We start from the raw sequence: 56,777 nt of genomic DNA on the forward strand, positions 1-56,777 counted from the left end.
CATACCAGCTTCAACGTGGCGATCCCGTCCGATTTCTATGCGAATGCCTATGGCGAGGCCACCATTCTGCTGGATGCGGCCTATGCCAAGAATGTGCGTCCGGGCAGTCATATCGACGTATACGTCAACGGCAGCATCGCCACGACCAAGCCGATCACTGCAACCGGCGGCGGCATCTTCCGGCAATTGCCCATCCGCATCACCATGCGGCATTTCAAGCCGGGCCTGAACACGATCACGCTTGAAGCCATATTGCTCGCCGATGAGGATACCGCCTGCGCGCCCGCCGCGACATCGAGCACGACACCGCGATTTGCACTATTCGACACGAGCCAGTTCATCGTACCGGATTTCGCTAGAATCGCACAGCGCCCGAACCTCGCGGCTCTCGCCGGCACAGGCTACCCCTACAGCCGGGAGACCGAGTCCGCCGCACTCTTCATCGACCGCCCGGATGCTGACACATTGTCCGCGACCGCAACGCTCCTAGGCCAGATGGCTCTCACCGCCGGTCACCCCATCCCTTTCGAACCGACCGCCTCGCCGAATAACGTCGGCACTCGTAGTGCGTTGTTCATAGGTTCCGTTTCGCAGCTGCCATCGACAATCCTTTCGCAAATGAATATCGCGGCTGCCAGCCAGGTGGCCTGGCGTCCGCCCGCCCCTGGCCAGGGTAATATCCCGGAAGCCTCCGTGACGATTGCCGATTGGCGCTCCCGCATCAGCGGCGGGTTGCTGCAGGGGCAGATGCAGAGCTTCCAGCAATGGATGCACCGCAATTTCGATATCACCTTGAGCTCGCTTCGCTTCATCCCCGGTTCGGAGCAGGTGTTCACCCCATCGAATGCCAATAGCTTCCTGATCGCCCAAGAAGCAAACCCGACTAACAATGCAACCTGGACGGTTGTCACCGCGCCAAGCGCCGAAGACCTGCGCGCAGGCGCCGAGGCGATGACCGCGCAAAATACCTGGTCGCAGATCAGCGGTCGCATCACCGTCTATTCCGGCAAGACGGGAAAGATCGATACCGTGCCCGTCAGCCGGTTCACCTTTGTCGTCTCTCAACCCTGGTCGCTGACGAATTATCGGCTGATCGCCGCAAATTGGCTTTCCAGCAACATATTGTCCTACGCCTTCCTGTTCGTGGTCGGCTCGTTCCTGCTCGGGGTGAGCACGGCAAGCGTTCTTTCCAAGATCGGCAGGCGCGAATGAAACTTCGGCGCCTTGTTCTTGCGGTCTGCAGTGCTGCCATTCTTGCGGCAGCGCAGCCGGCTGCTGCTCAACGCACGGCGATCGATCCGCAGGCCTGGACTGCCTACAAAGCGAAATTTCTCGATGTGAACGGACGCATCATCGATAACGGCAATGGCGGCATCAGCCATAGCGAGGGGCAAGGCTATGGTATGCTGCTTGCCTACCTCGCCAATAATCCGGCCGATTTCGAACAGATCTGGTATTTTACCCGCACGGAACTGCTGTTGCGCGACGATGGCCTTGCCGTCTGGAAATGGGATCCGGCCGTCACCCCGCATGTGACGGACACAAACAATGCGTCCGATGGCGATCTGCTGATTGCCTACGCACTGGCCCTGGCAGGATCGGCATGGAACAATAGGGATTATCTGCAGGCGGCTGCGAACATGGCCAAGTCGATCCTGTCCCATGCCATCATCAGTTCCGCAGGGCGGACACTGCTCATTCCCGGCGTCGAGGGCTATCGGCCGCCCGGGCGCAAGGATGGACCAGTCATCAACCCATCTTATTGGGTCTTCGAGGCAATTCCCGTCATGGCACTGCTGGTGCCTTCCGATCGCTGGCAGAAGCTCAGCGACGATGGCCTTGCCCTGTTGCGCGCCCTGCAATTTGGTCCGCGCAAGCTTCCTGCCGATTGGGTCAGCCTGAAGGCGAAGCCGGAACCCGCAGACGGCTTCGAGGCGGAATTCGGTTATAATAGCGTCAGGATCCCGCTTTACCTGGCGCGCGCAGGCATCGGCGACAAGGCGCTGCTTTCGCGTCTGCAGCAGGGCATGACCGTCGCGGAGGATGAACCGGCCACGATCGATCTGACGACCGGCAAGCCGAAGGACCTGCTTCCCGACTCGGGTTATAGAATTGTTAACGATGTTGTGGCGTGTGTGGTGAGCGGTACGAAACTGCCTGCTTCGGTTCGGCAGTTCGCTCCATCGCTCTACTATCCGGCCACCTTGCAGCTGTTGAGCCTGGCTTTCGTCACGGAGAGACACCCGGAGTGTTTATAAAGTCCACCTTGATCATGGCTTTCATGGCCGTCGCCCTAGCGGGATTTACGCTCGCGACGAAGGATCACGAATCGCCGGAAGACAAGATCAAGCTGGCAAAGTCGGCGCGCCTTGAGCCGCAGACGATGCTTGCTGCCGACAACAGCTCGGCCGCCAGCTCCGGACAACCCGCCGACTTGCAGGTACTTGCCGACCATATACAGGCGACTGCACCGTCGGCTGTCCTCTCCGACAATGCCTCGTCGGCAAATACGACCACTGCCGATTCGATCGCCCAGGCGGCCCCACAGCAGGCGCAGCCGCAGTCAAAACAATTGCCTCAGCAAACCAATCCCGCACAAACAGCGGATAATCAGTCGAAGGTCGACGAAAGCGCATTGCGCTATTTTGCAAGCCGTGGCGACAAGGCGCGGCTCCAGGCAGAAATCTCCCGATTGCAGGCTCTCTACCCCAACTGGACGCCGCCTGCCGATCCGCTGGCCGTTCCGCAAAACAGCGACAAGCAGCTCGAGGCCATGTGGCAGCTCTATTCAGAGGGCCGTTATGCCGAGGTGCGCAAGGCCATTGCCGACCGCCAGACAACCGAATCCGGATGGCAACCGCCTGCCGATCTGCTGGAGCGTCTGGATATCGCGGAGGCACGCACGCGGCTCGTCAACGCCTCCGATCTGAAGCAATATCAGACTGTGATCGATATCGGCGCCAGGACGCCGAGCCTGCTGACCTGCAGCGATATCGACGTTCTCTGGCGCGTCGCCGAAGCTTTCATCCGCACCGATCGTGCAGCCCGCGGCCAGGACGCCTACAAATATATTCTAAAGACCTGCACCAATCCGCAGGAAAGACTTGCGACCATCCAGAAGGCGGCGGCTCTGCTGTCCTATCAGCCGATGCAGGATCTCTTGTCTCTCGAAAAACCAGACGGCAATGGCGGACGCGAATTCGACAGTATAAGGACCGATCTGGCTCGCCGCTTCGTCGCCCATGGCAATGACGATCCCAAACTGACTGTCTCGCAAGACTATCTGTCTCAGGTTGAGCGTGTCGCGCGCAGTCAGGGCCTTGCATCCGATGATGCGCTTCTCGGCTGGTACTATCTGCGCCGCGGTAATTATCCCGACGCCGAGCAATGGTTCAAAGCCGCGCATGAGAAGGAAGATTCGGCTACGATCTCGCAGGGGCTGGCTCTGGTGCTGATTGCCGACCGCAAGCCGCAGGAAGCCGAAGACGCCGTGTATAAATGGCGCAATGAATCCAAGGACGCGATGGCGACCTACCTTGCGGCGACCGCCAATCTGATGGCGCTGCAACCGCCGGCCAACCTTAGCGAAGATGTTCTAGGCCGTATCGCCGCGGAAGTCGTGAAGCAGAAATATGTCGCGACCGCCCAGCAGTTCGGGTGGTTTGCTCGCTCGATGAACCAGCCGCAGGCCGCTGCTCGCTGGTTCGAGACGGCTTTGCGCTGGAAACCCGACGACGAGCCTTCCGCCTACGGCCTTGCCATTACGCGCAATCAGTTGAACGACCGCGTGGGCGTCGCCGAAGTCCAGAGACTGTGGGCCGGTCGCTCCCAACGTATCGCAGCGCTGGGCGAGCCGGCGCCGCGCACGCCGACGTCAGAACCGCTGCCGTCTCCCAATCAGACACTGCAGCCTGCCCCACAAACCTTGCCCCAGACAACGATGCAGCAAGGCGAGCCGCAGAACGTGCAGCCGATGGCCTCTCAGGTCGCGCCCCAGCCTCCTGTAACGCAGCCCTACGTCAACGCTGAAATCCCGGTGCAACGAGTGGCCCCTGCCCGCCGCGCTCCGTCCCCGAATTATGCCGAGCCGGAGACGCGTGCCCGGGTGGCTACCCGCTCGACACGGCAGCCGACGGGATGCAACACCACCGTCAATGCACAACTGCTGACGCCTGCCAGTGCTCTTTCCCGCGGCTGGTGCCTGATGAACCTCAATCGGCCAATGGAAGCGGTAGAAGCCTTTAATGTTGCCTTGAGCAACACGGATCCGAAATCGCGCGAAGAAGCAGCCTACGGACAGAGCCTTGCCTATCTGCGGGCCGGCCTTGCCAATGATGCGGCGGTCGCCGCCACCAAGGCGCCGATGAACCACCAGCGCGCCGCCGAATTGCAGGTCGCGATACTGGCCGACCGCGCACTCTCGGCCTTCGAGGGCAAGCGCTATCACGAGACGTTGCTCTATCTCGATCAGCGAGCGCAGCTGCAGCAGGAGCGCGTCGACCTGATGGTGCTGCGCGGATACTGCTACCTCAATCTGAAAATGTACGACGACGCCGAACGCATCTTCACCGCCGTCGCCGCAACCGGCAGCCGCGACGGCAGCCGTGGCTTGCGCGACCTCCAGCTTACGCTACATCCGCCGCGGGGCGAGTATTGAGGTGCCGAAGCTCGCAGGCTCTATCGTAACGATCCATGACTTGCAATTAGGGTGCCTGCGCCCCAGTTGCAGTAGTAAAGACTCGATAAAGCGACCGCGTTGCCGCAACAAAAAGCTGGTTCCGCTTCGGACCACCAAATGTAAGATTAGCGACCGTCTGGGGTATCTTGATCTTGCCAATCAAAGTCCCATCCGCTGCAAAACAATGAACGCCATCGCCAGCGCTGGTCCAGATATTGCCGTCAACATCGGCTCGGAAGCCGTCCGGAATGCCGGTGTCGATGTTGCAGAAGACTTGGCCGTTTGCGAGTTTCTTACCGTCCACGACGTCGAAGACACGAATGTGGCGAGGGGCGCTGATGTCATGGCTTGCGGCGGAATCAGCGACATAAAGCTTCGTCTCGTCCGGTGAGAAAGCCAAGCCGTTCGGCTGGCGGAAATCATCCGCCACGACATCCAACTCCCCCGTCGACGGATCGAGGCGGTAGACGTTGCGGGCCGGCTGCTCCGGCTCCGCCTTGTAACCCTCGTAATTCGAGAGAATGCCGTAGGTCGGGTCGGTAAACCAGACCGTTCCATCCGAGCGGACGATCACGTCATTGGGTGAGTTCAGGCGCTTGCCCTTATAGCTGTCGGCAAGAACAGTGATGGAGCCGTCGATCTCCGTGCGCGTCACACGGCGGCCGCCATGTTCGCAGGATATCAACCGCCCTTGGCGATCGCGCGTATTGCCGTTGGCGAAATTCGAGGGTGAGCGAAAGATTGAGACATTCCCGCCCGGCACCCAGCGCAACATGCGCTCATTGGGAATGTCGCTCCAGACCAGACATCCCGCATCGGCAAACCAGACCGGCCCCTCCGCCCAGCGGCAATCGGAATAGAGCTCCTCCAGGCCGGCGCTCGGGACAATCAGATGGCGGAAGCGCGTGTCGTAGATTTCGTAAATGGAAGGAGCGTCGTTGGACATCGCAGTTTTCCTGGGGTCTTTTGGGAGAGAGTTCAGCGCCCGCCAATCGGACGGCCGCCAGCCACGAGAATGACGGCAATAATGATCAGGCCGGTGAGGACCAGCCTTGGGCCTGCGCCGAAGCCGTAGGTGTTCAGCATGGAGACGACCAGAAACATGAACAGCGAGGCGCCCCAGATGCCCGGCACGTTGGAATCGCCGCCGGCAACAGCCGTTCCGCCGATGATGACGACGGCAATGGACATCAGCAGATATTCAGCGCCCATGTTGAGGGCCGCGCCGCCGGAGAAGCTCGCGAGCAGATAGCCGCAGATCGAGGCGAGGATGGCGCAGAGCACATAGGTCGCAAGCCGCGTTCCGTCGACGGGGATGCCTGCCATGCGCGCCGCGAACATGCTTTGACCGATCGCCGAGATCCAGCGGCCATAGATCGTCTTTTCCAGAAGAATCCAGGCAAGCGCCGACAGCAGCAGGGCGACGATGGCGACATTTGGTATGCCGAATACCCCCGATGTCGTGAACTCGGCCAGATATTCGGGCGGCTTGATGCGAAGGCCGCGATTGCTCCAGATGGCGGTCGACTGAATGATGAAGCTCATGGAGAGCGTCGCGATGATCGGCGGAATGCGCAGGAGCTTGATCAAAGCGTAATTGCCGAGACCGATGCCGAGGCCGATAACGACCGACACCAGCAAACCCGGCACGATCATACTGTCTTCCACATTCATGAGTTTCAGTGCGATCGTACCAGCAAGCGTCATGGTCGCCGGCACGGAGAGATCGATGTTTCCTGGCCCGAGCGTGATGACGAACATCTGGCCGATGCCGACGATGACAGAGAATGCCGCAAAGGTAAGTGCCGCCTGCGACAGGCCGATCGAACTCGCGCCACCGGTAAAGAGAACGGTGATGATCCACACCGCGATTGCGGCGATGAAGGACCAGATCCAGGGTTTACGGCCGAGCGTGGCAAGCGCGATCATGATTGTTTCTCCCGCTTTTCGACGCGATTGAGCAAGAGCCTCAGGGCAAGGACGATGATCAGGATCGCGCCCTGCGCGCCGATCTGCCAGTCGGGCGATATCCGCAGAAACGACAGGAAGGAGCCCGCCAGGGTCAATGTCAGCGCACCGATGACGGCGCCCACGGGCGAGACGCGGCCGCCGGTAAACTCTCCGCCGCCGAGGATGACGCCGGCAATCGACAGCAAGGTATAGCGCAGCGCGATATTCGCATCGGCCGACGTGGTGAGGCCCACAAGGGCAATGCCGGCCAATACAGCGAAGAAGCCTGCCAGCGCATAGGCGGCGGCACGCAGACTGACAACGGACCAGCCGGCCCGCTGCAGCGACCGCTGATTACCGCCCACACCGCGGATCAGCACCCCGAAGGAAGAACGCATGACGATCAGATGGGCAAGCAGCGCGATGACGATGCTCGCTATGATCGCAATGGGGACCAGCGGCGGCTTCGAAGTCATCAGCCAGCGCGCCCAATCGGGCGCGGTACCGCCCGGTGCCGGCAGCAGCAGAACCGCCAGCCCACCCCAGACGAAGCTCATGCCGAGCGTCACCACGATCGAGGGCAGATCCCTGATATAGATGACGACGCCGATCGCAGCGTAGACGGCAATTGCGGCCGTCAGAATGAGGATACCGATGAGCGGGGCGGATTGCAGATAGGTCGCCGCCACGCAGGCCGTGAAGCTGACGAAGGTGCCCATCGACAAATCGAGATCGTTGACCGCCATGATCATCATCTGCGCGATCGTGGCCAGCGCAATCGGCACGGCGAGATTGAAGAGCAGATTGAGGCCGATATAGCTCATGGCGCGTGGCTGCAGATAAAAGACCGCGGCGAGCAGGACGGCAAGCGACAGCGCCGGAATGAGCAGGCGCAGAGTAGCGGATGACGGACGGCTCATGCGCCCTCCCCGGCAAAGGAAGCCGCCAACACATTTTCCTCCGTGATATCCTCTCCAATCAGCTCCGCGACGATGGCGCCGTCGCGAAAGACATAGGCGCGGTCACAAAGCCGGATTTCGTCCATCTCGGTCGAATACCAGATAAATGTCCGGCCGGACGAGGCCTCGTCGCTCAAGATTCTGTAGACCTCCTGCTTGGTGCCGATATCGACACCGCGCATGGGATCGTCCATCAGCACGATCGGCGCGGTCGTGGCCAGAGCGCGGGCAAACAGAACCTTCTGCTGATTGCCGCCCGACAAGGACAAAATGCCGTTTGCCATCGTCGGCGTACGGATTTCGATACGACCCTTCCAGTCTGCTCCCAAGCGACCCTCGCGGTCCCTGTCGACGACCGACAGACGCGAAAAATCGCTGAGCGAGGCGATGCTGAGATTTTTCAGTATGCTCCAAAGCGGAAACGTGCCGTTCAAGCTTCGGTCGCCCGCCACGAAGGCTATATTGCCTTGCCTGCCCGGCAGCCAGTTGTGCGAGAGCGAGCGATGGAGATCGAGCAGCATGTCGGTCTGGCCATGGCCGGCGAGCCCGGCAAGCCCGATCACTTCGCCCTTGCGGGCATTGAAGCCAAGCCCCTTCCCTTCCCGCGCCGGCAGCGCCAGCAGAGGAGACGAGGCGATGTTCCCTCCGCTCCTGCCCCTGCGATCCTGTTCCTTGACGACACTGCCCATCGCCTGGACCAGGCTGTGGACGGTGAAATCCTGAGCAATGCGATCGGCAACGACGCGACCGTCCTTCATGACCAGAATTCGACTTGCGGTCGAAAGGATCTCACCGAGAATATGCGAGATCAGCATGACCGCTCCGCCGGCCTGCACAAAACTGCGCACATAGGCCATCAGCTGAGCGGCAAGCCCGGCGTCGAGCGATGAGGTCGGTTCATCCAGGATGACCAGCTTCGGCTTCTCGCCGACGGCACAAAAAGTGATCGCGATCTCCACCATCTGCCGCTCGGCGATCGAGAGTTCGCCGACGGTCCGCATGACGTCGATCCTGTGGCCAGCGAAAATCTCGTCGAGCTTGGCGCGAACGATTGCCGCCGCCTGTCGCCGCCAATTCCAGCCGGCAAGGCGGCGATGGACCACCCGCATGTTCTCGACGACGGTGAGATTGGGCGCAAGTGACAATTCCTGAAAAACGCAACGTATTCCGTGAGCGCGCGCTGCGTTGATGCCGTGCACCCTGTCGTCTCCCTCATAGGTGACACTGCCCTCGTGTGGGCTGAGACCGCCGTTGATGACGTTGACGATCGTCGACTTGCCAGCGCCATTGTGGCCGACGAGCCCGATGCACTCGCCGGCATGAACCGTCAGGTCGGCGCCATCGAGCGCCTTTACGGCACCGAAATGCACCTTGATGCCACGGGCCGAGACGACGGCCTGCGGGCCGGCATCCTGTCTCTTCAAAACATTGTCTTTCGCTGCAATCATGGATCGTCCAGGTCGGGCGTTATATCGGCAGGCGCCACCTTTTTACCGGCAGCGCCCGTCTCTACGGCTCGCAGATATCGGTTACTTCGCCGCCGCGATGACCTTCTTGGCGTCGTCGAGCGTATATTCGACATTCGCGACACCGCCCGCCTGCGTGTTGGCAAGATTGGCTTCGAGATTGTCCTGATCGATGCGCAGGAACGGTACGACCAGATCCTTCTTCACCTCTTGACCGTCGAGAATCTGTTGGGCAACCCAGAAGGCCAGCGTGGAGACGCCCGGCGCGATAGAGACCGACATGGTCTCGTAGCCGTTGGCATCCTTCTCCTTCTTCCACCAGGCAAGCTCGTCCTGACGGTTGCCCATAACGATGGTCGGCATCGGACGCTTGGCGGCGGCAAAGGCCTGAGCGGCACCGTAGCCGTCGCCGCCCTGGGTCACGACTGCGGCAATATCGGGAAGGCTCGGCAGAATGCCGGCAACAGCACGCTGGGCGACATCCTGAGCCCAGTCGCCATGAACCGAACCGACGATCTTGAACTGCGGGTATTTGGCGGCAGCTTCATGGATGCCGGCCGAAATCTCGTCATCGACAGAGACGCCTGCGAGCCCGCGAATTTCGAGCACATTGCCGCCCTTCGGCATCTTCTTGGCGAGATATTCGATCTGGCTGGCACCCATTCCCTTGAAATCGACGGCGATGCGCCAGGCGCAGGGTTCGGTAACGATGCCGTCGAAGGAAACGACGACGATCTTGGCATCGCAGGCTTCCTTGATCGCGCCGTTCAGCGCCGTCGGCGAGGCAGCATCGATGACGATCGCATCATAGCCCTGCAGGATCATGTTCTGGATCTGGGCAGCCTGCTCGGTTGCCTGGTTTTCAGCCGTCGTGAACGGATCGGCCGCGGCAACGACACCGGCCTTGACCGCTTCGCCCGTAACCTTCTGCCAGCTCGTCAACATGGCCTGGCGCCAGGAATTGCCGGCATAATTGTTCGACAAGGCAATTTTCTTGGATGACGTATCGGCAAAGGCAGCTCCCGGCGCGGCAACGCAAGCGATGACGGCGGACGCCATAAGCATCTTGGCAATATTCATTTTTTCCTCCCAAAGCGCCTGTACTTCATCTTCCAGGCCAAGATTTTCGAGCGCGCTCCTCAACGAACGATCGAAAATAATATTTGCACTGAAGGTTGCCCTGTCAGTAGAAACAGGATGTCCGAGATTGTGACGCTTGTACAGGCGCTTAAAGGGCGGGACCTTGCGGGATCCCGCAGAAAAGATGCGCAAATCCGCAAGACGGATCGCCCGGATCGGCGCTTAATGGCGTCCGGAATTTGCATACTGCGAGCGGCCGGAGGAGCGGAGGCCGGCGCATTGCCTGGGAGGGCGTGTCTTGCGCGATCTGGCGCCGCAATCGGTCTTCGACCATTATCTCAACATATCGAGGCTTCTCGCCGGCCAACTCGACTTTCACTCGGTCATCCAGGCGGTCGCTGCCGAAATCAGCCATGTCATCCCGCATGACCATCTGGATGTCTGCATCATCCTGATGGACGAGCAATTTCACACCGCCTATGAAAGCGGACTGGAAACGGATTGGGGTCGCCGTTTTCCCGCACCCGTGAGCAATAGCCCCATCCGCACGCTTCTATGGGGCGAAACGGACTACCTCTTGACCGATGACGCCTGGAACGACCCGCAATTCCATTTCCAGGGCGCGTTTTCACACCCGATCTTTCATCAATCGCTGCATAGCCGTTTGCACGTGCCTCTGAAAGTCCAGGGGCATGTCATCGGTGCGCTTTCCTGCTCCAGCCACCAGACCGGCTTCTACACCATGCAACACGTCGAAAGCGCCCGCGTCATTGCCGATCTGTTGGCACCCCATTTCTTCGCTATCCGCGCGGCCGACCAAGCTAAACGCTCGGCAATCGTGGAAGCCGAGGCTCGTGCCCGCGAAGAAGGTCTGCGCCTCGGCGCTCTGAAATTGACTGAAGCCCTGGAAGCCGAGCGGCAGCGCATCGGCATGGACCTCCACGACCAGATTCTAGCCGACCTGACCCGCCTCTCAAGGCGGCTGGAGCGTCTCGCGCGGCAGCCCGATGTCACCGGTGAAGCACTTGAGCCGCTCTTTCGCGGGCTGCAGCACAGCATGCACGATCTTCGGCAGATCATCGAGGAGGCCAAGCCCTCCGTCCTTCAACTGTTCGGCTTCGCGCAAGCGATCGAGAACCATCTCGAACGATCGATCCAGGAGAGCGGCGCGACTTTGACTTGGACGCTGAACGACGAGACTGGCGGCGCGATCGATTGCCTTGAACAGTCGGTGTCCATTGCCCTGTTCCGCATCGCGCAGGAGGCCATCAACAACGCCATTCGCCATGCCCAGGCCGGCAACATTGCGGTTCATCTGAAAGCACCCGAGGGTGCGGTCACCATTGATGTCGTGGATGACGGTGTCGGGCTTGGAAATACCCGCAGATTATCGGGCGGCGGTATCGAAAACATGCGGACCCGAGCGCGCCTGATTTCAGCCCGCTTCGCAATTAAGGCCGCAGCTGCCTCCGGTGGAACGATCGTCAGTGTCAACCTGCCTGCCAAGGCGCCGGCCGCCGGAGGAGCTGCCGCATGAAGGTTCTGATCATCGAGGACGATCCGCTCCATCGCTCCTATCTCAACGAAGCGATCCGCGCCGCACTTCCCGAATGCGACGGCGTGCTGGAGGCAGAAAATGGCAATACGGGGGAACGGCTGGCGCGGGACTTGAGGTCCGCCCATATTGTCATGGATCTGCAGATGAGCCAGCGCAATGGCATCGAGGCGGCCCGCACGATCTGGAAGGAGCGACCGGAGACGCGCATCCTTTTCTGGTCGAACTATTCGGACGAGGCCTATGTTCGCGGCGTTTCGCGCATCGTGCCTGCCGGCGCCGTCTACGGATACGTCCTGAAATCGGCCTCGGACGACCGCCTGAAGCTGGCGCTCCGCAGCATCTTCATCGAAAACCAGTGCGTGATCGACCGCGAGGTGCGAGGCATGCAGCAAAGGAGCCTCGGCAATGTCAACGGTTTCACCGAGGCCGAATATGAGATCCTGATCGATATCGCCCTTGGGTTGACCGATCGCGCGATCGCCCAGCGGCGCAATCTTTCGGTCCGCAGCGTTCAGAACCGATTGCAGCAGCTCTATGTGAAACTCGGCGTCTATCAGCCGCTCGGCGGTCAGGATGATGATGGTCGTTTCAATCTGAGAGCGCGCGCGGTTGCCGTGGCGTTCTTAAGGAAACTTCTCAACCACAGCGCGCTCGAACGTGCGGAAGTCGATCTTTCCGCCTGGCTGGCGCGCCAACCACGCAACTGAAAGCAAGCCCCGCACTAACGTCGATCGTGCTTGACGTCTTCCCTCGAATAATTGTCTATTGCTAGCAATAGACATTAATCCAACCATATGGAACTTCCTATGTCCGCCGTTTCGCCTGTCATCCTGCTCAACCCCATCGACGATGTCGCGGTCGCTCGCGCGATGATCCGCGCCGGCAGCCCGACCGGCATCGGCGGCTTGATCGCGGCAGACCAGATCCCGCGCGGCCACAAGGTGGCGGTTCGCGATATCCAGGCCGGCCAGGAGATCCGCAAATTCGGTCAGCCGATCGGCGTCGCGACACAGTTCATTCCGGCCGGCGGCCACGTCCATCTGCAGAACCTGGCCGTAATCGAATCCGACCATCCCTACCAGTTCAGCGTCGATATCGAAGAGACGGGCATGTTGCCGCAAGAGGACTGTCGGACCTTCATGGGCTTCGACCGCGGCGCCGGCGGCGTCGGCACGCGCAATTTCATCGGCATCATCACGACAGTCAATTGCTCGGCAACCGTCTCGAAATATATCGCCGAACATTTCAATCGCACCGGCGGGCTTGAGGGCTTCGACAATGTCGATGGTGTCGTGGCGCTGACCCACGGCGGCGGCTGCGCCATCAACACCCAGTCGGAGGGCTACCGCTATCTGGCCCGTACCCTTCAGGGCTATGCGCGGCATCCGAATTTCGGCGGTATCCTGATGATCGGCCTTGGCTGCGAAACCAATCAGATCGCACCCATCCTGGAGCATTACAAGTTGGAGGAAGGGAACCGGCTGCGCACCATGACGATTCAGGATCTCGGCGGTACCCGCAAGACAATCGCCGCTGCATCCGAAATGATCAAGGACATGCTGCCGGAGGTCAATTCCGCTACGCGCACCGTCCAGCCGCTTTCGGGGATCAAATTGGCCCTGGAATGTGGCGGCTCCGATGGCTATTCGGGAATATCAGCCAACCCGGCGCTCGGCTATGCCTCCGATCTTCTTGTGCGCAACGGCGGCACCTCGGTTCTGGCGGAAACGCCGGAGATTTACGGCGCGGAACATCTGCTTACGCGCAGAGCGGTTACGCCTGCGGTCGCAGAAAAGCTGCTCTCCCGGATCGACTGGTGGCGCGATTATACCCGCCGCAACGGCGCGGAACTCAACAACAACCCTTCCTATGGAAACAAGCTCGGCGGGTTGACGACCATCCTCGAGAAGTCTCTCGGAGCCGTCGCCAAGGGCGGCTCGATGCCGCTGAAGGCCGTCTACGAATATTCGGAGATCGTCGACGAACCCGGTTTCGTCTTCATGGACACGCCCGGCTATGATCCCGTCGCCGTCACCGGCCAGGTTGCCGGCGGCTGCAATGTGATCTGCTTCACGACGGGTCGAGGCTCCGTCTCCGGCTTCAAGCCGGCCCCTTGTGTCAAGATCGCCACCAACACCGAGATGTACAACCACATGCGCGAGGATATGGACATCAACTGCGGTGACATCGTCAGCGGTGACGATACGATCGAGGCGGCCGGTGAACGGATCTTTGAAGAGATCATCGCTGTCGCCTCCGGCAAGAAGACGCTCAGCGAGACCTTCGACTATGGCGACAATGAATTCGTTCCCTGGCAGGTCGGCGCCATCACCTGATGCCGCCCCGCATTAGAGGATGAAACTGTATTCATCCGGCTGGTAGTGCTCGCGGATATAAGCGGCACGCGCCTGCACATTGGGCTGAGAATTGCTGATGTGATCACGCATTGCTTTCTTCAGCCCTTCCTCATCGCGCTTTTTCACCATCTTGAAGACACCGATATGCTCGGAGAGGAAGGGCTCGTATTCCGGCCTCTTGATGCGGCTGCCGACGATGTGCTTGCTGAGGGTCAGGATGCAGTGAGTCCGCTTCAGGATGCTCAGGAACTCCTTGTTCGGGCAAGCCTGCAGGCTGCGCAGATGAAGGTCCAGCTCCAGCTCATACATGGTCGAGGCCGATACATCGGGATAATCCGCAAGCGCTAGCGCCAGCCTTGAAAGCATCGTGTCGACATGTTCGTTCGAAAGCCCGCCCAGGGCACTTGCAAGTGCCGCCGGCTCGATTTGCTCGCGCACCTCGTAGAGGTCGCGAATGCGCTGGCTGTCGAGCGGTACGATTGACCAGCGGAAATTATCGTCCTTTTCGGTGATGCCGAGCGTTTCGAGCTTCAACAGTACGTCGCGTGCTACCCCACGCCCAACGCCGAAATGCCGTGCGAGCTCGTTTTCATTGATGCGATAGCGGCCGAAGAAGGAGCGATAGACAACGATGCTCTCGACATCTTCATAGAGCGCCTGCCAGGCGAATATCGGCCTGTCGTCATCCCCATCGAACAATTTGCCGAGGTAGTCCGCAAGTTTGATCCGCTTCGGAAGAGTCCCTGTCTTGCCGACAATAAAACCGCGCCCATCAAACCGTGTGATCAATCCATCCTCGAAGAGGAGCTGCAGTGCCTGGCGTACCGGCGCTCGGCTGCTGTCTATCAAGCCCGCAAGGGCGGCCTCGGTCAACACTGCGCCCTCGGGCACCGTCCCATCGAGAATCTCGGCCTTCAGCCGCCCGAAGAGCTCCTCATAGAGACTGGTTTTGCGCGAACCGCCGTTCCCTAGCCGTGATATGCCCATGTCGTCCCATATTTCGCGTCCGAGTCTGTAACTTCTATGGAAAGCATCTCGCTAACAATAGAAGCGCAACGATCCCAAAGCGGCTCCGAAATCTGGCGGAAAAATTCGATTGCCTTCCTCACCCTGCTTAGAACCACTGACGTAAATATCCATAACACGCTTTCGATACTTCCACGAAAATCCGATGTCGCTGATCAGGCCTGAAAATCGCCTGAAAGCAAGTGGCGCCCGGCATATCCTGGAATCCGGCTTCAATCGTTCAGTTGCTCCCGAACCGCCTCGGCCGCGACCATCGGCTTTCGCTCATCGAGAGCTATCACCGGGATGTTTTTACTGAATAAGAGACGCCAAGCCGATACCGATCATGCATATCAGCAGCCCCGCAGAGATGAAAAACAGGACCAGAGGTGTATAATTCGACATCAGGTCCTCCTTTCGAAGTTACGCTGCGTGTCGCCGTGGAGGGAAAGCAAATTACCCTTTCTGGGTTTTGAAGCGGTTCATGGCATTCCGCTCCTCGCCAGAACCGAACGAAGGCTCGTCGTCTAAGTCTACGCGGGCGTGCGCTTTTGGTTCCGATAATCGTCAGGATGTTCAGGCAAATCCATCCCACTCATTTCCGTAGCCCCAGATCCAATACTCAGCCCTTGTCGAAGGACGAAAATTCCCTTGGCCGATATATCAGCCAAGAGAATGCCTCCTGCCGATCGCTGAAGCCTATCCAGAGGCTGCCGATCATCGGGAACCCGCCAATCGGCTCCGCCATCTCTCGATCACCCAATGCTTCAGTGGCTCAGGACGTATAATTTCAGGAGGGTGTCGCACGGCATGATCTTTCATTGTGCAGCCGACGATTAAAACATCATTGCTCGCTCTAATAGTCTATTAAAACCGACTATGTCGGCGACGATTTCCGTTCGAATCTGGAGCTCCCGGCCTATGGTCGCAACATCTTGAGGTAAGCCTTTGGGTCGGTCGCCGCCGAATGAAGCGAAGATCGTCATGCAACCAGAACTGCCCTTCTCAAATGGGAGAACAAGGGAGTGCCGACCGTGTTTTGATGGCGGGAAGGCTCACCTCAGGGCTTCAGCTGAAACCAGAAATAACCGTAGGGCTGAAACATGATCGGATAACGATGCTTGCCCACAGCCGGAAATACCGTCTTCCCAAACAGCTCCCTGGGACGACTGCCCGAATATTGATGTAAATCGAGCATGGCCGCCTGAGCGATGTTTGACAGGTTCGCGACGCAGAGAATGCATTCGCCTTTATATTCTCTGACATATGCGATGACGGCCGGGTTTTCCGTGCTCACAAAGCAAATCGCACCCCTTGCGAAGGCTTGATGCGCCGATCGGATTGCCAGGATGCGGCGAACCCAGTTCAGAAGCGAATGCGGGTCCTTCTCCTGCGCGGCGACATTGATCACCTGGAAGCCGAAACGGGGATTATCGATAAGCGGCAGTGCGAGGGTCTTTGGTTTGCCGCCCGAAAATCCGGCATTTTTGCCGCTGGACCATTGCATCGGTGTGCGAACACCATCTCTATCTCCCAAATCGACATTGTCGCCCATGCCGATCTCATCACCATAGTAAAGCACCGGGCTACCGGGTAAAGAGAACAGCAACATGTGGAGAAGCTCGACGCGACGCCGGTCCTGATCCATGAGCGGTGACAAGCGGCGCCGGATGCCGAGATTCAATCGGGCGCGTTCGTCGGAAGCATAGGTGTCCCAAAGAAAATTACGCTCGGCCTCGCTGACCATTTCCAAGGTCAGCTCGTCATGGTTTCTGAGGAAAATGGCCCACTGGCATTCCTCAGGGATGCCATCGGTCTGCTGCACCATGGTGATGATCGGCTGGGAATTTCCCATTGCAACCGCGGTGAATATTCGCGGCATCAGCGGGAAGTGGAAAGCCATGTGGCATTCGTCCCCCGTTCCGAAATAGTCCCGTGCCTGATCCGGCCATTGATTTGCTTCTGCAAGGAGTATGACGCCGGGATAGCTTGCCTCGAGCGTCTTTCTGATGTGCTTCAGCAGCCTGTGCGTTTCAGGAAGATTCTCGTTATTGGTGTTTTCTCGCTCCACCAGATACGGAACGGCATCGAGGCGGAAGCCGTCCACGCCGAGATCGAGCCAGAAGCGCATGATATCCAAAACCGCTTCGATGACGGCAGGATTGTGATAGTTCAGATCCGGCTGATGGGAGTAGAAGCGATGCCAGAAATAGGCGTTCGCAACCGGGTCCCATGTCCAATTGGATCTCTCGCTATCGACGAAAATGATGCGCGTTTCCGCGAACTTGTCGTCCGTTTCCGACCAGACGTAAAAATCCCGTTCCGGAGACCCGGCCGGCGCGTCTCGGGCACGCTGAAACCAGGGATGCTGATCGGAAGTATGGTTGAGAACCAGTTCCGTAATGACATGCATGTTGCGGGCATGGGCTGCCTCCACGAACCTTCTGAAATCGTCGAGCGTGCCGAATTCGGCGCTGATGCTTTCATAGTCGAGCACGTCATAGCCGTCGTCACGGCGGGGAGATGGATAAAACGGCAAAAGCCAGATCGCATTGACACCGAGCGATGCCAGGTAATCCAGTTTGCACGTCAATCCGGCGAAATCGCCAAATCCATCTCCATTGGCGTCGAAGAACGACTTCACATGGAGTTGGTAGATGACAGCATCCTTATGCCAGGACGCATAGCGAAGCTCGCGTTCGATTTCGCTCAATCGGCAGCTCCCTCGGCAATCATTGTTTCGATCAGGCGCGACAGGTTCTGGCCACAAAATTAATACTGCCTGTTGTCTCTTCAAGATTGCCCAGGGAAATCAAAAGCCCCGATACCGATGTTCGCCCCATGACGGGGAACATGACGGCAGCTCGCTTGTTCGGATTCCCGCGCCGGCAAGCTCAGCCTTTCAGGGTTGCTGACGGCACCGCGAATTTCAACGAGGAATGCAGCAATGCCCAAAGGCAAATCGAAGAAATGGTCACAGCGCGTCAACGAGACCAGTGATGCCATGGACCTGAAGAAAGGCGTGTTCAACGAGCGCAGCGCCAAGAAAATTGCCGATTCACTCAAAGAATCCGCCGAAAACAGCAACCGCCGCAAATCCAGTCCGTTTCGATCCGCCATGTCGATGTTGAACTTCTATATCAATCGGGCGGGCGATCAGCTTTCGAAATCCCGGCGCGCAACGTTGGAGAAGGCAAAAACCGAACTCCGCAAGGATTTCGGCCGCGATCCCTAAGGCTCGCAATCCTTCCTTGGCTGGCGTCGGCAGATCAATTGCCGATGCCGGGATATTGGCTTTCGTTCAACAGTCGTGCGAGATGGGCAGTATTGCGTGCCAACATGTTCACCGTGCTGGTGACCTTGTCCGGAACTGCCTCAAGATCGATGAAATTGGTGCTACCCATCGCCTCCCCCACCCAGTAGACGACAGCGTTGGCCGGGATCGTGAAACCGACATCATTCAAGGCCTGATAGATTTCCGCGGAGACATGATGAGCGCCGTCTTCGTTGCCGACGACTGCCACGGCGGCGACGCGACCGTAAGATACCATCCTATGCCGTTCGTCCGTTTCCGACAGAAAGGCATCCATACGTTCCAATGCGCGTTTTGCCACGCTCGACGGCTGTCCGATCCAAATCGGGGTGCCGAAGATCAGAATGTCGGCGGCAAGAATCATCCGACGGATGCCAGGCCATGCATCCGCCGCACCCTCGTTCGATTTGACGCCCGGCAGTATATTGTGGTCAGCGAGACGGATCGTCGCCATCTCCACCTTCTCCCTCGCAAGAGCCTCTCCTACAAGAGAAAGCATTCGATCCGTCGAGGATGGTTCGCTGGAGCCGGTCTTCAAGGTTGCGTTCAGTGCCAAGGCTTTAAGAACCATGATCGTGCTCCTCGTTTAGTCAACGATCCCAACATGGAAAGAAGGACTATGGTTCCCGAAGGAGCTCGGCATGCGGATTTTAATCCGGCACTTTAGCCGGCGCGAGGCCCGAAAACCATGATACCCTCGAAAATCACCCCTACTTTCGGCCCACCATTTCGAGCAGGATGTCCAAGCCGCGCTGATATTTTGCAGCGTCCCTGCCTATCTGCTCGCTTTGCCAAAGATTGTCCTCAAGGTCGGCCCGCTTGACGGACAAAGCCAGCACATGCGCTGCCGCACGATGGATGAATTGCTCATCCGGCTCGCCCGGCCGCCGCGTCAAGGCATCCACGGCAGATAGAATCTTTGCCGGGAAGCCCTCTTCCTTCAGGCGATCGAGCGTCCACCCTCTTCCCTTTTCGACGACATCATGAAGATAGGCGACCGTGCGGGCCTCGTCACCGGAAACCAGCAGCGCGACACGTTGGCAATGCTCGAAGAAAGGCCGTCCGGTCTTGTCCGTCTGCCCTTCGTGCGCCTCGAGCGCGATATGGATGGCCTGGTCAAGATGTTTCACGGTAAGGTCTTTCCGGGTCGTTGATATCGCTTGCTGGCCGATACGTCGCGAAATCGCATGTTTGCAGCCGTTCGGGTGGCGCGCGATTGACGACATAATCGGCGCCGGCTCGGCTGAAAGACGGATCAGCCAGAGAACCCCCTTGACCGCGGATAGTTCCTCCCTCCGCGATAGAAAAACACAGAGTAAGCTCGATTGGCCTATCGGATTTGCGATTCTGCCATGCTGACGCCGGATTTTTCTGATGTGTGTCTGCGCCGGGTTTAGAAGGGCACATCATGGAATTCCTCAATCGTTACATTGATCGACCGCTGCTGCGCGGCGGATCGGCAGTCATGCAGCTATGGCACAAGCAGACAGGCCATTCTCCACAGAAGCTCTCCCCTTTGTGGAACCTCACCGTCATTCTTGCCCTTCTGTCGGCAAGTGGCCTCTTTTTAAGTGGTCCGATCTACGTTTTCGGACTCGGTACGCTCTTGATGCTTTCGCTTCCGTCACTGCGGCAGTTGATCCTGGGCCGGGTGGGACGGATTTACGATATGCGGTCCTATCAGGCGCTCGCGGTGACAGCTACCCGCAAGCGCGAAACGGAATGGGCGGTACGCCTGACCGTTTTGCTCACCGCCGTCATCTTCCCCTTCTGTGTCTCTGCCGGTGATGAGGCTGCAAGCTCATTCCTGCTTGGCGCCAGCCTCTGGTTTGTGTTGACAGCACCGGCAAAGATGTATCTGGACGCCGCCGAGCCGCCGCCGCCCGGCAATGGTGGCAAGCAGGCTTGGTCGAGACAGGCAACCGCCGCAGCGTGACGCTCCCGCGCATTCGCCGGAACAAAGTACTCACAATTCCGTTCTCCTTGCAGCAACCAATGGAGAGCGAAATGCTTTATTATGCACTGGTATTTCTCGTCGTAGCTTTAATCGCAGGCGCCCTCGGATTCGGTGGCATAGCAGGCGCCTCCGCGTCCATCGCACAGGTCCTGTTCTTTATCTTCCTCATCTTCTTCGTAGTGTCGCTGATCATGAACGTGATGAGACGCTGAGGAAGAAAGGGAAAGAAGAATATGATCGTCGAGTCCCGCCAAGCTGGTCTCATGCCCAGACTCCAGCTGCAAGGAAAGGGAATTCATTCAGCGCTAGGATTCCGGTCAACGTTCCGCTCACGCCGAAGCCCGTCGATCTTTTCAAACGATATGGCGAAAAGGGCGACACTACTGCTTTGAAAGCATGCGCCGCCAACACGACACCTACGCTCGAACATCATCTGCAGATGGCCGGGCAATGGGGAAAATAGGTCCCGAGGCGCCAGGCTCGCAACGTCGCGCATGACGTCAATTCAATATCGGGCCAATATCGGGCCAATATCGGGAAAGCACGCCAGTCAGCACAGCGGCGAAATCCGAACCGCGGAACAATGCCGTTCCGGCATCGTTGAATATCATCTTGGAAATGGAGCATCCCCATGAGCCCGCGCGCGCAATGGAAAGGATATCTCAAATTCGGGGAGGTCAGCTGCCCGGTCTCGCTCTATACGGCAGTTTCCACTTCGGAACGGATTTCCTTTCACACGCTGAACCGGGCAACCGGCAACCGGGTCAGGCGCGAATTCATCGACAGCGCGAGCGAAAAGCCTGTGCCGCGCGAGGATCAGGTCAAGGGTTACGAACTCAACAAGGACGATTACATCATCCTCGAGCCCGAGGAAGTCGCCGCGGCGGTGCCGGAAAGCGATAAGGTCCTGCACGTACAAGCCTTTCTGGCATGCGACGACATTGATGATGTCTATTTCGACCGGCCCTATTATCTGGCCCCTTCCGCTCCGGCGAGCGCAGAAGCGTTCGCGCTGATCCGCGAAGGGATGCGCAAGAAGCAGGTTGCCGCCATTGCCCGCACCGTTCTGTTTCGCCGCCTTCGGACAATGATGATCCGCGCCCATGGGGCGGGGCTGATCGCTACGACATTGAATTTCGATTATGAGGTTCGCTCGGCACAGGAAGCCTTCGAGGATGTGCCCGATATGAAGATCAAGGGCGAAATGCTCGATCTCGCCAGACATATCATCGCCACCAAGAAAGGCAGTTTCGATGCCAGTGAATTCGACGACCGCTATGAAGCCGCGCTCGCAGAATTGGTAAAAGCCAAGATCGAAGGCAAAAAGATCCCGCAACGCAAGCCGGCGAAAGTCGCCAAGGTTACGGATCTTATGGAGGCTCTGCGCCAGAGCGCCGGCATGGCTGGCCAAGGCAAGACAGGCGTCAAACATTCCGCCAAGAAATCGCGTGCGGCATCCGGCAAGGCAGCAAAATCGCGTGCCGCCTCCTCCTCGCGGACACAACGCAAGGCGAGCTGATCATGGCGTTGGAGATCTATAACCGCAAACGCGATTTCACCAGAACGTCGGAACCAAAGGGTCGCGCGAGCAGGAACAGGGCTGCATCAGCCGGCAGCAGCTTCGTCATCCAGAAGCACGATGCGCGCCGACTCCATTATGATTTTCGCCTCGAATTGGATGGCGTGCTGAAGAGCTGGGCGGTGACCAGGGGGCCAAGTCTGGTGGCCGGCGAGAAGCGGCTGGCGGTACAGACCGAAGATCATCCCCTGGAATATGGCGGCTTCGAAGGCACGATTCCGAAGGGCGAATATGGCGGCGGCACCGTCATCGTCTGGGACAATGGTACGTGGACGCCGCTTGGCGACCCCCACAAGGGATTGACAAAGGGACATCTCGAATTCGAGCTTCACGGAAAAAAACTCGGCGGACGGTGGCATCTGATCCGCATGGCCGGAAATCCGCGTGAGAAGCGGGAAAACTGGCTGTTGATCAAAGGCGAGGACGATGCGGCCCGCCCGGAGGGTGCGCCCGATATCCTCGAAGAGCGACCGGAATCGGCAAAGACGGGACGGGTCATCGATGAGGTTGCGGGCGAAAAGCCGGGCTGGTCGTCCAAAACGGGCAAGATTGATCGCAGGATAGCCCGAGCCAAAGATGAGAGCTTCGACGACAAGGGCAAGAATAAAAAGAAGCCGGGCAAAGCTGCGCCCGAACGGGAAGCCGATGCGAAGCCCATTGAGCCATCTGCCTTAAAGGACGCCAGGAAGGCTGCCCTGCCGGCATTTGTCGAGCCCGCCCTGGCGACACTGGTATCCAAGCCGCCCACGGGCAAGCGCTGGCTTCACGAGATCAAATTCGACGGCTATCGGCTGGAGGTTCGCATCGAGGCAGGCCGCGTCAAGTTGCTGACGCGCAGCGGCCTCGACTGGACCCAGAAATTCGGCAAGGAGATCATCAGCGCCTTCAAGGATCTCCCCGTCGGCACAGCCATCATCGATGGCGAACTGGTCGTTGAGCCGGCTGCCGGCGCCTCGGATTTCTCAGCCCTGCAGGCCGACCTCAGCGAAGGACGCAGCGACCGTTTCGTCTTCTACGCATTCGATCTCATCTACCTCGATGGCTATGATCTAACTGCCTGCCCCTTGGTCAGCCGCAAGGAATTGCTGCAGAAGATCATTTCGTCCGAAACCGGGATTCTCCGCTTCAGCAGCCATTTTGACGAAAATGGCGATCTGCTGTTGAACCATGCCTGCCGGTTGAGCCTTGAAGGGATCGTCTCCAAGATCGCCAGCGATCCCTATCGCTCCGGCCGCAGCAAGAGCTGGGTCAAATCGAAATGTTCGTCACGACAGGAATTCGTCATCGGCGGCTGGGTGCCGTCGACGACATCGAGAAACGCGATCGGCTCGCTGGTTCTCGGCGTCTACGAGCATGGCAAACTGCAGCATGTCGGCCGCGTCGGAACCGGGTACACGCACACTGTCGCCGAGCAGCTCTTCAAAAGGCTTGCCCGCCTGAAGGCAGAGGAAAGTCCTTTCGCATCCAGGCTGACGGCAGAAGAACATCGCGGTGTCCGCTTCATACGGCCCGAACTGGTCGCGGAAGTCGAATTCCGCGCATGGACGGCCGACGGCCATCTGCGTCATGCTTCTTTCCGTGGCCTGAGAGAAGACAAGAATCCCCTCGAGATCGTTGGCGAAACACCGAAATCAGCCGCCAAGACCTCGACTGAAAGGCCGTCGCGAACCAGTATCTCCCTGACCCATGGCGATCGTCTTTATTGGCCGGACGAGGGCGTTACAAAAGCCGGACTTGCAGATTACTACACGGAGGTCTGGCGCTACATGGGGCCTTTTGTCGTCGGCCGGCCGCTTGCGCTCGTGCGCTGCCCGAACGGGATCGGCGGCCAGCATTTCTTCCAGAAGCATGCCTGGAAGGGCATGAACCGGAACATCGCATTGGCGAGGGATCCGCAAGGCGAGGAGCCATATGTGAGCATCAACGACCTGAGCGGCCTGATCGGCCTCGTACAGGCCGCTGTCCTGGAGATCCATCCTTGGGGATCGATGGTCGGCAATTGGGAAAAGCCTGACATGATCATCATGGATCTCGATCCTGGTCCGAATGTCGCATGGACAGAGGTCATCGCCGCCGCGGAAGAGACCGGCGAACGGCTGAAACGGGCGGGTCTCGTTCCCTTCGTCAAGACCTCCGGCGGCAAAGGGCTGCACATCGTCTGCCCGCTGGTCGCCAAAGCCGAATGGCCTGCAGTGAAAGCCTTTACCAAGGACATCGCCGACGCGATGGCCGCTGACAGCCCCGGCCGCTATGTTTCGACCATCACCAAATCGAAACGCCGGGGCAAGATCCTGGTCGACTACTTGCGAAACCAACGCGGCTCGACTGCAGTTGCGCCCTATTCGACCCGCGCTCGTCCGGGAGCCGCCGTTTCGATGCCCTTGTCCTGGGAGGAATTGAGCCCCGCCATCGGCCCCGACTATTTCACCGTGCTCAACGTGCCGACGCGGCTTGCCGCGCTTCGCTCGGATCCCTGGGCCGAGTTCAGGAAAGCCGCGGAACCGTTGCATCATCCCGACGCGAAGCGCAAGCGCGGCTCATGACAGGCTCCCGTCTTCCCCGCGCGCCCCCTCGATGCGGATTATCTTTTCTTTGCACCCTTTTCCTGTGAAAGGCTCTTTCGAAGCGCATCCATGATGCTGATGACATTGCCCGTGGCGGGTGACGGTTCGGGCTTTGCCCTTGCGGGGCGCTTGCGACCCTTCTTCTTGGCAGCGATGATATCGAGAAGCTTGTCCTGGACGGGATCGGAGACCATGCCTGGGTCCCATGATTTCGTTCGCTCGTCTATCAGCTCTCCCACGAGCTTCATCAGTTTTGTGTCGACCGATTTTGCTGGGATGTCTTCGAAGTAATCCCTTTCATTCCGGACCTCATCGCCAAATCGCAACGTCCACAGAACGATCCCTTTGTCCCGCGCTTCCAGCATGACGGCACGCTCACGGCGATACATGACGAGCCGGGATATGCCGACCATGCGGCTCGCGGCCATCGCATCACGAATGACGCAGTAAGCCTCCTCCCCGACAGCATCGTTCGGCGTCAGATAATGCGGCGTATCGAACCAGATCCATTCGATGCTGTCCCGCGGTACGAACATCTCGATATCGATCGTTCTGGTACTTTCCAAAGCGACGGCGTCGAGCTCTTCATCCTCGAGCATGACATAGTCATCCTCGCCGCGCTCATATCCCTTGACCTCATCGTCTTCGTCGACCGGCTTGCCTGTGACGGAATCGACATATTGGCTGACGATGCGGTTGCCCGTCTTTCTGTTCAGCGTGTGGAAGCGAACTTTCTCGTTAACGGTGGTCGCCGGAGTCATGGCGACCGGACATGTCACGAGCGACAGTTTGAGATAGCCTTTCCAGAATGATCTTGGCGCCATGAGTTTTCCTCCACCAGGAAGGGGAACGGTCTTCGGCAGGCATGGTTCCGACCATCCATCCATGCCGTCAACTCCGCATTCAACGCATGCTGCCGATCCTCCGGAAGTGATGGCAAAACTTGAGCAGCACATCGGCGAAACGGAGGATCAAATCAGGCGGCTCGAACGTATCCTTGAGGATTTGGATGGCCTCGCGAGGCAAGGGTAATCCGCTTATCGGCATGGGAAGCAATTATCTATGATCGGTTTGGCCCGGCTTTCCGGCCGAACTCGTAAGCGTCTTTTCTAAAATCGCATCATCGTCGCCAGCCTTCATGACGACCTGCTTCCCGACATCAGGTGCGCGTCGAGGCAGGCAATCACAAAAGCTGCTCGCGACGCTTCCACGGGAATCTTGTGCGAAACCGCAGCAACGCATTTTTCCGTCGCACGCGTGTAGGAACTGCTTCGTTCGCAAGGCCACCTTCGCGACAGGAAATGGATCGCATCTTCCGGCCCCTGGATCAGACAGCCGTCTCGACTGCTGGTCGCCAGATAGACTGGCGCGGTCCAAAGCATCTTGAATTCCACATCAATCACATTGTGCATCCAACTCTCCCATGTCGTGGATGCCCCTCCCCCTGTGCTCGAACCATATGCACGGCCGTTTGTTCCCGAGGCCGAGCCTATTCGACTGTTTTCTCTGATCTATCGCATCAAGTCCGGAAACCTTTTCCGGCGGCAGTTGTTCGTGATTGAGGGTAAGAACTTCCTCTCAAATCGTGTGACGCTCACCGAAAGCAGGGTGAATGACATGGTCGCGGCGATACTCGACCTGAATCTCGAGGCGCAACAGGTATTTCCCATGGTCGAACGGCTCGACAGGCAAAAGATTCCCTATCTCTTCGCTCTTAGCGGAGATCCAATCGATGCAGACATGAACTTTTCGGGTTTTGTGCTATCCGAGAGGCCCGCCGCCCTCGATCATATTGGCAAGGCACTGTTCGACATCCCGGACAAAGAGACATAACGCCACGCGTTACCCCTCCATGCGTTGAGAAATGCAAGCATCATCAATGCCTGTCTTCGTCAAGGTGGGCTGCCAGTTGCTGCCGGGCTCTACTGAGCCGGCTTTTCACGGTACCGATCGCACATCCGAATTTCTCGGCAGCGGCATCATAAGAGCGTCCCTCTATGACAACATATTCGAGCACGACACGGTAAGGTTCCGGCAGCAGGTTGCAGGCCTCTTCCATTTCCTTGGCCCGTATCGCCCATTCTTGCGATGGCGGGGCCACCCCGGCGCCGGAGACGCATTTCTTGATTCCGGGAGCCTCGCGCCGGGCAATTCGGAACTTCGTGCAAAACGTATTACGCATGATCGTGAACAGCCACGATTTCAGCCGGGTACCTCGATCGAATTGGTTCAGATTGGCCAATGCTTTCGCGAGGGTTTCCTGCACGAGGTCGTCGGCGTCGCTGGCGTTTCTATGGAACGAGCGTGCAAATGCACGAAGGGCCGGAATAAGCTCCACAATTTCGTTTTGCAGATCGGGAGTGCTGGGGCTATCGGTCACAATTTTTCTCCTTGAAGAACGCGTACAACGACCGTTCCAGCATTGCCGCGCAACGCGTGGTTTCAGCGCTAGACCGGCACCGGTGCCCTGTGGACCTCGGATAATGCCTTCATTGACTTTGATTTGAGCAGACTTGCTGTTTGCGATGCGTTCGGGAGCTTCGTCGCGATCTTGAGGCTTCGATGTTCCTTGCATCTGCTAAGGGAACGGCTGCATCTTGAGCTTGTTCCATGAGAATCTAAATAAACGTCAAAGCGCCGTGACGCCGCCACGGAGAGCGAGGCCGACGGTGTCGGCTATCGTTCAATCGTCCCATTGCGGCGAATCTTGCGCTGGAGAAGCAGAATTCCGTAAAGCAAGGCCTCCGCGGTCGGCGGGCAACCGGGCACATAAATATCGATCGGAATGATCCGATCGCATCCGCGCACCACCGAGTAGGAATAGTGATAATAGCCGCCGCCATTGGCGCATGATCCCATGGAGATCACGTAACGCGGCTCGGGCATCTGGTCATAAACCTTGCGTAGCGCCGGCGCCATCTTGTTGCATACGGTGCCGGCAACAATCATCAGATCCGACTGCCTAGGGCTACCCCTCGGCGCGGCACCAATGCGTTCCACGTCATAACGCGGCATCGACATCTGCATCATCTCGATGGCGCAACAGGCAAGCCCGAACGTCATCCACATCAGCGATCCGGTGCGCGCCCAACTGACAAACTCGTCCGTGCTCGTGACGAGAAAACCCTTGTCGGCGAGTTCGTTGTTGATCGTTCCCATGAAGGGATCACCAGTCGGCGCCTGGCCGGGATGTTGAAAATCGCTGATGACAGGGCGGTCTTTGTAGGAAGACATGGTCCGTTCTCCCGTGGAAAGCTCCCGAACCTGCGCGAAACAGGCTTGTTCCAGGCATGGGCGCCTTTCGGTTCGCATGACCATCCTTGTCTTTCGATACTTCGATGCCTTCAAAGTGAAACCAAACAAGTTGCGCCACGTTTGTTTCCATGAGGAAATGTCATGCATTCAATCGAGCAGCGCGACGACCGGCCTTCGAAACTACATCCTGCTTCTCTGATCATTCTCTGCCTGGGCGTGATCGTTGCGCAGGTCGACACATCGGTTGTCAATCTGGCTGTCCAACCAATCGGCAAGAGTCTTCAGGCTTCCGTGACCCAGATGCAGTGGGTCGTCGACGCCTATAATCTCGTCTACGCTGCGCTTCTGATCAGTGGCGGTCTGCTTGCGGATCTTTACGGACGTCGGCTGATTTTCATCGTCGGCTGCGTCATCTTCACAATCGCAAGCCTTGGATGCGCCTTGGCTCCGACGATCACGATCCTAATCGGCGCCAGAGCGATAACCGGCCTCGGATCGGCCCTTCTGATACCGGCCTCCCTTTCGCTCATTCGAGTGATCTACCCAGACGAGCGGATTCGCGGTCGGGCGCTCGGTATCTGGGCCGGCTGCAACGGCATGTCGCTTGCCGTCGGGCCAAGCCTTGGCGGATATCTGATCCATAATTTCGGTTGGCGGGCTGTTTTCCTCGTCGTGGTTCCCATCGGTGTGGCGGCGGCTGCCGGAGCATTGCCTTGGATCTTGGAAAGTGCGGATAAAAAGGGACGATCGTTCGACATGCTGGGCCAGCTGTTGGGCATATTGTCGCTCGCCGCCATCACCCTGGCGGCAATCGAGTCCTCGCATTTTCCGATAGTCTGGACGACGCTGCTGGCACTTTGCGGCTTCGGTCTGCTGGCGCTTTTCATCCTGGTGGAACGGCGCCTCGATCAGCGCGCTCTCGTGCCGCTTTCGATGTTTTCCACCGGGCGGTTCAGCGGGGCGATGGCAGGAACGGCCGCAATGACATTCGGCATGTACGGGACGCTCTTTCTGTTTCCCCTCGCCTCCCTCAGCCTCGATCGACTGCCTCCGATCGCTGTCGGGCTGGCACTATTGCCCATGGCGCTGAGCTTTGTGGCGATCTCACCCTTCTCCGGTTACTTTTCTGAACATCTGGGAAAACGGCACACCATCAGCATCGGATTGGCTACGATAGGACTGGGGAACCTTCTGCTCGGCATTGCTTTTGACGGCAACCTGTTCACCGCCGAGGAATTCGGCCTGCTATTGACCGGTATCGGGATGGGCATGGCGACCGGGCCTCTTACGGCAGTCGCGGTTTCGAGCGTCGTCCGTGAGCGCGCTGGAACTGCGAGCGCACTGATCAACGTCGCACGCATGGTTGGCGCAACCATCGGCGTGGCCGCACTCGGATCGGTCTACGCGTTCTTCCGGGAGCCTGCTTTCGGGTTCATTGTGGCTATGTTTTGCGGCGGCGGTATTCAACTCTTCGGCAGCATTGCGGCGTGGCGATATCTCAAGCGAGCGTGAAGCCCACTTTTTATGCGGGTGACGCTCGACAATCCGAGCGCCATCCAAGCCATCAATGAGAAGACGCAGGCGCCATCAGCGGATCCTTGCCGACTATCTCAATCAGGAAGTCGAGGACCGTCCTGATGCGCAACGGCAGGTTCCGACGCGATGGGTAGACGACGCTGATGGCGACCCGGCTCGGCGGAAAGTCTGGCATGACGTTCACCAGCCTGCCTTCCTCGATGTCGGACCCGACAAGAATGTGGGAAAGTACGGCAATCCCATTGCCAGCCAGCACTGCACGGTGGACGGCAACCGCGTTGCTCGCGACGAGGCGCGGCGCGATCCTCACGGTAACGTCCTCGGCGCCATTTGAGAACGACCATGCCCGGCCGTTTCCCGCGCGATTGTAACAGATGCAATCATGAGCGCCGACATCGTCGGGCGTTTTGGGTGCTGCCCGCTCTTGTAGATAGGAAGGCGCGGCAACGAGAAAGGCCGTCGTCCACCCAATTCTGCGGCACATCAGACTGCAGTCCGCAACCGTTCCCAGCCGTACCTCAAGATCGATTCCCTCTTCGACCAGGTCGGACGGTTCCTCGCGAAAGAGCAAGTCGACGGAAAGTCCCCGATGGCGTTCGAGCAGCATCCCGAGCCGGTCGCTGACGTAAAGCCCGAGCGGTGTCGGCAAAGCCAGCCGCACCTTGCCGGCTACGCGCCCGCCATCACGACATGTGGTTTCACTAAGCGCCTCGACCGCTTCGATGACCTTGAGTGCCATCGGGATGATCTGCTCCCCCTCCGCCGTCAGCGCCAGCGCGGTGGTCGTGCGATGCAGCAGACGTGTGTTGAGATGCGCTTCCAGAGCCGAAACCTGGCGTGAAACAGCAGGCTGCGTCAGCCTGAGATCAATCGCTGCGGCGGAAAAGGAGCCAGTCTCCACCACCCGCATGAATGTTTGCAATGCGCATACGATATCCATCCCCACCCCATACTTTTCGGCATAGGCCTTATGTTCGAACCTTAGCCCGGAAGGACTTTACTGTCCAGCTATTAAGGATATCCTTTATCCACAAGGATACTTAATGTCCTTAATAACGGAGGCGACTATGACCCAGCGTTTGAATTATGCCCAGCAATCACCGGAACTCTTCAGGAAACTCTCGGAACTCAGCATGGCTCTGAAGGACAGCGCCATCGAACAGAAGATCCAGGATCTCGCTCACATCCGCGCATCGCAGATCAACGGCTGCGCTTTCTGCCTGGACATGCATGTCAAGGAAGCCAAGATCCATGGCGAGAGCGAACTCCGGCTCCACCACATAGCCGTCTGGCGGGAATCCAATCTCTTCATTCCCCGGGAGCGCGCCGCGCTCGCCTGGACCGAAGCGGTGACGAAACTGCATGAAAGCGGCATTCCCGACGAGCTCTACGAGCGCGTGCGCGGCCAGCTTTCAGAGAAGGAAATCTCCGATCTCACCTTCGTAATCATGGTCATCAATGCCTGGAACCGCGCCAGCATCGCCTTCAAGTCCGTGCCGGGCTCGGCCGACAAGGCCTACGGCCTCGACAGAGCCGGCCTCAACTGAGCCTCTCAGAAAAGGCTTCGGCAAACGATGGGCGGCCGTTCCGGCGACCGCGACCAAGACTCTCATGACAATCGTTTCAACCGTGGAGCCGGCCAGATCGGTTCCAAGATCTCGATCAACAGGAGACAAACATGGACCTGAACACTTCTCATTCCGTTAAATCAAGCCCTGACGAGCTGGTTCCGTCGCGCTACGCGGTGCAGATCGGTGATATTGAGGTGCTGGTAATCAGCGATGGTGTGCTGCCGTTGCCGACCAAGATGTTGGGATATAATGCCGATCCGGCCGAGCGCGCGGCCTGGCTGAACGACATGTTCCTGCCACAAGACGCTTTCGACTGGGCGCTGAACGCGGTCGTGGTGCGCAGCGGCAAGCAGACCATCCTCATCGATGCAGGTCTTGGCTTGGACCCGGAGTTGAACCTGCCGCGGGCCGGACAACTGATCAAGCGGCTGGAAGCCGCCGGCATCGACCTTGGCTCCGTAACCGATGTGGTCCTGACCCACATGCATATGGACCACGTTGGCGGGCTGCTCGTCGATGGGGTGAAGGAACGACTCCGTCCGGACCTGCGGATCCATGTCGCCGCGGCAGAGGTCAAGTTCTGGGAGGCACCCGATTTCACCCACGTATCGATGCCGCCCGGCTTTCCGGACGCGCTTCGGGCTGCCGCCAAACAGTTCAGAAAGGAATATGAGAGCCAGCTTCGATTGTTCGATGATGAGCAGGAGATCGCGCCGGGCGTGGTCGTCTCCCGAACCGGCGGCCACACACCCGGGCATAGCGTGGTTCGCGTGGCATCGGGCAAGGATCGGCTGATGTTCGCAGGCGATGCCGTGTTCGCCGTCGGGTTCGAACATCCGGACTGGCACAACGGCTTCGAACACGATCCGGAAGAGGCTGCCCGCGTCCGTATTCGGCTTCTGCGGGAGTTGGCGGCGAACGGTTCGTTTCTGGTCGCTACCCACATGCCGTTTCCTTCGGTCGGCCATGTCGCTGCCGACGGCGATGTCTTCCGCTGGGTGCCGGCCTTCTGGGACTACTGACGGCCAATAGCTTGAAGGTCGAGCCGGGGCAACCAAACCAGCGCTCGGCTCGACCGACAAGATCGACGGCCTCGACGAGGCCGGCGTGAACCAGGGCTGCACAATCTTCCGGAAACGAATGAACAACGCGGTGCGCGAAACGGCCGCACATGGAGAAGCTCATGAAAATCGTCATCATTGGCGGAACCGGCCTGATCGGCTCGAAAACATCGGACCGCCTTCGCAAGCAAGGCCATGAGGTCATTGCCGCCGCCCCGAACACCGGCGTCAACACGATCACCGGCGAAGGACTAGCCGAGGCGCTCGCCGGCGCCTCCGTCGTCATGGACCTCGCAAACTCTCCCTCCTTCGAGGATAAGGCCGTGCTCGAATTCTTCCAGACTTCGGGTCGCAACTTGACGGCGGCGGAAAAAGCCGCCGGCGTGAAGCATCATATCGCCCTTTCCATCATCGGCGTCGATCGCCTGCACGAAAGCGGCTACATGCGCGCCAAGGCTGCCCAGGAAAAGATCATCCGCGACTCCGGCATTCCCTACACGATCGTCCATTCGACGCAGTTCATGGAATTCATCGGCGGCATCGCCCAGTCCGCCACCAGCGGGAACACGGTGCGACTGCCCGTGGGCTATGTGCAGCCGATCGCCTCAGATGACGTCGCCGACGCCATGGCTGCCGTCGCGACGGCGGCGCCCATCAATGGCATCGTCGAGATCTCCGGCCCGGAGCGCATTCGGATGAACGAGCTCGTCGCCCGCTATTTGAAGGCCATGGGCGATGCGCGGCAAGTCGAAGGGGACCCCGAAGCCCGCTATTTCGGCACGAAGCTGGAGGATGGCTCGCTTGTCTCCGACAAAAATCCCCGCCTCGGCCGCATCACCTTCGAACAGTGGTTCGCGACCGCCGCACGGAAATGACCGTCTAACTCTTCAGAAAGGAATTCGAGATGATCAAATCAATTCTCGGCATCGCGCTCACCGCCCTGCTGTCCACCACTGCCGTAGCACACGCTGAAGGCGAGAAGGATGCCAAGGTCACGCTTGTCTACCAACATGAACTGCCGAACGTTCCTGGCAAGAGCATCAAGGGCGTCCTCGTGGAATATGGTCCGGGCGGCTTTTCCTCGGCCCACACCCATCCGAACTCTGCGTTCATTTATGCAACGGTCCTGGAAGGGGCGATCCGAAGCCAGGTCAATGACGGTCCGGTCAAAGTCTTCAAGGCCGGCGAAAACTTCTCCGAGATGCCGGGCGATCGCCATGGCGTCAGCGAGAATGCCAGCAAGACCAAGCCGGCGAAGCTGTTGGCTATCTTCGTTGTCGACAGCAGCCAGAAAGAACTCACCTTCCCGATCAAGAAATAACCGGAGGCTGGACGGGTGCCGGAGGCGCCTGTCCCTTCCCGGCTTCAGGAAATCATCGTCGGTGAACCCTATCATGTTTGGCGAACATCATTTTCTGCCGCTCGTCCTGATCAATCTGCTCGGGCTGGCCGGCATTCTCATCTGGCACATCCAGGGGCGCCGTCGCCCGACTGCGCGCCTCGTCGTGCAGATCCTGTTCTTTTGCTGCATGAGCCTCGTGCTCTGGCTTGCCGGAATTTCGCCTTATCACTTTGACTACGATGAGCTTCAGGATGGCGGCATCCTGCTTGCCAAATCCGCAAGGATCCTCTGGTGGCTGCATCTTGCCTGGACGATGATCGGCTTCCTTCATATCTATCTCACCCTCAATCGCCGGCCGCAGGAGGCGCATCTTCTTCAGGACCTGATCGTCGGCATCGTCTATCTCGGCGTCGCCCTGTCCGTCATCGGCTTCGTCTTCGGTGCGCCCGTTGGACCGCTGATTGCCACCTCAGGCATCGTCGTCGTCATCATCGGCCTTGCACTGCAGAACACGCTTGCCGATGTCTTTTCCGGAATCGCGCTGGCTCTCGGTCGCGCCTACGTCATCGGCGACTGGATCCAGCTCGCCGACGGCACCGAAGGGCGCGTCGTGGAAACCAACTGGCGCTCCACCAACCTGCTTTCGGGCGGACATAACGTCGTCGTCCTGCCGAACAGCGTGCTGGCGAAACAGTGCGTCACCAATCGCAGCCGCCCTGATGAGTCGCACCAGATCTCGCTGACGATACGGATATCCGCCATACACAAACCGCGGCTGGTCGAAGAGGTCATGCTTGCCGTCTTGGAGGGCTGCGAAAGGATCGTCATGAACCCGCCGCCGGTCGTCGCGCTCAAGATGATCGACGCAATCGCCATCGAGGTCGAGCTGTTCTTCCGCGTCGTGAGCGCGGCGGGCCGCATGTCGGCACAGAACGAGATCATCGATCTCATCTACGAACATTGCAGGGCGAACGGAATATCATTGGCGATGCCGGCCCAAAGCCTCGTCTGCCCCCCGATAGGCGAACAGAAGGAACAGGCCACTCTCAGGACGATATCATCCGGCGCGTTCTAGCACCCATTCGAAAGAGCTTTTCCAGAGTTCCGGCGGGATCTCCTTCGACAGGATGCCGACGAGGTCTGACAATTTGACGCCGCGCAGTTTCTCGCGCCACGCTTCGTCGGCCTCCCACATGATGCGCGCCACTGCACAAGGGCTGCTCTCGCAATAATCCTTCGGGCGGCAGGGGTTGTTGGCGCGAATATTGGTGCAGACGAAGGTTCGCTGCCGCCCCTCGACAGCCTCAACGATCTCCAGAAAAGTGAGATCCGCGGGCGGTCTCGCCAATCGATAACCGCCGGAGGGGCCGAGTGTCGTGTCGACAAGTCCAGCCTGAGACAGGCTCTGGAGGGCCTTGGAAAGATATTCCTTGGGAAGCCCATGGAATTCGGCTAGCGCTTTGGTGGAGAGATAGCGGCCATCAGGCAAACCTGCAAGAATGGCGCAACAATGGAGAGCCCATTCGACTTGGCTTTTCAAAATCATAAAATCATTCCAAAGCCCGCGGCTGGCATATATCCATCAAGGATAAAGAATATCCTTATTTGATCTCTATGTAAATAAATTCCGAGATGCAGATTTGCCTCTCGCATACCGAGCATGCATGAGCGAAACGATCTTCAGGGGCTTCGAAAACATCCCTTGCCCATGACGGATCGGATGGCGGTCCGGAAACGAAATCGGCCCGCGCAAGGCGGCAACCTCGACCATTGCGGCCATGCCAGGCGACAGCGGCTGAAGCAAACTATCGACATCTCGATAGATCGAGGCACAACCGCCCCCTCTTGGAGCACCTTTCACTTTGACTTAGATTGCCGGCCAATGGCGAAACCTGTTGGATCTGGCGAATAAGGTAAGGTCAGCCCCCGGGGACCTGATCAGGATTTATATGAAGCGGACAAGAATTGAGGATATCGCCAAAGAGGCGAAGGTAAGCAAAGCCACTGTAGATCGTGTCATTCACAAGAGAGGCTTCGTCCGCGAGGAAACGGTTCGCAAGGTTGCAGAAGCAGCGCATAAGCTGGCCTATTATGCGAGTGGTCTGATCGATCGGCAGCTGACCGCACCGCTTGCAAGAGTAAGATTTGGCTTTCTGCTCATAAAAGAAAGACAGGAGTTTTATCAGTCTTTCAGCAAAGAGCTGACCCGGGCAGTGGCAGACCGTCAGGATTTTCGCGGTGAAGTGACCATCCGATATTCTCCGTCTCAGTCGCCGGCAGACTTCGCGGCAATTATGCGGGAACTTGCCACGCATACTGATGCGATAGCTTGCACTGCGGTCAACCATAGCATCGTCAATGAAGCCGCCCGGAGCCTGCGGCAGAACGGAGTTCCCGTCTTCGCCCTGCTGAATGATTTCGGCCACGATGCGCGTCAAACCTATATCGGTCTCGACAATCACAAGGCCGGGCGCCTGGCGGCATGGATGATCGCCATGGCAAGTCGCCAGCCCGGAAAAGTCGCGATTTTTCTTGGCAGTAATCGCTGGCAAGGACACGAATTGAAGGAAGCCGGATTCCGTTCATACCTAAGCCAGTTGCGGGCGGATCTCGATATCCTGGAACCGGTCATCAATCTTGAGACAAGAAAGCTCACCCATGAAACCTCCGTCGCCTTGCTTGAGCGTCATCCGGACTTGAGAGGCATCTATATCGCAGGCGGTGGTATGGAAGGCGCAATAGCGGCGCTGCGGGAAATGCGCGCGCCCGGAGAGGTCGCCCTCATCGTCAACGAACTCACCTCTGTCAGTCGCGCAGCCCTTTCCGACGGCTATGCGACAATGGTCATCGGCACGCCCTTGGCACAGCTTTGCCGGGACACCGTCGAATTGATGGCACAAAACGTGCTCCAGGGTCGCGTTCAAATGCCGGATGCGCATTTTCTGGAACCGCAACTTTTTCTACCTCCTTCCATCTGAGAATGAGGTGAAACACCTCAAGCGGAAGGCGCAAGAAACCTCACCGATGCGCTAATCCAAATTCCACCCGATTGCCCGCGACGGATCCTTTTGGCATTGACTAGAGTCGGATGATTTTAGGTCTATTCGACCTAAAATTTGAATCCGCTCTAGAATCAAAGAAGTAGAGCATGATGTCGTCCGAAAACCGCTCACACTTTTCGGCATCATGCTCTAGAGCCGCGTGACGCTCCACCGGAGCAGCAATATCGGGATCTTGGGAGGAAACATGTTCTGGGCACTCAATCAGATTACGGCACCAAATCTTAGCTACACCGATTTCCTCGACCTGTCGGTTGCTCTCGGCTGCCAGGGCGTAGAGGTTCGCAACGACCTCAAGCGCCAGCTATTTGACGGCCTTTCGCCGGCCGAGGCAGGTCAAATGGTTCGGGAGCGAGGTTTGCGGCTCGTTGGCCTGTCCCAGGTCTATCCGTTCAATTTCTGGTCGGATGATATCGAGCGGAAGGTTCGGGATCTGATTGCAATCGCCGGGGAAGCCGGCGCTGAAACCATCAGCCTGATCCCTCGAAACGAGGGGATCGGTACCGAGGCGCAGGAGCGCAAAGCCAATCTCGAAACGTCCCTTGCCGCCATCTTACCTCTTCTTGAAGAGGCGGACCTGGTCGCACTGGTTGAGCCGCTGGGGTTTCAGCGTTCCTCGCTGCGTTACAAGGCAGAGCTCGTGGACGCGATCAATGCGCTCGGGGCAGCACATCGCTATAAACTCGTCCATGACACATTCCATCACGCCCTAGCGGATGGCGGACCGATTTTTGCCAGCCACACCGGGATCGTCCACATATCGGCTGTCGTCGATCCGGCGTTGCAGCTGAACCAGATGGAAGACGAACACCGGGTTCTTGTCGACGGATTGGACCGACTGGACAATGTCGGTCAGATCAAGGCTCTTCAGGCTGCCGGATATGTCGGACCGATTTCCTATGAATGCTTCTCTCCGCTGGTGCACGACCTCGCCAACCCACGAGAAGCGATCCAAGCCTCGTTTGATTTCATCGAATCGGCCCTAAAGGCCGGGTGATCGCCAAGCGGGCGATGCGAAGGAGCCTGCCGAGCTTGGCTGTGGGCTCGGTCCGATCTGGTGTCGACAAGATCGAGCTCCTGTTTTGGCGCTTTCGCGTGGGCAGCGGCGCTGCCAACGCAACCTTGCCATCGCCGGTTTTCCTTCATTCAAATATTCTCGGAGATGTAGATTTCGAAGGGGAAAAAGGTTTGACGCGCGGTCGTTTGCGCGCTTCCTTCGACTGAACTCACCATTTGCGTGATGAGTTCTCGGCACAGAAGGGGCAGTGGAGTGCAAATTGCCATGGCAACGGTTCCATCCATCAGTGCGCCCTTGCTCTCGGGAACAAGCTCGTTGACGATGAGGGTCACGTCGCCTGCGCGGTTTTCTTCCCGAAGTGCGGCGATCGCTCCCTCCATTCCGCCGCCGGCGACATAAAGACCGATAAGGTCTGGATGCTTCTGTAGAAGATCGAGCGTCGCCTCATGCGTGACGTCGACGGCGTCGAAATTGATGAGCGTTTCCAGGACTTCGAATTCCGGCGCATTCTCGCGGAAATAGGAGCGAAAACCAACCTCTCGCAACTCGTGGCCGTGAAAGCGGTGGCTGCCAACAAAACACGCCACTTTGCCCGGCTTGCGAGCCGTGCGCGCGATCGTCCAGGCAGCAGATCTCCCGACCTTTCTGTTGTCAAGGCCGAGATATCCTTCCCGAACGCCCGCGGCAAAGTCGGAAAGTACGGAAAAGACCGGGATCCCCTTTTCCTTGAGCTCATCAACGATGGCCTCGACAGCCGGATAATCGGGGGCGACGACGGCCACCGCCTGATTACGCGCTGCCAGCGCTCGCATTTTCTCCGCTATCGCGCTTGGTGTCGAGACAGCCGGATAGTCGATTTGAACCTGCAGCTTCGCTGCCGTCATCGCCGCCGCAGCCGCTTCGATCTCTTTGGCAAAGGCTTGATAAAATGATTGCGTGGGCTTCTGCAATAGGAATGCGAGTTGATAGCGTGGCACGTCTTCGAAGACGCGCTGACGCAGGAGGCCGACAGCGTGATAGCCGATTTCCTGCGCCGCTTCATAGACGCGCCGTGCCGTCTGTTCGCGAACCGGGAGGCGTCCGTTCAGCACGCGGTCGATGGTGGCGACACTGACGCCGGACGCCTTGGCGAGATCCGATATGGTGGGGCGACGCATGGCGGCTCCTGATGGAATTTATCATTACTGCGTTATCTTAATGATAGATTTTGATAGATTCCATCATTCCCGCATTGAGGCAAGCAAAAAGTCGATCTATCGTTTCCAGCATAGAGAGCGAGGCGCTATCGCGCATCGCGGGAGGCAGGGATGACGACGATAATCAAGCGTGACTATGATCTGCTCGGCGCAAGCGGAAAGCTGGCGGTGGAAACGGGGCTGGCTGCCGCCGAATGGTATCACACGGATGTTGCGCGCAAGGATATGAAGGCGTTGATGCAGCGCTCGGATGCGCCTGCGATCCGCGACACCATCATCTGGCTCGGCAGCATGGCGGTTTTCGCTGCACTGGCCGTCTACTTCTGGGGATCATGGATCTGTGTCCCCTTCTTCCTGGCCTATGGTGTGCTCTACGGCTCTGCCTCGGATAGCCGCTGGCATGAATGCGGCCATGGCACGGCGTTCAAGACGCGCTGGATGAACGATGCGGTCTATCAGATCGCCTGTTTCATGATCATGCGCAATCCGGTCACCTGGCGCTGGAGCCATGCGCGACATCACACCGATACCGTCATCGTCGGCCGCGATCCGGAGATCGCCGTCATGCGTCCGCCGGATCTCCTGCGCCTCGTCCTGAATTTCTTCGGCATCCTCGATGCCTGGCATGCGATGGTCGATATGCTGCGCAATGCTTGCGGCGTCGTCAGTGCGGCGGAAAAAACCTTCATTCCCGAGATGGAGCAGCCGAAGGCGATCCGCATCGCCCGCATCTGGCTCGCCATCTATATCGTCACCATCGCATCAGCGATCGCCATGGGCTCGATCCTGCCGCTGATGCTGATCGGCCTTCCCCGGCTTTACGGCGCCTGGCATCATGTTCTGACCGGTCTGCTGCAGCATGGCGGCCTTGCCGACAATGTCATCGACCACAGGCTGAACAGCCGCACCGTCATGATGAACCCCGTCAGCCGCTTCATCTATTGGAACATGAACTACCATGTCGAACATCACATGTTTCCGATGGTGCCCTATCACGCGCTGCCAAAGCTGCATGCGATGATCAAGCATGATCTGCCGGCCGCCAATCCGTCCATCTGGTCCGGCTATCGCGAGATGATCCCGGCATTCCTGCGGCAATTGCGCAACGAGGACTATTTCCTGAAGCGCGAGCTGCCGCCAACGGCGCGGCCCTATCGTGAAGAGTTCCACGGCGGCCTGCCGGCTGCCGCCGCACAATAACATCGACATTGCGAGGGAGGAAAACATGAGCAACTGGATCGAAGTCTGCGCCGCCGATGCAATCGACGAGGAGGATGTCATCCGTTTCGATCATGACGGGCGGACTTTCGCTATCTATCGCAGCCCCGAGGATGATTATTTCGCGACCGACGGCCTGTGCACGCATGAAAAGATTCATCTTGCCGATGGCCTTGTCATGGACACCATCATCGAATGTCCCAAGCACAATGGCCGCTTCGACTACCGCACCGGCGAAGCCAAGGGCGCTCCGGTCTGCGTCAATCTGCAGACCTATCCGGTCAAGGTCGAGAATGGCACCGTCTTCATCGGGCTCTGAGGAGGCTATCGTGGCGCATTTCGTCATTGTCGGAGCCGGGGAATGCGGCGCCCGTGCTGCCTTCGCACTTCGTGAAAAGGGATTTGAGGGCGACATCACCCTCATCGGCGCCGAGCCCCTGGCCCCATACGAACGCCCGCCGCTTTCGAAGGGCGGATCGGATGAGGCGCTCCAGCCAAAATTCGTCGCCGCATTGGAGCGTTACCAGGAGCAATCGATCGACCTGAGGCTCGATACGACGGTGACGGCGATCGCTCCCTCCACAAAGACTATCAGGCTCGCGGGTGGGGAAACGCTAAGTTACGACAGGCTTCTGCTTGCGACTGGAGCCTCGGCGCGTAACCTTCCCGGCGTCAATGGCACCTCTCGTCGCATCCGCATGCTGCAGACCCATGCGGATACGGTGGCATTGCATGCCGCGCTCAATCCCGGACGGCACATTGCCATCATCGGCGGCGGCTTCATCGGTCTTGAACTGGCGGCGACGGCACGCAAGCGCGGCACCGACGTCACTGTTATCGAGGGGCTTCCGCGGGTGTTGAAACGCGGCGTGCCGGGGGAGATCGCCGAGGTAATTACCGAACGGCATCGTCAGGAAGGTGTCGATATACGCTGCGATCAGATCATCGAAGCAGTGCAGGAGGACGCCGACAAGGTGGTCGTTCGCATGGCGACCGGGGACGTGATCTCTGCCGATCTGCTGCTTGTCGGTATCGGTGCCTTCCCGAATGTCGCGCTTGCCGCCGACGCAGGCATTGCGATCGACAACGGCATTGCCGTCAACGAGCGATTAGAGACCTCGATGGCCGATATTCATGCGGCGGGCGATTGCTGCTCCTTTCCGCTGGCGCTCTATGGCGGAAGGCGTGTTCGCCTCGAATCCTGGCGCAATGCGCAGGAGCAGGCCAATCTCGCCGCCGCCAACATGCTGGCAGAAGGTGCGGAGATATCCGCCGTGCCGTGGTTCTGGTCCGATCAGTATGATCTGACATTGCAGATCGCCGGCCTTGCGGATGAAGCGGTCGCCCACGTACGGCGCGACCTCGATGACGGGGCGTTCATCCTCTTCCATCTCGGCGCGGACGGAAGGCTGCTCGCCGCCAGCGGTATCGGACGCGGCAATGCCATAGCGCGCGATATCCGCCTTGCCGAGATGCTGATCGCCGCCCGCGCGCATCCGGATCAAGCTGCTTTGGCGGCGAGCACGGTCAAGCTGAAGTCGTTGCTTGCGGCGTAACTATCCATATCGAGGAACATCCAATGCAAAAGCACAATCGTCCGACGGTTGCCGATCTCCTGTCGCTCAAAGGAAAGCGGCAATTGACAATGCTGCGCGTCACGTCACTTGAGGAAGCGGAAGCCGCGGAGAGAGCCGGCATCGATATGCTTTCTGTCCCACCAGCGCTTTTGGGCCCCTCTTTCCGTGAAGCCGCGCCAAGCCCCTTTGTAGTACCGGGCCTGGAATATGGCGACTACGTCTCGGCAGAAGAATATATGCGGGAGGCATTCAAGGCACTGAAAGCCGGAGGCGATGCCGTTTATTGCGCTGCAAGCCTCGCGATCATCCGACGAATGCGGGATGAGGGAATTCCCGTCTGCAGCCACGTTGGCCTCATTCCTTCGAAGGCGACATGGACGGGCGGTTTTCGCGCCGTCGGAAAAACGTCGATCAGCGCTTTTGAAATTTGGCGCCAGACCAAGGCGCTGGAAGAAGCCGGCGCCTTTGCCGTCGAAATCGAGGTTGTGCCTGGTGACGTTGCGGCCGCCATCAGCCAAAGGACATCGATGCTGATGATTTCGATGGGTGCGGGAACAGGATGTGACGCGCAATATCTGTTTGCCGATGATGTCCTTGGCAGCAATCGCGGCCATCGTCCCCGCCATGCGAAGGTCTACCGCAATTTCGCGGCAGAGTTCGACCGACTGCAGAATGAGCGCGTTGCTGCCTTTGCCGAATTTGCCGGGGACGTTCGTTCCGGCGCCTATCCGGAGAAGAAGCACCAGGTCGGGATCGACAGGCAAGAGCTCGAGGCGTTCCTGCATATGATCGCCGAGCAAACTCTTTAATCGCACCTTAGGCTTCGGGTGAAGCATTTACACATCGAATTGGGCTATCTCGAATGAAAACCTATGTATTGACAGTGACGTGCCAATCGACGCGTGGGATCGTTGCGGCGATCTCGAACTATCTGGCCGGGCAGGGATGCAACATCGTCGATTCCAGCCAGTTCGACGATCTCGATACCGGCAAGTTCTTCATGCGCGTATCCTTCATCTCCGAGGAAGGGGTGGGCCAGGCAGCGCTTGTCGAAGGCTTCAAGCCGATCGCCGAAAAGTTCGCCATGGATGCGGAGATCCATGACGAGAAGAAGCGCATGAAGGTGCTGTTGATGGTGTCGCGCTTCGGCCATTGCCTGAACGACCTGCTCTATCGCTGGAAGATCGGCGCGCTTCCGATCGACATCGTCGGCGTCGTCTCCAACCATTTCGACTACCAGAAGGTCGTCGTCAATCACGACATCCCCTTCCACCACATCAAGGTGACGAAGGACAACAAGCCGCAGGCCGAAGCCCAGCTGCTCGAGATCGTCGAGCAGACCGGCACCGAGCTGGTGGTGCTCGCCCGCTACATGCAGGTGCTGTCGGATGCGCTGTGCCGGAAGATGTCTGGCCGCATCATCAACATCCACCATTCCTTCCTGCCGTCCTTCAAGGGGGCCAACCCCTACAAGCAGGCCTATGAGCGCGGCGTGAAGCTGATCGGGGCGACGGCGCATTACGTGACGGCCGATCTCGACGAGGGTCCGATCATCGAGCAGGACACGGCGCGCATCACGCATGCGCAGTCGGCCGAGGATTATGTCTCGATCGGCCGCGATGTGGAGAGCCAGGTGCTGGCGCGCGCCATCCATGCCCATATCCACTATCGCACCTTCTTGAACGGCAACCGCACCGTCGTCTTCCCGGCAAGCCCGGGATCCTACGCCTCCGAGCGCATGGGGTAAGTGATGGCGCTCGCGACAGTGATCGACGGGAAACAAGCGGCAGCTTCGGTGATCGAGGCCGTGAAGGCGGCATCAGCGGGACTTGAGGCGGAGGCCGGCGTGAAGACCGGGCTTGCGGTCGTCATCGTCGGCGACGATCCGGCCAGCCACGCCTATGTGAACTCCAAGAGCAAGATGGCCAAGGAGTGCGGCTTCAAGTCCATCCAGCACACGCTGTCGGCAGAAACGACGCAGGAAGAGCTGGCTGTCCTGGTGGCCTCGCTGAACGACGATCCGTCCATCCACGGCATTCTCGTGCAGCTGCCGCTGCCGAAGCATCTGAATGCCGATGCGATCATTCAGTCGATCCGGCCGGAGAAGGATGTCGATGGCCTGCATGTCGTCAATGCCGGCAAGCTGGCCACCGGCGATCTCGAAACCGGGCTGATCTCGTGCACGCCGGCCGGCGCCATGCTTTTGGTGCGACAGGTGCATGGCGAGGACCTGTCGGGTCTGAATGCCGTCGTCATCGGCCGCTCCAACCTGTTCGGCAAGCCGATGGCGCAATTGCTGCTCAATGCCAATGCGACGGTCACGACGGCGCATTCGCGCACGAAGGATCTCGCCTCGGTCGTCAAAGGTGCCGATATTCTGGTGGCGGCCGTCGGCCGTCCCGAGATGGTCAAGGCCGACTGGATCAAGCCCGGTGCCACTGTCATCGATGTCGGCATCAACCGGGTCGCGGCACCGGAGCGTGGCGAAGGCAAGAGCCGGCTGGTGGGCGATGTCGCCTATGGTGAAGCATCCGAAGTCGCCGCCGCGATCACGCCGGTTCCAGGCGGTGTCGGACCGATGACCATCGCCATGCTGATGGCCAATACCGTCATTGCAGCCCATCGCGCCGCAGGTAAGAAGCCGCCGAGGTTTTGAGGGAGAGAGCGGTTTAGACCACTGCACCATCGAGCTCGTTCATCGGCGACGGCTAAAGTTAATCGACCGGCAGGAGGAGCGTTTTTTGCCTCCTAAGCGAGTTCGCTATCACACGGTGGGAGGAGAACTAGGCTTATCCAACTCGACGCGAGCAAGCTCAGCCTGCTGCTTCCGATCGTTCCTTGTCAGTCGTCCAATGAGGATCAGCGCGCTCATCAAAATTGCATATTCTCCGCGCAAATTTTCAGATCGCTCAATTTTTCATCAACACCACAACACCTCCCCTCGAACAAAATCAACCACTTACGATCTGGCACGCCATTTGCTTCGTATTTGGTTGAGTTGGTGGCTAGGGTTCCGGCGCTCCATTGCGAGCGTGGCTGGTCCGAGAGCCACCACCGGCTGGGGGAGAAATCCCACCGGATGCACGGCGGGATAAAAGCCCGGGAGACCTCGTAAGCCAAGGGATTGGCGGCGCGATGGTCTTTGCCGATCCCTTTTTGAAAAAAGCAAAAGGGGAATTTCAATGCAGACTTTTTCGAGAATTCTTTCCGTCACAGCCCTGTCCGTATCGCTGGCCCTCGGGCTCGGTTCGGTCGCCAGCGCTGCGCCGAAGACCAGCTTCAAGGTCGCCTGGTCGATCTATGTCGGCTGGATGCCCTGGGGTTATGCGAGCGACCACGGCATCGTCAAGAAATGGGCTGACAAATATGGCATCAATATCGAGGTCACACAGTTCAACGACTATGTGGAGTCGATGAACCAATATACGGCCGGTGCGTTCGATGCCGTAACGCTCACCAACATGGATGGTCTCTCGATCCCGGCTGCCGGCGGCGTCGATACGACGGCCGTCATCGTCGGTGACTTTTCCAATGGCAATGACGCCGTCATTCTCAAGGACAAGACAAGCCTCGCCGATATCAAGGGCCAGAACGTCAACCTCGTCGAATATTCCGTATCGCACTATCTGCTCGCCCGCGCGCTCGACAGCATCAAGCTCAGCGAACGCGATGTGAAGGTGGTGAACACCTCCGACGCCGATATGGTTGCGGCCTATAAGACGCCTGACGTTTCGGCTGTTGTCACCTGGAATCCGCTTGTTTCGACCATTCTCGAAGACCCCAGCGCCAAAAAGGTTTTCGACAGTTCGCAGGTGCCGGGCGAAATCATCGACCTGATGGTCGCCAACAGCAACGTGCTCAAGGACAACCCGAATTTCGGCAAGGCACTCGCCGGCATCTGGTATGAAACGGCCGCGCTGATGAAGGCCGACACGGCTGAGGGCAAGGCCGCCCGCGAAGCCATGGGCAAGGCATCGGGCACGGACCTCAAGGGCTTCGAGGCGCAGCTCGCTGCGACCCGCCTTTTCGACAAGCCCGCCGATGCGCTCACCTTCACCACCTCGCCGAACCTGCCCAAGACCATGGATCTCGTGCGCAACTTCCTCTTCCAGAAGGGGCTTCTCGGCAATGGCGCGCCTTCCGCCGATGTCATCGGCATCGAAATGCCCGACGGCAAGGTGCTCGGCGACGGCAGCAACGTGAAGCTTCGCTTCACCGAAGCCTACATGAAGTCGGCCGCCGACGGTCTGCTCTGAGCTTCTTTGAACGGCGGCGCAACAGCGCCGCCAGCCTTTCATTTCTCGGAGCCATTCATGCGTTGGATCAATACCAAGCCAAGTCCCGGCGCGCAGCTTGCCTTGACGCTCTTGCCCTTTGCGCTGCTGATCATTGCCTATGCGATCGGTTCCGCCGCAAGGCTTGCCGAAAACGCCAATGACAAGCTGCTTCCGAATTTCGCCGGCTTTGCCGACGCCATCAACCGCATGGCCTTCATCGCCGATCCTCGCACGGGAGACTACCTTCTGTGGTCGGATACCGGGGCAAGTCTCATCCGGCTGCTCTCCGGTCTCAGCATCTCCACGGCGATCGCGCTTTGCCTGGGCATGCTGATCGGCATGCTCCCCTATCTGAGGGCGCTTCTGTCTCCCTTCGTCGCCGTCATTTCCATGGTGCCGCCGCTGGCCCTGCTACCCATTCTCTTCATCGTCATGGGCCTCGGAGAAACGTCGAAGATCGCCCTCATCGTCATCGGTGTTGCACCGACGATGGTGCGGGACTTGGCCCTGAAGGCGCTGGAACTGCCGCGCGAACAGATCGTCAAGGCAGAAACGCTCGGCGGTTCTTCCTGGCAGATCGCGCTGCGCGTCGTGCTGCCGCAGATCCTGCCACGGCTGATCACCTGCCTCAGGCTGCAGCTCGGCCCGGCCTGGCTGTTCCTGATCGCGGCCGAAGCGATCTCGTCCGATTCCGGCCTCGGCTACCGCATATTCCTCGTCCGCCGCTATCTCTCGATGGACGTGATCTTTCCCTACGTGGTCTGGATCACCCTGCTTGCCGTGGTCATGAACTACCTGCTCGATCGCGTCCGCATCGCCGTCTTCCCCTGGTCCGAACTGGAGAAGCAGGTATGAGCGAACTCAGAATCGAAAAGGTCTGGAAGGAATATGGCGACCAGATCGTGCTTGAGGATGTCTCGCTGACGGTGGCCTCGCGTGCCTTCGTCGCGCTCGTCGGCCCCTCCGGCTGCGGCAAGTCCACCTTCCTGCGCATGCTTTTGGGACAAGAACAGCCAACGCGCGGGACGATCCTGCTCGATGGCGCAGCCCTGCCCCCGGAACCCGGCGCGGATCGCGGCGTGGTCTTCCAGCGCTATTCCGTCTTTCCGCATCTGACCGCGCTCGGCAACGTACTGCTCGGCAAGGAACTTGCCGGCTCGCGCTACAAGGCAAGGCTCTTCGGTTCGGCGCGTCGCAATGCCATCGAGGAGGCACGTCAGCTTCTCGCCGAAGTCGGCCTTGCCGGCGCCGAGGGTAAATATCCAGCCCAGCTTTCCGGCGGCATGCAGCAACGTCTGGCGCTTGCGCAGGCCCTGATCATGCGACCGAAAGTGCTGTTGCTCGACGAACCCTTCGGTGCGCTCGATCCGGGCATCCGCGCCGAAATCCATACGTTGATGAAACGCCTCTGGCACGAGACGCAGATGACCGTTGTCATGGTGACCCATGACATGCGCGAAGCCTTCACGCTTGCGACCCGCGTCGTCGCCTTCGAGCGGCGCCGCGACAGGCCAGAAGAGAAGGAGCGCTACGGCGCCACCATTACCAAGGACATTTCCATCTGGCCGCCGCGCATTGCCGGCGCAGCCTCGATCTTTGGCCCCGACCGGGACGGCCCGGTCTCTTCCCTGGGGCACCGCCGGGACGACCTGGCACCATCGGGAGATATTTAGCCATGCAGCATGTCAGACGTTCACCGGAAGAGATCGCCGCCAATCGCGCGCGGTATGAAGACCATCAACGCAAGGGGCTGGAATTCGCGCCCAAGGCATTGCCGGCGGCAAGTCCGCTTCCAGCGCCGCCGATCGACCCTTCCCTCATCCTGCACCGGGAGATCCTGCCCGGCGGCTGGTACTGGTCGACACGCGTCAAGACGGGCGAGACTTTGCGCATCGCGCAGGAGCAAGGTTTTTCTGCCGTGTCGCTGATTGCCTGGAACGAGGCGGATCCGAGCGAACGGCTGAACCTCGTCGATACGGTCAAGGTGCAATGGACGACGGCACTGTCGAAGGGCCGCGTGATCTTCTCCGACATGGGGCGTGTCATGTTCTCGGTGACGGAGGATTCCTCCGGCGCCCATGATTGCCTGATGGGAGGCTCCACCGCCGCTTCCACCGAGGCGAAATATGGCCAAGGTCTGCGCAACAGCCGCGATAATTTCATCCTGCTCGCAACGAAAGCAGGCTTGGATCGGCGCGATATTCCCGCCGCCTTCACGCTTTTCGCGCCCGTCCGGGTCGATGCGGACGGCAAGTTCGCCTGGAAACCGGAACTATTACACGATGATGACTATATCCATCTTCGCGCCGAGATGGACATGATCGTCGGCTTTTCCAATTGCCCTCACCCGCTCGATCCAAACCCGCATTACGCGCCGAAACCCGTGACCGTGACCCGCATCGCCGCCCAGCCGATCGCCGAAGACGATCTGTGCCGCACGGCCACCGCCGAAGCGGTGCGCGGCTTTGAAAACAACGCCTTCGCCAATCTTTGAGCCGGGGAGAACGATCATGAGCGATTTCATTCAGACCGCGCCTTCCCGCACGCTCGACAAGGCGGTGCAAGATCATTTCATTGCCGCGGAAGCGCCGTTTTCGACCATCGTGCGCAAGGGCCAGACGCTGCGCATCGAGGACAGCTACGGCCAGCAGGCAATCGACACGCTGTTCTATAATGCCGAGGACTATTCCGAGCGCTATTCCAACCAGGACACGATGCGCGAACAGGGCGCCGCCTATATCACCACGGGCACCCGGATCATCTCCAACGAAGGGCGCGTCATGCTGACAATGACCGCCGACAGCTGCGGCCGTCACGACACGTCGGCAGGCGCTTGCTCGTGCGAGAGCAATACAGTCCGCTTTGGCCACGGCACGAGATATCTTCACGCCTGCCGCGACAACTTCGTGCTGGAAGTCTCAAAGCATGGCATGGGCAAGCGCGACGTCGTGCCCAACATCAATTTCTTCATGAACGTGCCGATCGAACCGTCGGGTGAAATGACGATCGTCGACGGCATCTCTGCTCCGGGCGACTATGTTGAGCTCAAGGCCGAGATGGACGTGCTTCTCGTCATCTCCAATTGCCCGCAGATCAACAATCCCTGCAACGGCTTCGACCCGACGCCGATCCGAGTCCTCGTATGGGACGGTGAGGCCTGAGATGTTCAAGAAAATACTGATCGCCAATCGCGGCGAGATCGCCGTCCGGATCATCGGGACGTTGCGGCGCATGGGCATTGCCTCCGTCGCCGTCTATTCCGATGCGGACCGCTTCTCCAAGGCATCCCTGATGGCAGACGAAGCCGTCAGGCTCGGCCCGGCGCCTGCCTTGGAAAGCTATCTCAATGCCGACGCCGTCATTGCCGCCTGCAAGGCAACCGGTGCCGAGGCCGTGCATCCAGGTTACGGATTCCTGTCGGAGAATATCGGTTTCGCCGAACGGCTGGCAAAGGAAGGCATCGTCTTCATCGGGCCGACGGCGGACAATATCGCCGCCTTCGGGCTCAAACACACAGCGCGAGAACTGGCGCGTACGAGCGGAGTTCCGCTGCTTCCGGGCAGCGACCTCGTCGAAACGAGCGAAGCGGCGCTCGCGGCCGCGGCGGAAATCGGCTACCCGGTCATGCTGAAATCGACGGCCGGCGGCGGCGGCATCGGCATGCAGCTTTGCGACGATGCCGCAAGTCTGAAGGCTGCCTTCGACAGCGTACAGCGCACGGCAAAAGCAAGCTTCGGCGATGCCCGCGTCTATCTGGAGCGCTTTGTCTCGCGGGCGCGGCATGTCGAGGTACAGATCTTCGGCGACGGCAAGGGCCGCGTCATCGCGCTTGGCGAACGCGACTGCTCGTTGCAGCGCCGGAACCAGAAGGTGATCGAGGAGACGCCCGCGCCGGGCCTGTCGCCTTCCGTGCGCGAACGCCTGCATGCAGCGGCGGTGGCGCTCGGCACCTCCGCCAATTATCGCTCCGCCGGCACGGTCGAGTTCATCTATGACCCCGCGCGGGAGGAATTCTACTTCCTCGAAGTCAATACCAGGCTTCAGGTCGAACATCCGGTCACCGAGGCCGTCTATGGCATTGATCTCGTCGAATGGATGATCCGCCAGGCCGCCGGCGAAGATGTGATAACAGGCAATGATGATCTCACTCCCAAGGGTGCCGCGATCGAGGCGCGCATCTATGCCGAGATGCCGCATGCCGGCTTCCGGCCGAGCGCCGGCCTTTTGACCGAAGTTATCTTTCCGGAACACGTGCGCGTCGACGGCTGGATCGAGACGGGCACGGAAGTAACACCCTATTACGACCCCATGCTCGCCAAGGTGATCGTGGCAGCTGAAGACCGGCCGGCCGCGATCGAGAAACTCAAGCTTGCGCTTGCGCAAAGCTCCATCTCCGGCATCGAAACCAATCTCGACTATCTGAAGGCCATCGCCGGATCGGATCTGCTCGCCAGCGGCAATGTGGCGACGACGGCGCTGAAGGACTTTCCCTTCGTGCCTGATGTGATCGAGGTGGTGGCGCCCGGCGCGCAGTCGAGCATCCAGGAGCTTCCCGGCAGGCTGGGGCTCTGGCACGTCGGCGTGCCGCCGAGCGGGCCGATGGACGAGCGCTCGTTCCGCCATGCCAACAGGCTGGTCGGCAACGCCGATGAGATCGCGGCCCTGGAACTGACCGTCTCGGGACCGGTGCTCAAGATCTTCTCCGACGTGACGATCGCGCTTGCAGGCGCTCGCATGCCGATGACCCTCGACGGCGTTCCGTTACCCCACGCCGAGGCCATTATCGCCAAGGCAGGGCAGACGCTTGCCGTTGGCGCCATAGAAGGCCGGGGCCAGCGTGCCTATCTCGCCGTTGCGGGCGGCTTTGCCGCGCCGCTCATGCTCGGCTCCAGGGCAACCTTCGGCCTCGGTCGCTTCGGTGGCCATGCCACCGGCACGCTTCAGACAGGCCATGTGTTGCGGCTGGCACGCACGCCCCAGCCTCAAGCCAAGCCGGCGGACGTGCCCGCGGCCCTCACCCGCACCTGGGAGGTCGGCGTCGTCTACGGACCGCACGGCGCGCCGGATTTCTTTCTGGACGAAGACATCGAGACGCTGTTTTCGACCGAATACGAGGTGCATTTCAACAGCGCCCGCACCGGCGTCCGTCTGATCGGCCCTACGCCCAAATGGGCGCGCAGCGACGGCGGCGAGGCTGGCCTTCACCCCTCCAATCTTCACGACAATGCCTACGCCATCGGCGCGATCGATTTCACCGGCGATATGCCGATCATTCTCGGCCCGGATGGGCCGAGCCTCGGCGGCTTCGTCTGCCCGGCCGTCATTGCGCGCGACGAGCAATGGAAGATGGGCCAGTTCAAGCCGGGCGACAAAATCCGCTTTCATCCGGTGACGCGCAGTGAAGACGCCGTCGCCGGCCCGACTGTCCACGACGCGCCCGGGGAGACCGGATCGGCAATCGTCGGTCAGAACCAGGACGGCCCGGTGCCTGTCGTCTATCGTCGGCAGGGCGATGACAACCTGCTCGTTGAATACGGGCCGATGACGCTCGATATCGCGCTTCGCCTGCGCGTGCATCTGCTGATGCAGGCAATCGTCGAGGCGCGCCTGCCGGGGATTATCGACCTGACGCCAGGCATCCGTTCGCTGCAGATCCATTATGACGGGACGACGCTGACCCGCAACCATCTGCTGGGCCTTCTTACGGAAATCGAGGCTACGCTACCGGCGGCGCATGAGGTGAAAGTCCCAAGCCGAATCGTGTACCTGCCGCTCTCCTGGAGCGATCCGCAGGCCGAGCTTGCCATGCGCAAATATCAGGAGCTCGTGCGCCCGAATGCGCCATGGTGCCCTTCCAACATCGAATTCATCCGCCGCATCAACGGCTTGCCCGACGAGCAGGCAGTGCGCGATATCGTCTTTGATGCCAGCTATCTCGTGCTCGGCCTTGGCGATGTCTATCTAGGGGCTCCGGTCGCAACACCGGTCGATCCGCGACATCGACTGGTGACGACGAAATATAATCCGGCGCGCACCTGGACACCGGAAAACGCCGTCGGCATCGGCGGCGCCTATATGTGCATCTATGGCATGGAAGGACCGGGCGGCTACCAGCTTTTCGGCCGTACGATCCAGGTGTGGAACAGCTGGCGGCAGACGCCGGCCTTCGCCAAGGGCAAGCCGTGGCTTCTCAATTTCTTCGACCAGATCCGCTTCTTTCCCGTCACGCATGAGGAACTGAATGAGGCGCGTGCGGCCTTCCCGCACGGCGGCTATCCGATCAAGATCGAGGAGACGGAATTCTCCTACGCTGCCTACGAGGCCGGTCTCGCACGCGAGGCCGCTGCGATCAGCGCCTTCAAATCCAGGCAGCAGGCTGCCTTCGAGGCGGAAAGGCAACGCTGGAAGGAGTTGGGGCTCGACAGCTTTTCCGTTGACGAAGGGACGGGCCCCGCCCTTGCCGGAGATGTACCGGAAGGTTGCTTCGGCGTCGAAAGCGCCGTGCCCGGCAATGTCTGGAAAATACTCGTCGAGGCAGGCCAGCCGGTTGCAGCCGGCGATACTTTGGCCATCATCGAGTCGATGAAAATGGAAATTAACGTCACTGCTCATGCCGCGGGACGCGTCCGCGATCTGCGCGCAGCACCTGGGCGCAACGTCAAGGCCGGTGACGTTCTCGTCATTCTGGAGGAAATCTGATGCTGCCCACTATCATTGACCTTACCTCTCTGCGAGATGCGTATAAGGCAGGCTTTTCACCGCTCGACATGGTGGAGGAAATCATAGCCCGATGCGGGGCATCCGATGATCCGGCAATCTTCATTACGCTGGCATCTCCAGAGGCGTTGCGAGCTGCGGCAACAGATTTGCTGACGAAGGCACCCGAGCCCAACAGCCTGCCGCTCTGGGGCATCCCCTTCGCAGTCAAGGACAACATCGACGTCGCAGGTCTGCCGACGACGGCCGCCTGCCCGGCCTTTGCCTATCATCCCCAGGGCGATGCAACCGTGGTTGCACGTCTGAAGGCAGCCGGCGCGATCGTCATCGGCAAGACCAATCTCGACCAGTTCGCAACCGGCCTCAACGGCACCCGCTCGCCTCATGGTGCGCCCCGCTCGGTCTTCGATCGCGCTTACGTTTCCGGCGGCTCGAGTTCCGGTTCCGCCGTTGCCGTAGCCGCTGGCCTTGCCAGCTTCTCGCTCGGAACCGATACGGCAGGCTCCGGCCGGGTGCCGGCTGCCTTCAACAATCTCGTCGGCATAAAGCCGACGCCGGGGCTCGTTCCCAATGTCGGCGTGGTGCCGGCTTGCCGCAGCGTCGATGTCGTCACGGTGTTCGCCGCAACCGTCGGCGATGGCATCGCCGTTCGCCGGATCATGGACGGCTATGACGCACGCGATCCGTTCTCGCGGGAGGCAATACCGGCGACCCTGCCGTCGGCGCGTCCGCGCGTCGGCGTGTTGGACGGAGCCGAGCGCGAATTCTACGGCAACAGCCAAGTCGAAGCCCTCTACGATGCCGCCATCGACAGGGCGAGATCGCTCGGCGCGGAGATCGTCCCCTTCGACTATGCGCCTTTTCGGCAAGCCGCCGAACTGCTCTATAGCGGCCCATGGGTTGCCGAGCGCCTGGCGGCGGTCAAGGACTTCCTCGCAAGCAATGCCGGCGATTTCGATCCAACGGTCAGAACCATCATCGAGGGCGCGAAAGGCTATGATGCGGTCGCCGCCTTCGAGGGCAAGTACAGGCTGGAAGCATTGCGACAAAAGACGAAGGCGGAATGGGAGAAGCTCGACTTCCTGATGCTGCCGACATCGCCTACGACCTATACGGTCGAGGAAATGCAGGCCGATCCGATCGTCAGGAACAGCCATTTCGGGCGTTATACCAATTTCGCCAATCTGCTTGATTGCGCGGCAATTGCCATACCCGCGGGTTTCGATACCGACGGCCATCTGCCAGCCGGTGTGATGCTCGTCGGGCCTGCCTTTACCGACGATGCTTTGGCGCCGTTCGCCGATGCCATGCATCGGGCGGCGAAAAGCGGGATGGGCAAGGACCGTATGGCGGCACTGCCGGATAACAGCCGTGTGACACCTATGGCTGCCGACATGGTCCCGATCGTCGTTGTCGGCGCGCATCTGGCCGATATGCCGCTCAACCATGAACTCACCGGAAAAGGCGGCTACAGGATGAAGACGGGACGGACGGATGGCAGCTATCGGCTTTTCGCCCTTTCCGGAACAGTACCGCCGAAGCCGGGATTGATGCGCGATCCCGGCTTTGCCGGCAAGGGTATCGAAATAGAGGTATGGGCCTTGCCGCCCGCCGCGTTTGCCCGCTTCGTCCAAAATATCCCGGCGCCGCTGGGGATCGGCAAGATCCTGCTTGAGGATGGCAGCCATGTTTCCGGATTTCTCTGCGAGAGCCACGCCGTAGCTGACGCCAGAGACATCACCGAATTTGGTGGCTGGCGAAATTTCATTCGCGCTGCCGATGCCACAGGTTAAATGAAGGAGAAGCTGGATGAGAAAGACCCTCTTACGGGCATTGCAGATCATTCTTCATGGCCTGACCGCGAGAACCCAGGCAATTGGCAGCCTTGATCGGCCTCAGTTTCACTCCGCTCGTAGCGAGGCATGGTCAGAGACCGATTAAACGCTTCGGACGAGAAAATCTCGCAGACTTGAGGGATGGCAGGAAAAACACCAACAAGCGAGTGCAGGCACACGAGATGACTGCACTCGCTCGGCCAAGGATTCAGCTCGGCATCCTGGCCATCCAGTTGAATGGACAACTTTCAAGGAAAGTTGCAAATGGCTACTTTCCTCCCGATGGGATTCTTGCATCGGCAGCCCATGGCGAAGGTGCATCGACAACGCCTGACAACAGATCAAACACAGCGCTCAAATTTCGCGGGGCACCCGGATATCCGGCAAGTCCCGCGGAAAATCCTTCGCATTGCGAGTGACCGGCAACGTCGAGTGAATCTTGTCTATTTCCCGGATGACGGCTTGGAGCAGCCTGATGCGGGGAGCTGCCACAGAGATACCGCGCGCCCCGGCCACTACATTGTCGACGGCGACAAGCCTTGACGATTCACTATCTCCGGCGATCGGCAACAGCAGTCACTATTGACAAGTTGCCCCGTATCCCTTGATATGCCTTATCCGAGATAACAGACAGATGTCCGGAATATTGGATTATTCGAAAGCCATTAACCAAGGGGAACAACCATGACCATTTCCTTGCGCGTCGGCCTGATGTCGCTCGCCGCCGCACTCCTCTCTTCCACGCCCGTTCTCGCCGACGGCAGCAAGCTCGATGAGGTGCTTGCGCGCGGTCACCTCGTTCTTGGAACCGGCAGCACGAACGCGCCGTGGCACTTCAAGAGCGCTGACGACAAGCTGCAGGGCTTCGACGTCGACATGGGTCACATCATCGCCAAGGCCCTGTTCGGCGACCCCGACAAGATCGAGTATGTCAATCAGTCGTCCGATGCCCGAATTCCAAACATCACCACCAACAAGGTCGATATCACCTGCCAGTTCATGACCGTGACCGGCGAGCGCGCCCAGCAGGTGGCCTTCACCATTCCCTATTATCGTGAAGGCGTCGGCCTGATGCTGAAGGCCGATGGCCAGTATGCCGACTATGCGGCATTGAAGGCGGCAGGCTCTTCCGTCACGGTTTCCGTTCTGCAGAACGTCTATGCGGAATCCATGGTTCATGCCGCCCTTCCGGACGCAAAGGTCGACCAGTACGAATCCGTCGATCTGATCTATCAGGCGCTGGAATCCGGCCGCGCCGACGCGGTTGCGACCGACCAGTCATCACTCGCCTGGTACATGACGCAGAACCCGGGCCGCTACAAGGACGCCGGCTATGGCTGGAACCCCCAGACCTATGCCTGCGCGGTTAAGCGCGGCGACCAGGATTGGCTGAACTTCGTCAATACCGCTCTTCATGAAGCGATGACAGGCGTCGAATTCGATAGCTACGCCAAGTCCTACAAGACCTGGTTCGGCAAGGACCTGACCCCACCACAGATCGGCTTCCCGGTCGAATACAAGTAATGGCCGAGCGGAGCGGGACATCTCCCGCTCCGCCAGTCTGAAAGGGGCGGCCCGACATGGGTTATACGCTGAATTTTGCCGCCGTCTGGCGCAATTTTGATTTTCTTATGAGCGGTCTGGCGCTTAGTCTCGGCCTGGCGATCGTATCGATTCTGATTGGCGCCTTGATCGGCCTGATCCTCGCCTTCGCGCTGACATCGAAAAACCGCGCAGCCATGATCCCGGCGCAGGTCTATGTGACCGTGATCCGAAACCTGCCGATCCTGGTGCTGGTGCTGTTCGCCTTCTTCGCCTTGCCGCAGATGGGCTTTCGGCTGGACAAGATCAAAAGCTTCATCCTGGTCCTTTCCATCTACTCTGGCGCCTATCTTGCTGAAGTGTTTCGCGCAGGATTGCTGTCGATCCCGAAAGGTCTTTCGGAGGCGGGCCTGGCAATCGGGCTGACGCCAATGCAGATTCGCGGATCGATCATCGCTCCGCTGATGCTGCGCAACGTGCTTCCGTCGCTGTCTTCGACCATCATTTCGCTGTTCAAGGATACCTCGCTTGCAGCCGCCATTGCCGTGCCGGAGCTGACATTCGCTGCCCGCAAGATCAACGTCGAGAGCTTTCGCGTCATCGAAACCTGGATGGTCACATCAGCTCTCTATGTCGCAACCTGCTTCCTCATCGCCGCGCTGATGCGTTTCGTCGAGCGCAGGCTGGCTTTGCCGAGGTAATACCGGATGTCTCATAGTTTTCTCGAACAACTCTGGATCGCCCGCTACGTCATCATCAACGGGCTCGGCGTGACGGTATCGATTTCCCTTCTTGCCATTCTTGCCGGTTCCATCGTCGGTGTCTTCGTTGGCCTCGCGCTCGTCTACGGCGGAGCCATTCTGCGCCTTTTGATCCGGGCCTATACCGACATCATCCGTGGTACGCCCGTGCTGGTTCTCGTGCTGGCAAGCTATTACGTCTCTTCCGCAGTAGGTCTTGATTTGGGGCCCTTTTCCGCAGGCGTTCTTGCCCTGGCGATCTTCTGTTCATCACATGTCGGCGAGATCGTGCGCGGCGCGCTGCAGGCCATTCCGAAAGGTCAGACGGAGGCGGCCAAGGCGATCGGCCTCACCTTCACCCAGACCT

At 59.3% G+C, this 56,777-nt stretch carries 52 protein-coding genes, 2 pseudogenes and 1 riboswitch (2 of these 55 only partly in view); of the genes and pseudogenes, 38 read left to right on the forward strand and 16 right to left on the reverse strand.

Features of this window, described 5'->3' with window-relative positions:
• The 3 genes in view from I8E17_RS23830 to I8E17_RS23840 are tightly spaced (at most 14 nt apart) and all read left to right on the forward strand, a layout consistent with a single transcriptional unit that may run on beyond the window.
• A protein-coding gene (locus tag I8E17_RS23830) for a cellulose biosynthesis cyclic di-GMP-binding regulatory protein BcsB (protein WP_069615643.1) crosses the window boundary here: on the forward strand, positions 1 to 1,212 show its end. Its footprint begins 1,299 nt before the window's first position; 1,212 of the gene's 2,511 nt are visible here — the last part of the coding sequence; its start codon lies beyond the left edge, outside the window; the stop codon is at positions 1,210 to 1,212.
• Positions 1,209 to 2,258, forward strand: coding sequence for a glycosyl hydrolase family 8 (locus tag I8E17_RS23835; protein WP_069615644.1), 1,050 nt, complete (start codon positions 1,209 to 1,211; stop codon positions 2,256 to 2,258). Before I8E17_RS23830 ends, I8E17_RS23835 begins: the two co-directional genes overlap by 4 nt.
• 14 nt (positions 2,259 to 2,272) lie before the next feature.
• Positions 2,273 to 4,657, forward strand: coding sequence for a cellulose synthase (locus tag I8E17_RS23840; RefSeq protein ID WP_176728065.1), 2,385 nt, complete (start codon positions 2,273 to 2,275; stop codon positions 4,655 to 4,657).
• A gap of 46 nt (positions 4,658 to 4,703) precedes the next feature.
• On the opposite strand, the gene I8E17_RS23845 is transcribed toward I8E17_RS23840, so the two are convergent.
• The 5 genes from I8E17_RS23845 to I8E17_RS23865 form a co-directional block, all read right to left on the reverse strand.
• Positions 4,704 to 5,624 carry an SMP-30/gluconolactonase/LRE family protein gene (locus I8E17_RS23845; protein WP_069615645.1) on the reverse strand — a complete coding sequence of 307 codons (921 nt, stop codon included), beginning with the start codon at positions 5,622 to 5,624 and terminating at the stop codon, positions 4,704 to 4,706.
• Positions 5,625 to 5,656: 32 nt separating this feature from the next.
• Positions 5,657 to 6,607 carry an ABC transporter permease gene (locus I8E17_RS23850; protein ID WP_069615646.1) on the reverse strand — a complete coding sequence of 317 codons (951 nt, stop codon included), beginning with the start codon at positions 6,605 to 6,607 and terminating at the stop codon, positions 5,657 to 5,659.
• Positions 6,604 to 7,548, reverse strand: coding sequence for an ABC transporter permease (locus I8E17_RS23855; RefSeq protein WP_069615647.1), 945 nt, complete (start codon positions 7,546 to 7,548; stop codon positions 6,604 to 6,606). The genes I8E17_RS23850 and I8E17_RS23855 overlap by 4 nt, the downstream gene beginning before the upstream one ends.
• Positions 7,545 to 9,035, reverse strand: a complete 1,491-nt coding sequence (locus I8E17_RS23860) for a sugar ABC transporter ATP-binding protein (RefSeq protein ID WP_219511591.1) — start codon at positions 9,033 to 9,035, stop codon at positions 7,545 to 7,547. Before I8E17_RS23860 ends, I8E17_RS23855 begins: the two co-directional genes overlap by 4 nt.
• A gap of 81 nt (positions 9,036 to 9,116) precedes the next feature.
• Positions 9,117 to 10,133, reverse strand: a complete 1,017-nt coding sequence (locus tag I8E17_RS23865; RefSeq protein ID WP_069615649.1) for an ABC transporter substrate-binding protein — start codon at positions 10,131 to 10,133, stop codon at positions 9,117 to 9,119.
• A 298-nt stretch (positions 10,134 to 10,431) separates the two neighbouring features.
• Here I8E17_RS23865 and I8E17_RS23870 point away from each other — a divergent pair, with 298 nt between their 5' ends.
• The 3 genes from I8E17_RS23870 to I8E17_RS23880 all read left to right on the forward strand — a co-directional run bounded on the left by I8E17_RS23870 (position 10,432) and on the right by I8E17_RS23880 (position 14,027).
• The gene (locus tag I8E17_RS23870) at positions 10,432 to 11,670 is read left to right on the forward strand and encodes a sensor histidine kinase (RefSeq protein WP_069615650.1); all 1,239 of its coding nucleotides are present in this window, start codon (positions 10,432 to 10,434) and stop codon (positions 11,668 to 11,670) included.
• Complete coding sequence (locus tag I8E17_RS23875) at positions 11,667 to 12,398, forward strand: response regulator transcription factor (RefSeq protein WP_069615651.1); 732 nt, start codon at positions 11,667 to 11,669, stop codon at positions 12,396 to 12,398. The genes I8E17_RS23870 and I8E17_RS23875 overlap by 4 nt, the downstream gene beginning before the upstream one ends.
• Before the next feature lie 99 nt (positions 12,399 to 12,497).
• Positions 12,498 to 14,027, forward strand: a complete 1,530-nt coding sequence (locus I8E17_RS23880) for an altronate dehydratase family protein (RefSeq protein WP_069615652.1) — start codon at positions 12,498 to 12,500, stop codon at positions 14,025 to 14,027.
• A gap of 12 nt (positions 14,028 to 14,039) precedes the next feature.
• Here the strand turns inward: I8E17_RS23880 and I8E17_RS23885 are convergent, their stop codons facing one another.
• Together I8E17_RS23885 and treS are read right to left on the reverse strand one after the other, a co-directional pair.
• On the reverse strand, positions 14,040 to 15,035 hold the full coding sequence (locus tag I8E17_RS23885; RefSeq protein ID WP_069615653.1) for a GntR family transcriptional regulator: 996 nt from the start codon (positions 15,033 to 15,035) through the stop codon (positions 14,040 to 14,042).
• A gap of 1,084 nt (positions 15,036 to 16,119) precedes the next feature.
• Positions 16,120 to 17,766, reverse strand: a pseudogene (gene treS / locus I8E17_RS23890) (maltose alpha-D-glucosyltransferase); the annotation flags it as partial.
• 234 nt (positions 17,767 to 18,000) lie between these two features.
• Between treS and I8E17_RS23895 the strand changes: the two are divergent.
• Positions 18,001 to 18,288 carry a DUF3175 domain-containing protein gene (locus I8E17_RS23895; protein WP_069615655.1) on the forward strand — a complete coding sequence of 96 codons (288 nt, stop codon included), beginning with the start codon at positions 18,001 to 18,003 and terminating at the stop codon, positions 18,286 to 18,288.
• A gap of 34 nt (positions 18,289 to 18,322) precedes the next feature.
• Here the strand turns inward: I8E17_RS23895 and I8E17_RS23900 are convergent, their stop codons facing one another.
• Together I8E17_RS23900 and I8E17_RS23905 are read right to left on the reverse strand one after the other, a co-directional pair.
• The gene (locus I8E17_RS23900) at positions 18,323 to 18,937 is read right to left on the reverse strand and encodes an NAD(P)H-dependent oxidoreductase (RefSeq protein WP_069615656.1); all 615 of its coding nucleotides are present in this window, start codon (positions 18,935 to 18,937) and stop codon (positions 18,323 to 18,325) included.
• 139 nt (positions 18,938 to 19,076) lie between these two features.
• Entirely contained in the window at positions 19,077 to 19,496 is a 420-nt protein-coding gene (locus I8E17_RS23905; RefSeq protein ID WP_069615657.1) for an HD domain-containing protein, read from the reverse strand.
• A gap of 278 nt (positions 19,497 to 19,774) precedes the next feature.
• Here I8E17_RS23905 and I8E17_RS23910 point away from each other — a divergent pair, with 278 nt between their 5' ends.
• From I8E17_RS23910 to ligD, 5 genes and pseudogenes are all read left to right on the forward strand, one after another.
• Positions 19,775 to 20,302 carry a hypothetical protein gene (locus I8E17_RS23910; RefSeq protein WP_069615658.1) on the forward strand — a complete coding sequence of 176 codons (528 nt, stop codon included), beginning with the start codon at positions 19,775 to 19,777 and terminating at the stop codon, positions 20,300 to 20,302.
• A 71-nt stretch (positions 20,303 to 20,373) separates the two neighbouring features.
• Positions 20,374 to 20,535, forward strand: a complete 162-nt coding sequence (locus tag I8E17_RS23915) for a DUF1328 domain-containing protein (protein ID WP_069615659.1) — start codon at positions 20,374 to 20,376, stop codon at positions 20,533 to 20,535.
• 100 nt (positions 20,536 to 20,635) lie between these two features.
• Positions 20,636 to 20,786: pseudogene (locus I8E17_RS23920) on the forward strand (DUF4142 domain-containing protein); the annotation flags it as partial.
• Between the two features lie 162 nt (positions 20,787 to 20,948).
• Entirely contained in the window at positions 20,949 to 21,842 is an 894-nt protein-coding gene (locus I8E17_RS23925; RefSeq protein WP_069615660.1) for a Ku protein, read from the forward strand.
• Between the two features lie 2 nt (positions 21,843 to 21,844).
• Complete coding sequence (ligD, locus tag I8E17_RS23930) at positions 21,845 to 24,445, forward strand: DNA ligase D (protein WP_069615661.1); 2,601 nt, start codon at positions 21,845 to 21,847, stop codon at positions 24,443 to 24,445.
• A 38-nt stretch (positions 24,446 to 24,483) separates the two neighbouring features.
• On the opposite strand, the gene I8E17_RS23935 is transcribed toward ligD, so the two are convergent.
• Positions 24,484 to 25,290, reverse strand: coding sequence for a Ku protein (locus tag I8E17_RS23935; protein ID WP_069615662.1), 807 nt, complete (start codon positions 25,288 to 25,290; stop codon positions 24,484 to 24,486).
• Between the two features lie 109 nt (positions 25,291 to 25,399).
• Here I8E17_RS23935 and I8E17_RS23940 point away from each other — a divergent pair, with 109 nt between their 5' ends.
• Positions 25,400 to 25,498 (forward strand): DUF892 family protein, encoded by a 99-nt coding sequence (locus tag I8E17_RS23940; protein ID WP_229002150.1) that lies wholly within the window; start codon positions 25,400 to 25,402, stop codon positions 25,496 to 25,498.
• A gap of 104 nt (positions 25,499 to 25,602) precedes the next feature.
• Here the strand turns inward: I8E17_RS23940 and I8E17_RS23945 are convergent, their stop codons facing one another.
• Positions 25,603 to 25,878: a DUF982 domain-containing protein gene (locus I8E17_RS23945; RefSeq protein WP_069615663.1), complete on the reverse strand. Its 276-nt coding sequence runs from the start codon at positions 25,876 to 25,878 to the stop codon at positions 25,603 to 25,605.
• 34 nt (positions 25,879 to 25,912) lie between these two features.
• Between I8E17_RS23945 and I8E17_RS23950 the strand changes: the two genes are divergently transcribed.
• Positions 25,913 to 26,299, forward strand: a complete 387-nt coding sequence (locus tag I8E17_RS23950; protein WP_069615664.1) for a hypothetical protein — start codon at positions 25,913 to 25,915, stop codon at positions 26,297 to 26,299.
• Between the two features lie 43 nt (positions 26,300 to 26,342).
• On the opposite strand, the gene I8E17_RS23955 is transcribed toward I8E17_RS23950, so the two are convergent.
• Both I8E17_RS23955 and I8E17_RS23960 read right to left on the reverse strand, forming a co-directional pair.
• On the reverse strand, positions 26,343 to 26,846 hold the full coding sequence (locus I8E17_RS23955) for a sigma-70 family RNA polymerase sigma factor (RefSeq protein WP_069615665.1): 504 nt from the start codon (positions 26,844 to 26,846) through the stop codon (positions 26,343 to 26,345).
• Positions 26,847 to 27,142: 296 nt separating this feature from the next.
• Positions 27,143 to 27,700, reverse strand: a complete 558-nt coding sequence (locus I8E17_RS23960; RefSeq protein WP_069615666.1) for an NADH-quinone oxidoreductase subunit B — start codon at positions 27,698 to 27,700, stop codon at positions 27,143 to 27,145.
• Positions 27,701 to 27,862: 162 nt separating this feature from the next.
• Here I8E17_RS23960 and I8E17_RS23965 point away from each other — a divergent pair, with 162 nt between their 5' ends.
• The gene (locus I8E17_RS23965; protein WP_069615667.1) at positions 27,863 to 29,233 is read left to right on the forward strand and encodes an MFS transporter; all 1,371 of its coding nucleotides are present in this window, start codon (positions 27,863 to 27,865) and stop codon (positions 29,231 to 29,233) included.
• 52 nt (positions 29,234 to 29,285) lie between these two features.
• On the opposite strand, the gene I8E17_RS23970 is transcribed toward I8E17_RS23965, so the two are convergent.
• On the reverse strand, positions 29,286 to 30,197 hold the full coding sequence (locus tag I8E17_RS23970) for a LysR family transcriptional regulator (RefSeq protein WP_069615668.1): 912 nt from the start codon (positions 30,195 to 30,197) through the stop codon (positions 29,286 to 29,288).
• Between the two features lie 127 nt (positions 30,198 to 30,324).
• On the opposite strand from I8E17_RS23970, the gene I8E17_RS23975 reads away from it, so the two are divergent.
• The 5 genes from I8E17_RS23975 to I8E17_RS23995 all read left to right on the forward strand — a co-directional run bounded on the left by I8E17_RS23975 (position 30,325) and on the right by I8E17_RS23995 (position 34,306).
• Positions 30,325 to 30,804 carry a carboxymuconolactone decarboxylase family protein gene (locus I8E17_RS23975; RefSeq protein ID WP_069615669.1) on the forward strand — a complete coding sequence of 160 codons (480 nt, stop codon included), beginning with the start codon at positions 30,325 to 30,327 and terminating at the stop codon, positions 30,802 to 30,804.
• Positions 30,805 to 30,935: 131 nt separating this feature from the next.
• Positions 30,936 to 31,850: an MBL fold metallo-hydrolase gene (locus I8E17_RS23980; RefSeq protein ID WP_069615670.1), complete on the forward strand. Its 915-nt coding sequence runs from the start codon at positions 30,936 to 30,938 to the stop codon at positions 31,848 to 31,850.
• Positions 31,851 to 32,011: 161 nt separating this feature from the next.
• On the forward strand, positions 32,012 to 32,764 hold the full coding sequence (locus I8E17_RS23985) for an SDR family oxidoreductase (protein WP_069615717.1): 753 nt from the start codon (positions 32,012 to 32,014) through the stop codon (positions 32,762 to 32,764).
• 29 nt (positions 32,765 to 32,793) lie between these two features.
• Positions 32,794 to 33,210, forward strand: a complete 417-nt coding sequence (locus I8E17_RS23990) for a cupin domain-containing protein (RefSeq protein WP_069615671.1) — start codon at positions 32,794 to 32,796, stop codon at positions 33,208 to 33,210.
• A 73-nt stretch (positions 33,211 to 33,283) separates the two neighbouring features.
• On the forward strand, positions 33,284 to 34,306 hold the full coding sequence (locus I8E17_RS23995) for a mechanosensitive ion channel family protein (protein WP_069615672.1): 1,023 nt from the start codon (positions 33,284 to 33,286) through the stop codon (positions 34,304 to 34,306).
• Here the strand turns inward: I8E17_RS23995 and I8E17_RS24000 are convergent.
• Positions 34,289 to 34,777, reverse strand: coding sequence for an Rrf2 family transcriptional regulator (locus tag I8E17_RS24000; protein WP_069615673.1), 489 nt, complete (start codon positions 34,775 to 34,777; stop codon positions 34,289 to 34,291). The genes I8E17_RS23995 and I8E17_RS24000 overlap by 18 nt on opposite strands.
• 349 nt (positions 34,778 to 35,126) lie before the next feature.
• Here I8E17_RS24000 and I8E17_RS24005 point away from each other — a divergent pair, with 349 nt between their 5' ends.
• Positions 35,127 to 36,209 (forward strand): LacI family DNA-binding transcriptional regulator, encoded by a 1,083-nt coding sequence (locus tag I8E17_RS24005; protein WP_229002151.1) that lies wholly within the window; start codon positions 35,127 to 35,129, stop codon positions 36,207 to 36,209.
• A gap of 268 nt (positions 36,210 to 36,477) precedes the next feature.
• A complete protein-coding gene (locus I8E17_RS24010; RefSeq protein ID WP_069615675.1) occupies positions 36,478 to 37,287 on the forward strand; it encodes a TIM barrel protein in 810 nt (269 codons plus the stop codon).
• A 149-nt stretch (positions 37,288 to 37,436) separates the two neighbouring features.
• On the opposite strand, the gene I8E17_RS24015 is transcribed toward I8E17_RS24010, so the two are convergent.
• Positions 37,437 to 38,465, reverse strand: coding sequence for a LacI family DNA-binding transcriptional regulator (locus I8E17_RS24015; RefSeq protein WP_069615676.1), 1,029 nt, complete (start codon positions 38,463 to 38,465; stop codon positions 37,437 to 37,439).
• Positions 38,466 to 38,615: 150 nt separating this feature from the next.
• On the opposite strand from I8E17_RS24015, the gene I8E17_RS24020 reads away from it, so the two are divergent.
• From I8E17_RS24020 to I8E17_RS24100, 16 genes are all read left to right on the forward strand, one after another.
• A complete protein-coding gene (locus I8E17_RS24020; protein ID WP_069615677.1) occupies positions 38,616 to 39,704 on the forward strand; it encodes a fatty acid desaturase family protein in 1,089 nt (362 codons plus the stop codon).
• Positions 39,705 to 39,729: 25 nt separating this feature from the next.
• On the forward strand, positions 39,730 to 40,041 hold the full coding sequence (locus I8E17_RS24025; RefSeq protein ID WP_069615678.1) for a MocE family 2Fe-2S type ferredoxin: 312 nt from the start codon (positions 39,730 to 39,732) through the stop codon (positions 40,039 to 40,041).
• A gap of 10 nt (positions 40,042 to 40,051) precedes the next feature.
• Positions 40,052 to 41,278 (forward strand): FAD-dependent oxidoreductase, encoded by a 1,227-nt coding sequence (locus tag I8E17_RS24030; protein ID WP_113366737.1) that lies wholly within the window; start codon positions 40,052 to 40,054, stop codon positions 41,276 to 41,278.
• Positions 41,279 to 41,301: 23 nt separating this feature from the next.
• Complete coding sequence (locus I8E17_RS24035) at positions 41,302 to 42,108, forward strand: 3-methyl-2-oxobutanoate hydroxymethyltransferase (protein WP_069615680.1); 807 nt, start codon at positions 41,302 to 41,304, stop codon at positions 42,106 to 42,108.
• 53 nt (positions 42,109 to 42,161) lie between these two features.
• A complete protein-coding gene (gene purU, locus I8E17_RS24040; protein ID WP_145635585.1) occupies positions 42,162 to 43,046 on the forward strand; it encodes a formyltetrahydrofolate deformylase in 885 nt (294 codons plus the stop codon).
• Between the two features lie 3 nt (positions 43,047 to 43,049).
• Positions 43,050 to 43,955, forward strand: a complete 906-nt coding sequence (gene folD / locus I8E17_RS24045) for a bifunctional methylenetetrahydrofolate dehydrogenase/methenyltetrahydrofolate cyclohydrolase FolD (protein ID WP_229002152.1) — start codon at positions 43,050 to 43,052, stop codon at positions 43,953 to 43,955.
• 338 nt (positions 43,956 to 44,293) lie between these two features.
• A riboswitch (guanidine-I (ykkC/yxkD leader) is annotated at positions 44,294 to 44,407 on the forward strand.
• Between the two features lie 74 nt (positions 44,408 to 44,481).
• Positions 44,482 to 45,555 (forward strand): putative urea ABC transporter substrate-binding protein, encoded by a 1,074-nt coding sequence (locus I8E17_RS24055; RefSeq protein WP_069609882.1) that lies wholly within the window; start codon positions 44,482 to 44,484, stop codon positions 45,553 to 45,555.
• Positions 45,556 to 45,612: 57 nt separating this feature from the next.
• Complete coding sequence (locus I8E17_RS24060) at positions 45,613 to 46,431, forward strand: ABC transporter permease (RefSeq protein WP_069610411.1); 819 nt, start codon at positions 45,613 to 45,615, stop codon at positions 46,429 to 46,431.
• On the forward strand, positions 46,428 to 47,249 hold the full coding sequence (locus tag I8E17_RS24065) for an ABC transporter ATP-binding protein (RefSeq protein ID WP_069609883.1): 822 nt from the start codon (positions 46,428 to 46,430) through the stop codon (positions 47,247 to 47,249). The genes I8E17_RS24060 and I8E17_RS24065 overlap by 4 nt, the downstream gene beginning before the upstream one ends.
• A 2-nt stretch (positions 47,250 to 47,251) precedes the next feature.
• Complete coding sequence (locus I8E17_RS24070) at positions 47,252 to 48,070, forward strand: urea amidolyase associated protein UAAP1 (protein ID WP_219511587.1); 819 nt, start codon at positions 47,252 to 47,254, stop codon at positions 48,068 to 48,070.
• Between the two features lie 16 nt (positions 48,071 to 48,086).
• Positions 48,087 to 48,737: an urea amidolyase associated protein UAAP2 gene (locus I8E17_RS24075; RefSeq protein WP_069609885.1), complete on the forward strand. Its 651-nt coding sequence runs from the start codon at positions 48,087 to 48,089 to the stop codon at positions 48,735 to 48,737.
• A gap of 1 nt (position 48,738) precedes the next feature.
• On the forward strand, positions 48,739 to 52,275 hold the full coding sequence (gene uca, locus I8E17_RS24080) for an urea carboxylase (protein ID WP_069609886.1): 3,537 nt from the start codon (positions 48,739 to 48,741) through the stop codon (positions 52,273 to 52,275).
• Positions 52,275 to 54,086, forward strand: a complete 1,812-nt coding sequence (atzF, locus tag I8E17_RS24085) for an allophanate hydrolase (RefSeq protein WP_113367006.1) — start codon at positions 52,275 to 52,277, stop codon at positions 54,084 to 54,086. Before uca ends, atzF begins: the two co-directional genes overlap by 1 nt.
• A gap of 726 nt (positions 54,087 to 54,812) precedes the next feature.
• Positions 54,813 to 55,652: a transporter substrate-binding domain-containing protein gene (locus tag I8E17_RS24090; protein WP_069609889.1), complete on the forward strand. Its 840-nt coding sequence runs from the start codon at positions 54,813 to 54,815 to the stop codon at positions 55,650 to 55,652.
• A 56-nt stretch (positions 55,653 to 55,708) separates the two neighbouring features.
• Positions 55,709 to 56,371: an amino acid ABC transporter permease gene (locus tag I8E17_RS24095; protein WP_069609890.1), complete on the forward strand. Its 663-nt coding sequence runs from the start codon at positions 55,709 to 55,711 to the stop codon at positions 56,369 to 56,371.
• A 6-nt stretch (positions 56,372 to 56,377) separates the two neighbouring features.
• Positions 56,378 to 56,777, forward strand: partial view of an amino acid ABC transporter permease gene (locus I8E17_RS24100; RefSeq protein WP_069609891.1) — the 5' portion only. The gene runs 260 nt beyond the window's last position; 400 of the gene's 660 nt are visible here — the first part of the coding sequence; its start codon is at positions 56,378 to 56,380; the stop codon falls past the right edge of the window.

Origin of the sequence: Rhizobium sp. AB2/73 (assembly GCF_020871915.1) — a bacterium.
Classification (GTDB): Bacteria; Pseudomonadota; Alphaproteobacteria; order Rhizobiales; family Rhizobiaceae; genus Rhizobium; species Rhizobium dioscoreae.

What these genes read in the sequence shown, in the direction of transcription:
- I8E17_RS23835 (WP_069615644.1), top strand. Translation starts at nt 1,209, where the DNA reads ATGAAACTTCGGCGCCTTGTTCTTGCGGTCTGCAGTGCTGCCATTCTT.
- I8E17_RS23840 (WP_176728065.1), top strand. Translation starts at nt 2,273, where the DNA reads ATGGCTTTCATGGCCGTCGCCCTAGCGGGATTTACGCTCGCGACGAAG.
- I8E17_RS23845 (WP_069615645.1), bottom strand. Translation starts at nt 5,624, where the DNA reads ATGTCCAACGACGCTCCTTCCATTTACGAAATCTACGACACGCGCTTC.
- I8E17_RS23850 (WP_069615646.1), bottom strand. Translation starts at nt 6,607, where the DNA reads ATGATCGCGCTTGCCACGCTCGGCCGTAAACCCTGGATCTGGTCCTTC.
- I8E17_RS23855 (WP_069615647.1), bottom strand. Translation starts at nt 7,548, where the DNA reads ATGAGCCGTCCGTCATCCGCTACTCTGCGCCTGCTCATTCCGGCGCTG.
- I8E17_RS23860 (WP_219511591.1), bottom strand. Translation starts at nt 9,035, where the DNA reads ATGATTGCAGCGAAAGACAATGTTTTGAAGAGACAGGATGCCGGCCCG.
- I8E17_RS23865 (WP_069615649.1), bottom strand. Translation starts at nt 10,133, where the DNA reads ATGAATATTGCCAAGATGCTTATGGCGTCCGCCGTCATCGCTTGCGTT.
- I8E17_RS23875 (WP_069615651.1), top strand. Translation starts at nt 11,667, where the DNA reads ATGAAGGTTCTGATCATCGAGGACGATCCGCTCCATCGCTCCTATCTC.
- I8E17_RS23880 (WP_069615652.1), top strand. Translation starts at nt 12,498, where the DNA reads ATGTCCGCCGTTTCGCCTGTCATCCTGCTCAACCCCATCGACGATGTC.
- I8E17_RS23885 (WP_069615653.1), bottom strand. Translation starts at nt 15,035, where the DNA reads ATGGGCATATCACGGCTAGGGAACGGCGGTTCGCGCAAAACCAGTCTC.
- I8E17_RS23895 (WP_069615655.1), top strand. Translation starts at nt 18,001, where the DNA reads ATGCCCAAAGGCAAATCGAAGAAATGGTCACAGCGCGTCAACGAGACC.
- I8E17_RS23900 (WP_069615656.1), bottom strand. Translation starts at nt 18,937, where the DNA reads ATGGTTCTTAAAGCCTTGGCACTGAACGCAACCTTGAAGACCGGCTCC.
- I8E17_RS23910 (WP_069615658.1), top strand. Translation starts at nt 19,775, where the DNA reads ATGGAATTCCTCAATCGTTACATTGATCGACCGCTGCTGCGCGGCGGA.
- I8E17_RS23915 (WP_069615659.1), top strand. Translation starts at nt 20,374, where the DNA reads ATGCTTTATTATGCACTGGTATTTCTCGTCGTAGCTTTAATCGCAGGC.
- ligD (WP_069615661.1), top strand. Translation starts at nt 21,845, where the DNA reads ATGGCGTTGGAGATCTATAACCGCAAACGCGATTTCACCAGAACGTCG.
- I8E17_RS23935 (WP_069615662.1), bottom strand. Translation starts at nt 25,290, where the DNA reads ATGGCGCCAAGATCATTCTGGAAAGGCTATCTCAAACTGTCGCTCGTG.
- I8E17_RS23940 (WP_229002150.1), top strand. Translation starts at nt 25,400, where the DNA reads ATGGCAAAACTTGAGCAGCACATCGGCGAAACGGAGGATCAAATCAGG.
- I8E17_RS23945 (WP_069615663.1), bottom strand. Translation starts at nt 25,878, where the DNA reads ATGCACAATGTGATTGATGTGGAATTCAAGATGCTTTGGACCGCGCCA.
- I8E17_RS23960 (WP_069615666.1), bottom strand. Translation starts at nt 27,700, where the DNA reads ATGTCTTCCTACAAAGACCGCCCTGTCATCAGCGATTTTCAACATCCC.
- I8E17_RS23965 (WP_069615667.1), top strand. Translation starts at nt 27,863, where the DNA reads ATGCATTCAATCGAGCAGCGCGACGACCGGCCTTCGAAACTACATCCT.
- I8E17_RS23970 (WP_069615668.1), bottom strand. Translation starts at nt 30,197, where the DNA reads ATGGATATCGTATGCGCATTGCAAACATTCATGCGGGTGGTGGAGACT.
- I8E17_RS23975 (WP_069615669.1), top strand. Translation starts at nt 30,325, where the DNA reads ATGACCCAGCGTTTGAATTATGCCCAGCAATCACCGGAACTCTTCAGG.
- I8E17_RS23980 (WP_069615670.1), top strand. Translation starts at nt 30,936, where the DNA reads ATGGACCTGAACACTTCTCATTCCGTTAAATCAAGCCCTGACGAGCTG.
- I8E17_RS23985 (WP_069615717.1), top strand. Translation starts at nt 32,012, where the DNA reads ATGAAAATCGTCATCATTGGCGGAACCGGCCTGATCGGCTCGAAAACA.
- I8E17_RS23990 (WP_069615671.1), top strand. Translation starts at nt 32,794, where the DNA reads ATGATCAAATCAATTCTCGGCATCGCGCTCACCGCCCTGCTGTCCACC.
- I8E17_RS23995 (WP_069615672.1), top strand. Translation starts at nt 33,284, where the DNA reads ATGTTTGGCGAACATCATTTTCTGCCGCTCGTCCTGATCAATCTGCTC.
- I8E17_RS24000 (WP_069615673.1), bottom strand. Translation starts at nt 34,777, where the DNA reads ATGATTTTGAAAAGCCAAGTCGAATGGGCTCTCCATTGTTGCGCCATT.
- I8E17_RS24010 (WP_069615675.1), top strand. Translation starts at nt 36,478, where the DNA reads ATGTTCTGGGCACTCAATCAGATTACGGCACCAAATCTTAGCTACACC.
- I8E17_RS24015 (WP_069615676.1), bottom strand. Translation starts at nt 38,465, where the DNA reads ATGCGTCGCCCCACCATATCGGATCTCGCCAAGGCGTCCGGCGTCAGT.
- I8E17_RS24020 (WP_069615677.1), top strand. Translation starts at nt 38,616, where the DNA reads ATGACGACGATAATCAAGCGTGACTATGATCTGCTCGGCGCAAGCGGA.
- I8E17_RS24025 (WP_069615678.1), top strand. Translation starts at nt 39,730, where the DNA reads ATGAGCAACTGGATCGAAGTCTGCGCCGCCGATGCAATCGACGAGGAG.
- I8E17_RS24035 (WP_069615680.1), top strand. Translation starts at nt 41,302, where the DNA reads ATGCAAAAGCACAATCGTCCGACGGTTGCCGATCTCCTGTCGCTCAAA.
- purU (WP_145635585.1), top strand. Translation starts at nt 42,162, where the DNA reads ATGAAAACCTATGTATTGACAGTGACGTGCCAATCGACGCGTGGGATC.
- folD (WP_229002152.1), top strand. Translation starts at nt 43,050, where the DNA reads ATGGCGCTCGCGACAGTGATCGACGGGAAACAAGCGGCAGCTTCGGTG.
- I8E17_RS24055 (WP_069609882.1), top strand. Translation starts at nt 44,482, where the DNA reads ATGCAGACTTTTTCGAGAATTCTTTCCGTCACAGCCCTGTCCGTATCG.
- I8E17_RS24060 (WP_069610411.1), top strand. Translation starts at nt 45,613, where the DNA reads ATGCGTTGGATCAATACCAAGCCAAGTCCCGGCGCGCAGCTTGCCTTG.
- I8E17_RS24065 (WP_069609883.1), top strand. Translation starts at nt 46,428, where the DNA reads ATGAGCGAACTCAGAATCGAAAAGGTCTGGAAGGAATATGGCGACCAG.
- I8E17_RS24070 (WP_219511587.1), top strand. Translation starts at nt 47,252, where the DNA reads ATGCAGCATGTCAGACGTTCACCGGAAGAGATCGCCGCCAATCGCGCG.
- I8E17_RS24075 (WP_069609885.1), top strand. Translation starts at nt 48,087, where the DNA reads ATGAGCGATTTCATTCAGACCGCGCCTTCCCGCACGCTCGACAAGGCG.
- uca (WP_069609886.1), top strand. Translation starts at nt 48,739, where the DNA reads ATGTTCAAGAAAATACTGATCGCCAATCGCGGCGAGATCGCCGTCCGG.
- atzF (WP_113367006.1), top strand. Translation starts at nt 52,275, where the DNA reads ATGCTGCCCACTATCATTGACCTTACCTCTCTGCGAGATGCGTATAAG.
- I8E17_RS24090 (WP_069609889.1), top strand. Translation starts at nt 54,813, where the DNA reads ATGACCATTTCCTTGCGCGTCGGCCTGATGTCGCTCGCCGCCGCACTC.
- I8E17_RS24095 (WP_069609890.1), top strand. Translation starts at nt 55,709, where the DNA reads ATGGGTTATACGCTGAATTTTGCCGCCGTCTGGCGCAATTTTGATTTT.